The sequence below is a fragment of the Clostridium sp. CF012 genome (assembly GCF_018861755.1).
Classification (GTDB): domain Bacteria; phylum Bacillota; class Clostridia; order Clostridiales; family Clostridiaceae; genus Clostridium_AD.
This window is the reverse complement of record NZ_JAHLEF010000002.1, coordinates 288,358-346,028: the sequence shown is the minus strand read 5'-3', so window position 1 is coordinate 346,028 and position 57,671 is coordinate 288,358. Positions and strand designations below refer to the sequence as shown.

Genomic DNA, 57,671 nt, shown 5'->3' with positions numbered 1-57,671 from the left:
TAACATGGTACTACTAGGAGCTTTGGTAAAGAAAACAGGAATAGTAACTATGGAACAATTAGTAAGTGCTTTAAAGGCGCATGGTAAAGAAAAATTCTTTGAAATAAATAAAAAGGCACTTGAAATAGGAGCCTCTTACGTTAAGTAAGTAGAAAAAAGTATATATTACTACAACTTCAGTTTGCTGTGATGAGAAATTCTAAACAAATTTTAATGAAAGATGCTAAAAAGTGCAAAATCGCGTACGCTCAAACATGCACTTTTCTTAACGCATCTTTCATTAAAATTAGTTAAGAATTACTAAAGCTTGCTCACATGAAGTTTACGTAATATATACTTTTTTAATCACATTAAACATTAGAGACATCTAAGACGTTATAGACTAACATAGACATCGAGAAAAGGCTACTGAGAAATCAGTAGCTTTTTTACTTTTTATTTCCACACTACTTGGAATTCTTCGCAGACAATCATCATGTTTTTATCAAAATCGATGTCGTATTCTTTGAGTTCCTTTGAAAAAAAGTCTTCATGTACCTTTCTCCAATATGCTATGGAACGATCCCCTTCGCCCTCTTTAAAAGCATGGTTTTCTGATATTTTCCAAAATGGGCAAGTATAAACTTTAATTGTTTCAGTTATGCAAACAGCATTATTATCAGAGTCCAAAATAATATTCAAACCACCTATTGGTGGCAATGGACTGTTATCAAGTTCATACAATTGATAAGCCGATGCGGTTGCTGTTTTGACATCATCTACTACAAGTTTTGCAAGTTCATTTGGAGTATCCCCACCAAAACACCAAGCATCGTAGGTTTTATTTTTCATATGGTTGTTTTGAGTATATAAATTCCACATTTCTTTTTCGGTCATATATTTTTAACCTCCTATTATATAAACAATCTTTGCGCAGTGGTAACTCCTACAGGTAAAAAACTAAATCTCTTTAATTAAACAATGGTTTATAGGTGCGTATTAAATTAAAGTTCAAACTATATACTAATTATAGCATAGATGAAAATATTGGGAATTTGATTAAGATTAATTGTTGTTAGAAGATTTGGTATATTTAGGTTTTTACTATTTACAACGTAACAATGTTATGTTACACTAAATATATAAAGTTAATAAGAATTACTAATTAGGATCTACTCCAGGGATCTAAAAAAGGTATACAAGGAGGATAATATGGATGAAGATTTAATATCTAAAAAAGAATTACTAGAAATAACTAATGTTTCCTATGGGCAGCTGTATAGATGGAAAAGAAAAAATCTCATACCGGAAGATTGGTTTATAAAGAAATCTAGCTATACCGGTCAAGAAACTTATTTTCCTAGAGAGAAAATATTAGATAGAATAGAAAGAATTAAAGATATGAAGGATGATGTATCTTTAGATAGCTTAGCACAGATGTTTTCTCCGCAGCTCGGGGAGGTATTTCTAAGTGAAGAGGAGTTATTAAAGAAGAACATTGTTGCACGGCAAACACTAACAATGCATAAAAATATATACGGAGAAATAAAAACCTTTTCTTTTGAGAGAATCTTATATATTTCATTGCTAGAAAAGAGCATGCTATCTGGAAATGTATCATTAGAGGAAGGAAAACTTATAATAGAGACTTTAGAAGAAAATTATAAATCATTAGAGGGTAAAAATTGCGAGATAGTTTTTTTAAGAAAATTTGGAGTGGCACTATGTTTTTTAATTACCCTACCTAATGAGTTTTATATAGAAAAGGGTGGGAAAATAGTATTAAGGCTTAATATTTCACAGTGCATTCAGGAACTAAAAATTAAGATTTAATAATTATGATATATTTTAGAGAAATATGAGGAGGACGAATATGGAAAAAAATAATACTGGAGATATAAAAATATCAGGGTCAGGTTCAGCTGGTGGCGGAAAGTATAATGAGGTAAGCATAAGTGGATCAGGAAAAATAAATGGAGATATAGAATGTGTAGACTTTAAAACTAGTGGTTCATCAAAAGTTATAGGAGATTTAAAAGCAAGCACTATAAAAATAAGTGGGTCTACAAGGATCGAAGGAAATGTAGAAGTAGAAGAAATGAAGGTCAGCGGTTCAGCACATGTCACAGGACAAATTAAATGCCAAAGTATAAAAATTAATGGGTCAACTCATGTAGGAGGAAACCTATGTGCAGAAGAGGTTACTATAGCGGGCTGCGCTCATATAGAAAAAAATTGTGAAGCAGAATGTTTTAAGGCAAGTGGTAGTTTTAAAATACAAGGCCTGCTAAATGCAGGAGAAGTAAATATAAGGATTGGCGGTAACTGTAATGTACAAGAAATTGGTGGAGAGCATATTGAAATAAGGGTTAGTCCTTTAGACAATTCCTTCATTAGAAAAGTAATTGACAAAATGTTTAATTCTAAGGGGATGTTAACTACTGCCTTAATTGAAGGGGATGAGATATATCTCCAAAATACCAATGCAAAAATAGTAAGAGGAAACACTATAACTATAGGCGAAGGGTGTAATATAGGGCTTGTAGAATATAGCGGGGAGATTATTATATCAAGCGACTCAATAGTTGGAGAACAAAAGAAGGTATAAACCACTTTTAAACACAAAACTTCAAAAAAATCATATATATATATTAACATTATCAATATATATATTAAGATAATAAATATATATCGGAAAAATATTAAAATAATCAATTTATAGATTGATTATTTTAATTAATGGTAATATAATGAATATAAAGAAAGAGGGTGGAAAAAAATGACTTATAAAATATTGTGTAAATGTCCAGTTTGTAGATCTAAACTAAAAGTAACTAGACTTAAATGTGATGAATGTGGCACTGTGGTTGAAAATCAATTTGAATTGTCAAAATTTGATTATTTAAATAGTGAGCAGTTGTATTTCATTGAAGTATTCTTAAAATCTAGAGGAAACATTAAGGACGTGGAAAAGGAACTTGGCATATCATATCCAACAGTTAGGGCAAAGCTAGACGAGGTTATTACTTCACTTGGGTACCCTGTTATAAAGCAAAAACCTTCTGTTGATAAAAAAGATGTAATAGATATGTTAGAAAAAGGTGAAATCACTGCTGATGAAGCATTAAATATGCTAAATGGTAAGTAAGAAAGTTGTGAATTGGAAATTTCGGGCTACAAAAAGGAGGATATATAATGAATGAAGAGATTTCAAGAATATTAAAAATGGTTGAAGAAGGTAAAATTGATTCAGAAAAAGCTATGCAACTTATAGAAGCGCTAAAGGGAGAAAGTAAAGAATTTGTTGTTTTAGACAAATCACCATCAAATAATAGTCACGGTAATAGTAAATTCAAAATTAAAATGCTGAGAATAAAAGTAAGATCTAAAGAAAATGACATTGTGAATATTAACCTTCCACTGGCATTTGTAAGTGGCATGATAAAAACCTTTGGAAAAATTCCAAATATAAATGTAAATGGAATGAACGACGTAGACATGGATGCCATGACTCAAACTATATTAGACGCCATAGATGGTGGTATAAGTGGAAAAATTGTGGACATACAAACTGCAGATGGGGATGTAGTCGAGGTTGTTATAGAATAAATCTAAAATTTTTGAGGTGTTATATGAGGATTTATATTAAAACAGAGGAAGGTAGAAAACTAAGAATTCCGGTGCCAATGTGGGTAGTAAGACTGGTTACAAGACTTCCCATAGAGAGAATTGTAAGAAAGCACATGAAGGAAAAGGATGCTAAGTATTTAGAACTAATAGACTGGAATGAAATGAGAAATTTGATTATTTCATTAAGTGATTATAAAGGACTAAACTTAGTAGATATAAGAGCTAATGATGGCACGGAAGTACTAATACGAATCTAAATCTAATTTTACCCCAGAGGTATCAACCCTGGGGTGAAAAATAAAGTAAAAAAACTAAATGGGGGAATTTTTTAAGAATAATATATTGTGGGGGATATTAAAATGGAAAAGGTGGTAGAGGTTAAAGAATTAAAAAAATATTTTATGAGCAAGAAGAAAAAATTCTTTAGAACTATAGAGAAGAAGGAATTCAAAGCTGTAGATGGTGTTAATTTTGATATATACAAAGGGGAGATATTTGGGCTTTTAGGACCAAATGGAGCAGGAAAAACTAGTACTATAAAAATGATAACAGGACTTTTAAAGCCTACAGGTGGTGAAGTACTTGTAATGGGAACGGATGTAGAAAAAAACCCCATGGACGCATTGAAAAATATAGGAACTGTACTTGCGGGAGACAGAAGCGTTTACTGGAAGCTAACTGCAAGAGAAAATCTAGAATACTTTGGTTCCCTTTATGGCCTAAATAAAAAAGAAGCAGCTCAAAGAACCGATGCTATTTTAAAAAGACTAGCGTTTTATGGAAAAGAGGATGAATTAGTTGAAAAATTTTCTACAGGCATGAAGCAGAAGGTAGCACTTGGAAAGGCATTAATACCAAATGCACCAGTAGTTCTTCTAGACGAACCAACTTTAGGACTGGATCCACAGTCTGCATTAAATTTAAGAGAAATAATTTTAGATATTAAAAAAGAAGGTAGGACAGTGCTTTTGACCACTCACTATATGGAAGAAGCAGATTTCTTATGCGATAGAATTGCCATTATAGATGGAGGTAAGATTATTGCATTAGACACCCCGGAAAATTTAAAGAGGAGCATGAACCATATTAAGTCTATAAAAATAGATTTAAGTAGCGTATCAGATAATCTAGTGGAGCAAATAAAATGCATGGCTTCAGTAGAAAAAGTCATTAAAGAATACAAAGAGGAAAGTAGAAGTTACACACTTACGATACATCATACCGATGGAAACGCCATCATTCAAAGCATAATTGATAGCATATCACAAAACAAATCTCAAATACTCAATATAAATATTATAGAGCCTTCCTTGGAAGATGTATTTATTCATCTCACAGGAAAAAGTTTAAGAGAGTAGGTGCGATAGTATGGGAAGAGTAAGAACTATCACAGCAGTCGTAAAGAAAGAGACTATTCAATTGGTAAGATACCCTACCTGGATAATTCAGATTATAATTTGGCCTCTAATATTTCCACTAATGTATATTCTAAGTGCATTAGGCTTTGCAGGCCCTAATAGTGCAGGAGTAGATACTTTTAAAATTGCCACAGGAACAGGAAGCTTTAGAGCATTTATAGTAGTTGGAACTATGGCGTGGATGTGGGTAAATACTACAATGTGGGGTTTTGGAACTTGCCTTCGCGAAGAACAAACAAGAGGCACCTTAGAATCTAATTGGCTTTGTCCTATAAAGAAATTTGATTTATTAATAGGAGGAGCAATAGTATCAATGTTTCAAGCTATTATAATATCTGTTGTTTCAGTACTAGAATATAGATATATATATGGGATTCACTTTACGGGTAGTCCATTATTATGGATTCTAATGTTCGTTATAATGATACCAGGAGTTTACGGTCTGGGAATTCTTTTTGCTAGTTTAGTATTATGGGCTAAGCAGGCCAATGCAGCAGTTAATGTAGTAAGAGGAACCATGATGATACTATGTGGCATAACATTTCCAATAACTATTATGCCAGATTTCATGCAGTCATTATCTAAATTAATACCCTTTACCTATGGAATTTCAGCCACAAGGCAAATAATGGTTAGTGGAGGAACATTGGCTATGGTTAGCGGGGATATTTACATGTGTTTAGTAGAAGGAATTATACTTGTGATTCTTGGAAGAATCGCATTCACATATACAGAAAACAAGGTTAAAAATTTAGGATCTTTAGAAAGATTCTAATAAGTGTGGGGGTGAGAACATGAGCATTAGAAATGTATTAATAGTATTTAGATCAAGGTTTCTAATAAGCATGAAAATGTATTTTAGATATCCAATAAATTTTATAATGACTCTTTTAGATCCACTAATGTGGCTAACTCCATTTTATTTTATGGGAAAAACCTTTAGCTCTAATGGAAGTATAAGTGGCTTTGAAAGGTATACAGGAAATTCAGATTTTATGGGGTACTTAGTAGTAGGATATATAATTTCAGCTTATGTAAGTACTGTTTTTTGGACCATGGGATTTTCACTAAAGGAAGAGATGAGGGAAGGCGTTTTAGAATCTAATTGGAGCGCACCAGTGAATAGAATAGTACTAATGGTTAGTAAGAGTTTGTTCCAATTCTGTGCTACAACCTTTGAAGTCATTTTAACAGGCATAGTTTGCCACTTTGCTTTTGGATTTACCATAAATTCAAATATACTTCAGTTCTTAGCCTTTTTAATTCCAGGAATAATAGGTATGATGGGGCTTGGTATGGCGGTAGCAGCGGCAGTGCTTATCGCAAAAGAGGCAAACGGAATAATTGATATAACCAGTTCAATGGTTTCCGCTATGTCAGGGAGTTATTTTCCTATAAAAGTTATGCCTAAATTCTTTGTATTTATATCGTTATCTCTACCCCTAACCTATATTTATGATAGTAGTAGAGCAATATTAATTAACCAAGTACCGCTATTTTCTTTAAGAACGGAATATTTCATAATTTTAATAGGCATGATTATATTTTGCATAATAGGCAGCTGGATATTTATGAGAGTTGAGAAAAAATGTAGATCTTTAGGTATTCTAGGTACACATTAATGAAATTTCAGAAGGGTGTGTTTTATATTACAGCAACAATCATGATGATGTAATATGAAAAAATTAATTACTAAAATGGAGGGCATTTCATTAATTTCAATCCTGACTTTAAAACTTTAGAGGATATAATAAAATAATTAAACCTATAAAAATAATCCAGTTGGGTTATTTTTTTTGTTTATAAAATTACAAAATATTAGGTATTTTTTACAAGGACTTATTATTGTAGTATAATACAAACTAGATTATAATTAGAATGCATGTATTTATATATAAGAGTTTTTGTATATGTGTATATAAATAGTGAAACAATAATGAGAGATTTTTCATATAATGTACATATGATTATCATTGCATATCTATTTGGACAGTACCTTTCAGGGAATTAATTTATTATATTAATGTGGATAAAAGAAGAAGAAATAGAGTAATGAAAAATAAAGTAGCATCATAATAAGTAGCTATTTTGATTGGTATGATCTGTAATAAACCTATAATTTATTGAGAAAGAGGTAGAATAATATGAGTAGAATATTCGGGACAGATGGAGTACGTGGTATAGCAAATACAGAATTAACAAGTGAACTTGCATATAAGTTAGGAAGATCAGGAGCGTTTGTATTAACAGATGGAGCTCATAAACCTAAAATCATAGTAGGAATGGATACAAGAGTTTCAGGAGATATGTTAGAATCGGCATTAGTTGCAGGAATTTTATCTGTAGGAGCTGAAGCCATATGCCTTGGAGTGGTGCCTACACCAGCGGTAGCATACTTAACTAGAAAATATGGAGCAGATGCAGGAGTCGTTATCTCAGCTTCACATAACCCGGTAGAATATAATGGAATAAAGTTTTTCAATAACAAGGGGTTTAAATTGTCTGATGAATTAGAAGATACAATACAAGCAGTTATAGAAAATGATTTTAAAGATGTACCATCACCAATAGCAGGGGATTTAGGCAAAAAAACAGTTAAGTTAAGTGGCGTAGAGGATTATATAGAATTCGCTAAATCTACCATTTCAGGAGACTTAAAAGGACTTAAAATAGCATTAGATTGTGCTAATGGCGCATCTTATATTACCTCAGTAAAAGCTACAAGATCTCTTGGAGCAGAGGTTTTAGTTATTAACAATGACCCAGACGGCGTAAATATAAATAAAGACTGTGGATCCACTCATCCGGAGCACCTAATGGCTTTTGTTAAAGAAAATCATTGCGATTTAGGACTAGCCTTTGATGGTGACGCAGATAGATGTTTAGCCGTGGATGAAAAAGGAAACCTTATAAATGGAGACTTTATAATTGCTATTTGTGCTAAACACTTTAAGGAAATGGGGAAATTAACAAAAGATACGGTAGTAGTAACTGTTATGAGTAATTTGGGACTTGATATAGCAATGAAGGAAGAAAATATAACTACAGTGAAAACTAAAGTAGGAGACAGATATGTGCTTGAGAAAATGCAAGAAGAAGGTTATAGTCTGGGGGGGGAACAATCAGGTCATGTAATTTTTCTAGATTTTAATACTACAGGGGATGGGCTTGTATCAGGAATTCAATTAGCCACTGTAATTAAAGAATCAGGGAAACCACTATCTGAGCTAGCAGCAATGATGACAGAACTTCCACAAGTACTAGTTAATGCAATGGTACCGAATGGTAAGAATGACATCCATGAAACTGATAGTGAAATAGTGGAAGAAATTAAAAGAATAGAAAAGAAATTAAATGGAGTTGGAAGAGTACTTATTAGACCATCAGGTACAGAACCTCTAGTTCGAGTAATGCTCGAGGGTAAAGTGCAAAGTGAACTAAATGAAATGGCACATGATCTTGCAAAAATGATAGAAGAAAAAGCAAATAAATAGGTAAAAGAGTATATATTACTACAATTGCATTCGCGACTCTAAGTAATACTAAACTAATTTTAATGAAAGATGCTAAAAAGTTCAAACTCACGTGCGTTCAAACATGAACTTTTCTTAATGCATCTTTCATTAAAATTAGTTAAGTATTACTAACGCTTGCTCAAATGCAATTTACGTAATATATACTCTTTTTATACGTTTGAAGCTAAACTTAATAGTTTCTACGCAACTTATTGCAAGTCACTCCGAAGTGCCATTATTGTTACTATATATGACGTTTGTATGTTTTAATTATACCGAAGGAAAGTAACCATTTGATGAATTTATTGTGAAAAGCATTGACGTTTAGGGTATAAAATGAATATAATAGACTGAAACCTTATGGATAAGGAACATAAGATTTCAGTCTATTTAATATTATAGTAAAGGAGGATAGGAGAAATTAATTAAAAAGCGCCAGGACTCAGGAGTATTAGTAATTATAATGCACTATGAGTTGACGAGGATGGGGAGTATCGAATCTTCGGCGGATGCCCCGCGGTAGCGCACTACCGTTAATGATTGATAAAAGCGAAAAGTGATTTTCGTAACAACATCAATCTGGTGTTAAAACCTTTATAAATATCACAGTACCTATAGGTGATGAATTAATTAGCATATTTCATTGGATTATTAAGAGCGCATATTTTCAGTTATTCAACATTAATAATTTTATGTATGATAACTGTGAATACTATCATTAAAATAATTATTAAAAAACAATGATAATAAATATGTTTAATTAAGTATGGCTTTTAGGTGATGAGCGCATCTAAAGATGATGCGTTGTGCAAAATTTTAAATTTGAGAGGAAGATGAATATGTGCGGAATAGTTGGTTATTTTGGAAGTAATCAGGCTTCACCAATATTGGTAGAAGGTCTTAGTAAATTAGAATATAGAGGATACGATTCAGCAGGAATCGCAATTATAAATGATGGAGTTTTAAAAGTAACTAAATGCAAGGGAAGACTTGCAAATTTAGAGGCTCAATTATTAGAAAAACCACTAAAAGGGAATCTGGGCATTGGACACACTAGATGGGCTACTCATGGTAAACCATCAGATGAAAATTCTCACCCACATACTAATGAAAGTGAAACTATTAGTGTAGTCCACAATGGAATTATAGAAAATTATATCCATTTAAGAGAATGGTTAATGGAAAAAGGATATAAATTTACATCTGAAACTGATTCAGAAGTAATACCACACCTTGTAGATTTCTACTACGATGGAAATATAGTAGATGCGGTAATGAAGGCTATTGCTAAAATGGAAGGTAGCTATGCCATAGCAGTAGTTACTAGCGATGAACCAGATAAATTAGTAGCAGTAAGAAAAGATAGTCCATTAATAGTAGGACTAGGCAAGGATGAATTTTTTGTAGCTTCAGATATACCGGCAGTATTAAATCATACAAGAGAGGTATATTTATTAGAGGATAAGGAGTTTGTTGTAATTTCCAGTGAAGGAATAAAACTACTAGATCCAGAAGGCAAAATTATAAATAAAGAAATTTTTCATGTAACTTGGGATGCAGAGGCTGCTGAAAAAGGTGGATATGAGCACTTTATGTTAAAGGAAATCCATGAACAGCCAAAGGCAATTAGGGACACTATGACTTCAAGAATAGTTTTAGGTCAACCAATTACACTAGATGATATAAATATAACTAAAGAGCAAATTAAAAATTTAAATAAAATATATATAGTAGCTTGCGGAACTGCATATCATGCAGGAGTTGTAGGTAAATATGTTATAGAAAAACTTGCAAGAATACCAGTGGAACTAGATATAGCCTCTGAGTTTAAATATAGAGATCCTATAATGGACAAAGACACACTGATGATAGTTATTAGTCAATCAGGAGAAACTGCAGACACTATGTCAGCTTTAAGGCTTGCAAAGTCAAAAGGTGCAAGAGTTATAGCGGTAACTAATGTAGTAGGTAGTGCAGCTTCAAGAGAAGCAGATGATGTACTATACACTTGGGCAGGGCCTGAAATAGCAGTTGCATCTACTAAAGCTTATGTAACTCAGCTTATAGCAATGTATATAATAGCATTGTTCTTTGCTCAAAACAAAGAAACAATAAGCAATGAAGAAATTGAAGAAATTAAAACAGCTATGATGGAACTTCCAGAAAAGGCAGAGAAGGTTTTAGAAAATAAAGAAACACTACAAAAATTCACTGCAAAAACTTATATGCACAAAGATATGTTCTTCATAGGACGTGGACTTGACTATGCGGTTGCACTCGAAGGTTCATTAAAGCTTAAAGAAATATCATATATTCATTCAGATGCTTATCCAGCAGGAGAGTTAAAACATGGTCCAATAGCACTAATGGAAGAGGGAACTATAGTAATAGCACTAGCTACTCAAGAAGAAATATTTGACAAGATGGTAAGTAATATAAAAGAAATAACTACTAGAGGAGCAAAAGTATTTGCTTTCGCGCCAGAAGGTCACACGGAAATTTCAAAATCAGTTTTCTCTGTAACTTATATACCAAAAGTTATGGATATATTGGCACCAGTAATTTCAGTAATTCCACTACAATTATTGTCTTACTACATGGCAATCCAAAAGGGCTGCGATGTTGATAAGCCAAGAAATTTAGCAAAATCAGTTACTGTAGAATAGAAAAAAGGGGCCTGGGTTTACGCCTGTTGTGAGTTATAATTACTGTTGTCACAAATTATAATTAATAATGTCATAATGAAAATACTATAGTTTGTCATACAACTATAGTTATATAAAAGGTAATAAACTCATAATTCTTTAATGTATAAAGATTTTTCAAATAAAGCATGAATAAAAATATATTTTTATTCATGCTTTATTTTTACTCTCAACTAAAGAAACAGAAATACACTGTGAGTTATAGTTGTAACTTTATAAGAAAGATTAACCATTTATAAAAAAGTCATTAAAAAATCAAGTATGGCGATTGTTATATAATACAAAGAACATCGTTCCATTCATAAGAAAGCCATGGGCAAAGTCAGGTATTTTTAATCAGAATTGATTGAAGGTGCCTGGTTTTTTTGCGTAGCGAAGAAGGGAAGGTCAAAGGTTTAAGCATCATGAAATAAGTGAAGACCACCAACCAATTCTAAAAATAATAGACTTTAAAATAGAATTATTACTAGAATTTCAATCAGAAGAACGCTATCCCAACCCCTATAGAACAAGGATTTAAAAGAAAATGTAAAAAAGAATAGAAAAGAAAATAGACATAAAATTTTAGAAAAAAGATTAGAATAAAGGCATTAAAATATAGTCCTTAGTAATTTTTCCTTAAATGTTGAGCCTGTTTACGGAACGACTTTATTATGAAGGAGATTTTGGGGAAATGGGGAGGGTGAGGAACGACATTTTTGTAATATTCAATTGTATATTATGAAATAGGAATTATAGCAGTTAACTATAGAAAATATAATAAATACAGAAGATATATAATTTTTAAAATTCTACATTTAGTTACAAAAAAAGAGGAAAAACTTAGTTAATATAGAATTATTAATAATATAGATATAAAAATATACATTTAAAATAGGAGAAGGTTATGGAACTAGAAGAATTTATTGAATTGATAAAGAAATATAAATTAAATAAGGATAAAGAAGTTATTATGTTTTGCGGTGCAGGAGTATCAAAGAAAGCTGGTATTCCAAGCGGACCCGAATTCGATGAGTTTTTTAAAGATGAAAAATTAAACAAAGAAGAATTTGAGGAAGATAATAATAGATTAATGATTTTTTGGAGAAGCTTATTATCAAAATTTAACTATACTGATAATCATACAAAGATTATAAGAATTGCTGATAGAGATTATATAAATAAGATAATTACAGCAAATTATGATATGTTGTTTGAACAATGCATAGAAAAGGAATTCCCATATTGGATAAAGAAGAAAATGATAAGACAAAGAGGTATAACAAAGTACTTTTTTTATGATAAGAAGATACTTTTAAAGATACACGGTGACATAAATCAAGATAAAGCGACAAATATTAACCTAGGTTTATCATGTGGCTCTAAAATCGAAGATTGTGAAAAGGCATGGAATAAGATTTTTTCAGGAGAAAGCAATAAAATACTTTGGGTTATAGGATACAGAGGTAAAAATACGGACTTTGCTTTTGAGTTGATTAAAAGTGCAGTTGAGAGTAATAAAATAGAAAAAGTATATTGGATGCATAGGGGTAAAATAGAAAATAATGTGCATATTGCAGAAATAGTAAAAAATATTGGAGAAAAAAATATTGAATTAATCAAAATTGGAGATATAAATCAAGTACTACATGAGATAAATAAAGTACTATTTAATGAGGTAAAAAACGATAAAAATTCAGAAAACAAAGATTCTATTGATGTAAAAAGCATTAAAAAGTCATATGAAATCGCAAACAAAACCATTGGATTATTAGAAAGAATTGATCATAAAATCATAGAGGATATGCATAAGGCTCAAGATGAATTCAATAGCTTGCTTACATGTGGGAAAAGAATCAAGGAAAATGATACAAAATTATATGTATTAAGAAGGTATAATTCTTATACACCTATTCTTCCGAGAAACAACGAAGATAGCAAAGGAGGGGGGTATTTTTTAATTCACAATGGTAAAGGGATAGTAATCGATCCTGGATATGATTTTTTAGAAAATTTTTTTAAAAATGGTTATGATATAAAGAACAATGAATTTTTTAGATTGAATCATATAAATGCCATTGTTATTACACATGCACATAATGATCACTATGGTGATTTTGATTCAATACAAAATATGGTATATCAATACAATAAAAGAGTTAAGTTAAATAAGAAATTATGTAAGGTACTTAAATGCGTACTTGAAATTAATGAAGTATCGAATTTTGAAGAAAAATATTCTTTAATAAATGATGTTACAAATGAAATTAAGATAATTACAGAAGATGACCCAAACCACAAGGAGGCTCAAGAAGCTTTAGTATTATTAAACTATTATATCAATAAAGATGAACCTGAAGTTGAAATTAAAAACAAGATAAAAAGCATAGCTGAATATATAATAGAATTTGAAAACCAAGAAAAAATAGAAATAGATTTATTTGTAAGTAGAAGTGCCTATAAAGCAATTGATGGATTGATTCCCTCAAATGCTAATTCTTTTAGAAGTATCAACATTTTAAACCCCGGGGATGAAAAAGAATGGAATGGTATAAAAATTAAAGCTATTAAAGTAAAGCATCAGGACCTATATGGTAAAGATGGTGCGATAGGTTTAAATTTTCAACTAAATCTAAGGTCAGGAAAAGATTTTACCATAGGACTTACATCAGATACTGGATATTTTATAGGATTAGAGGATAACTTTTTAGAATGTGATGTTTTAGTGCCACATATTGGTTCGATTAAACCTAAGGAACTTAATATATATGAGAAAAACAAGCTGAATGCTATAGAGAACGCCAATTGTAAAAATATAGGACTAAATGAAGAATTAAATAAAAGATATCTGATACCTAAGGTTAATGATGGTGATGTTGAAACAGCATTCTATGGAAATCATTTGGGGATATTGGGACTTACTACATTATTAGCAGCAACAATCGCACAAAATGAAAAGCTAAAGTTAGTAGTTATATCTGAATATGGTGAGGAAATGAATTGTTTTAGAACGGATATCACTAAAATATTAGGCGAATTGTTTGAAGAATACAAAGAATTAAAAATTATAACTGGGGATATTGGATTAGAAATTGACTTTAATAAGGTTGATGAACGAACATTTACGGTTAAAGAAGTTGTAAGAACAAGTACTACTATTGAATATGAATATTAATTTAGAGGTGAAAAATTTGATTGAAGAAAAAGTTACATATAGCTATGATCCTAGAGAATATATTAGAATGTTAAAACAAATTTTAATTTCTGATTCTAAAAAAATTGGATTTTTGAGTGGGGCAGGAACCTCAGTTTCAATAAATAAGGACGGTAAAAAATTTATATCAGCAATGGAAGAAATGACGGAGACTATTATTAAAGAGGTAAAACAATCGCCCAAGTTTATTGAGGTAATAAAGGATATAGAAGATGAATTAATAAAGAAAAAGGAGAAGTTTCAGTTAGAAAATATTCTTTCTGTAATAACACAAAAAGCATCAGTAATTGGAAATGGAACACTATCAGGATTAGATGAAAGTGGTTTTGAAGAATTGAAAAAAAACATTGAAAATCACATTAAAGACAGTGTATCTGTACATAACAATAAAGATCTAAAAATAAAAGAAACACCGCATTTTGATTTAGCAACATGGATTGTACAAGCATCAAGGAAATACCCTATAGAAATATTTACTACCAATTATGATTATCTTTTTGAGATGGCATTAGAAGAACACAAAGCACCTTATTTTGATGGATTCGTAGGTGGATACACTCCATTCTTTTATCCTGATGCTATAGAACAGGATGACAAAAGTGTTCCAAAATGGACGCGCTTGTGGAAAGTCCATGGTTCGTTAGGATGGAAGGCAGATGATAAAGGTATGGTAGTAAAAGGAAATAAAAATATAGGGGAATGCGGAGAAGAGGGAGATATAATGATATACCCATCAACTTTAAAATATGCGCATTCTAAAAAGCAACCTTATGTTAGTTTAATAGATAGGTTGAAGGATTTTGTTAAACAAGAGGATTCAGTGCTTTTTGTGTTGGGTTATTCATTTGGAGACCAGCATATAAATGAAACAATAATGAGCGCTTTAAACAAATCAAGAATCTCTCATGTATATGCATTTAAAAGAAGTGATTTAAAAGAGACTGATCAAGTAGCCCAACTTGCTATGAGTCAAAAAAAACTATCCGTATATGGAATGCGACACGCTGTAATTGGTGGAGTATATGGAGAATGGAGATTAAGGGATCAACCTCAAAAAGAAGAGGATATAAAGACATACTTTGAGCAAGATGAAGTGATTTTGGATGAGGAATTTGATGGAAGAGGTAAATTTACTTTAGGAGCTTTCGAAAAATATGTTAAATTTTTAAATGTTCTTAGTTGGAATAATTCATATAAAAGTGAAAAGCGTGATAATAATGGGATGTGATAATCAAACTTTTATAGGAAAGATAAAAAATGTATCAGGAAATAAAATATCTGTAAGGTTGGATGAAAGGGTAAAGTCCATGATGCCAATTATTGACGGGATAGTATATAGGGTGGGACAAATAGGTTCATTTATTAAAATACCTTTGGGATATACTCATGTATTTGCAATAATTACACAAATAGGCGCAGATGCGATACCAGAGTCTTTACGGTTAAATCATGAACAAATAGAAAAAGAAATGGATTATGGAACAAGATGGTTATCGGCGGTGTTAATTGGAGAAAGAGTAGGTACGAAATTTGAACGAGGGGTATTGCAAATTCCTTCATCCGATGATGATGTACATTTAGTTACAAAAGAAGATCTTTCAATGATTTATGGGAGTGAAGATGGTAGCAGATCCATTACGATAGGTCATATAAGCAATTCGGAAAGTTTGCCTGCGTATGTTGATATTGATAAGTTGGTTTCAAGGCATTGCGCGGTGTTAGGAGCTACAGGCAGTGGAAAATCAAATGCAGTATCTGTAATACTTAAAGAGATAGCATTAGGGGATTTTAAGAGTGCTAGAATATTATTGATAGATCCGCATGGTGAATATAATAATATTTTTAAAGGATATAGCAAGGTATTTAGAGTCAATGCAAAAGAAGTAGGTGAAGAAGAATTAAATATTCCATATTGGGCATTACCGTTTAACGAGTTAATGAAGATATTTCCAGGAGAGTTAAATGATAAAAAAGAAGATTATTTTCGTCAAGAAATATTAAAAAGAAAAATCAGTGCTGCAAAATATTTAGAACATATACCAAGGGAAGAAACTATTACATCTGATAGTCCAATACCATTTAGTATTAATCAATTATGGTTTGATTTAGATGATTTTGAGAAGCAAACACATGAAAGAAGTAGACAGCCTGAGACAAAAATGACCTTAATTAAAAAGGGTAATGCAGAGAATTTAGTGTCTAACGAGTACCCTCCTGCTAGTTCTGGTAGTGGATCACCATTTATAAATTTCCAAGCTCAAGGAATTCAGGGATTCCTAGATGGAATGAGAAATAGATTAGTGGATCAAAGGTATAGTTTTTTATTCAATCCTGGAGAATGGACACCAGAAGCTAGCTTGGAAGGGAGAATAAAAAAAGATTTAGACAAGTTAATTGAAGGTTGGATTGGTCATGATAAACCTATAACTATTCTTGATTTATCTGGTATACCATCAGAAATGATGATGTCTATAGCTGGAACATTGATAAAAATTGTCTATGATTGTTTGTTTTGGGGCCAAAATTTGAAAGTGGGAGGAAGGCAACAACCATTATTATTTGTATTAGAAGAAGCGCACAATTATCTTAAATCTGGAGAGAATTCTGTTGCATCAAGAACTGTACAGGCTATTGCAAAAGAAGGTAGAAAATATGGAGTAGGACTTCTCCTTGCTACTCAAAGAGCTTCAGAATTAGATGAAACAGTTCTAAGTCAATGTGGAACGGTGGTTGCACTTAGAATGACAAATAATGGTGATAAATCTAAAGTAGCTGGTGCTATACAACAGGATTTAGATAATATGATAAGTTTATTACCAAGTTTAAGAACTGGAGAAGCTATTATTAGTGGAGAAGCAGTAAAAATTCCATGTAGAATTAAATTTGATAAAATTCCAGATGCACCTAAGAGCAGTGATCCTAAAGTATCGGTAGAGTGGAAAAAAGAAAAACCTTCAAATGAGGGTTATTCAAAAGTAATTAGTTTATGGAGAAGTGGAAGATTAACTGATAATGAAAAAGAAACAAATAAGGAGGAATAAATTTATGTATAACGATATTGAAATGATACAAGTGGCATCTTCAAATGTTGAAAGCGTTGGGTATGATGAGCAGGAAGAGATTATAATGGTGAAATTTTTAAATGGTAGTGAATACCTATATAAGAATGTGAGTAATCCAATAGTATTCGAAGAACTAGTGAATGCGCCATCAGTTGGGGCTTATCTTAATAGAAATATAAAAGGTGTCTATCCATATGAAAAGATATAGGAATATGGGTATATTGAGATGAAAAGAATATTTCTAAGGAAGTTTTGAAATAGCTTTAAATGCCAATTAAAGCTGTGATTATTAATAAAAATAGCTAGTGTTTTTGAAATACTAGCTATTTTATTTTACAAAATTCCAAGGGTCAGATAAGCAATTTAACTGAGAACACATGTATGTGCGCGGATAAAGAACGTATAGTACAAACATATAGCTGTATAATACTAAAAAACCCGTGTGATTCATAAAAAACTCGTGTTACTAATAAAAAAGCCATGTTAGAAGTCAGGGATTTTTAATCAGAATTGATTAGATCTTCCTGGCTTTTTTTCATTTACGAACGAAGTTAAAGAAAAAAGAAAAAAGAAAAAACCACCCTATGAATCATCAAAATAATAGATTTCCATTCAGAATTCTTACCAGACTTTCAATCAGAAAAACCCCACCTCAACCCTCATATAACAAGGCTTTAAAAGAATATAAAAGAAAATAGAAAGGTAAATAGAAAAAACACTATAGAAAAAAATTAGAAAAAGAGCATTAGAAAATGAAATCCTTAGCCCTTTTTCCTTAAACCTTGATCCTATTCTGACACGACTTTATTATGAATTAGGTTTAAGGGGAAAGGTGAGGGAATAGGGTCAAGGGGTTGAGGCGTAAGGGTTTGGAGGGGGTTTGAGGGTGATACGAGTTTGTTTTGAATATACAGCAATGTGACGGTTGCTTAAATGCACTTGAATACCTTCTAGAAAGCTATCATTGAGGACCAAAGATGCAGAAATAAGGGAGTCTGGGGCAGGGCATGTTGTATTAGAGGCATATATAAAGGAGTTAAATAAGTGGATATTTATTGATGGGCAATTTAATATCATATCTATATTATTTTGTTTCTAAATTAGATAATAGAGTAGATATCTCAAAATCAAAAATGCTAATGCGTGTACCAATTGGTGGAGCAGAATTTCCTAAAGTTTTTCAACGAATACACCCTTTAAATGATCATGTATATACAAATTCAGTACAAGCTTTTTACCCAAATTCAATAAAAAGTACTATTAGCTAACTGTTTTGAATTTAGAAATAGGACTTAATTCTATAACTTAACAATGCATTCAAGTATGGCGCTGCTATACAAAAGGGAGTATTAAAATAAAGAAGTTAAGTTACCTAAATAATCATTTTGATCAAACTTTATTATAAAAATTTAAAAGTGGTTATAAGTTGTTTATATAGTTTTGATCAAACTATATTATAAAAAAAATTAATGAACACTACGGATTTAAGCCATTTATAATAGGTATTCTGATCAGTCTTTATTACAAAGCTACATACGCCTGTAGACAAACAACAAACCTTGTCCAAGAATATTAAAGTCTGTCCCAATAAATGAAGGAAATGTGGAGCACAACCCCGCACTCCTTCATTTTTTTATTCCCCCCACCCCTAAATCGCAGATTATCTCAAAAAATAAATAATTAAAAGCACGATAAATTACCTGAATAAATGATAGAAAAAAAGCGGAACTAAAGATCTATAAATATTGGTCTCACTGTGGATAATTTTAATTTGAAAGATACCCCCGAATGAACTCCCATCCACACTCAGAACACCAGTTATTGGAACGGTTGGCCGTTCCTTTTCTCTTATTTAACCAAGCACAAAGATTGATCAAATGATTCAAACTGGTATTTAAAGGCGAAGTTAAGATAATATGCAGACAAATAGTAATTTAGTGGATAGATTTAAAATAGTACGTACTAAAAAAATAGAGCAAATGGTGTTCTATTTTCTTATATGATTAACCTATCATAGGTTGTATTTGAGAGCTTTATCAGCTTTACATCTCTTTTCTGCATTTTATCATTAAAAAGTTTACTGGAGGTTTATTTGGATTTTCCTTATATATTTCATCAATCTCTACAAAATCTACAAGCCCATAATTTCCAAACTCTTTCTCTATTGATTTAAAATCATAGAAAAACAGTTTTACCCCATAAGTTGTTTCATAATAATTTTTAGCAAGCTTCGTGCCATTACCGTACATTGGAGCTTTTTCTGAAACAGCCGTAAAAATCATATATCCGCCTGGGTTTAAATGGTTATAGCAATCATTAATAAACTTTTTTCTTTCATCTTCATTTAACAAATGAATAAGTGCAAAGCTAACTACACCATCATAGAGTTTATTTTCAAAAGGCATATCTGATACTGACCCATGATAAATTTTATTATTAATTCCATTTTGCCTTGCTATATTAATGGCTGTTTGAGAAATTTCGATCCCTGTAACCTCCATGTTATTATCAATAAATGGTTTTGCATTTCTTCCATATCCAATACCTGGTATTAAGATATCCTTTAGATTATTTTCAGCAAAGTAATCTGCTACTATAATTGCAGTGTTTGATGGCTCAAAACCCCACATCGCTTGCTTTTCTACAAAACTTTTTTCCCAAAATTCTGACATATATACATCTCCTTCAAAATTTTTATTCACTAAATAGTATTTAAATTTTTTATAATTTTATTATTAATATAAATCTTATTTTAGACTAAACATTGTTAATAAGCTATTTATAACAAAAATATAATTATCTTAATCAAATATATTAAAGACTGTATTTATCTATAATTAGAGTATAAAAACACCTATGAAATTATGGCGTTTTTATATAATTTCAAATAGTTTTTTATTTTTAAGATAGGTTTCCATTATATTCTCTGCTTCTTCCATTGATTTTTGGATTTTGCACGCATGATTTTCATCCATTTCACATGTAAACATAGGGCTACTTCCTTCTGTTGCCTTAATTACATCTAAAAGTGAAATATCTTCTTTGCTTTTACGCAAAACATAACCACCATTTACACCAGGAGTTGATTGAATTATATCAGCTTTTACTAACTGCGTTAAAATCTTTGACAAATAACTCGGCGAAATATTTAAATGGTTTGCCAAAGGATGCAAACTTAAATTATCTTTTTTATCATACTTAATCATATATGCAACTATATGTAATGCATAATTAGTAGCTTTGGTATATTTCATGCTAATCCTCCATGTATCATTAATCAGATATTACAGACTGTATTTATCTATAATATATCCATTCATACTTTTAGTCAATACTTATTAATGATTAAGTAACTTTTATTATGTTTTTTTATCGAACCCTATAAATTCCAATTTGTAGGGTTAGGTGGCTACAAATATTCTCTTTGAAAGCTTCTTAAGTTTTCTATATTTATATATAAATATAGTGCTTATATAGTTGAAAATCATACAGAAAATCATAATGCTTATATATTATAACTTATATTGACAAATATATATTACATGTGTAATATATATTATGAAGTTACAAATCGTAAAATACAATTTATTAGAAAAGGGATGATGGAATGATTAATGCATCTAAAATATCAAATTCAGAATGGGAAGTTATGAAATGTGTTTGGGGAAATGATATCTGCACTGCAAATGAAATCGTTGATGCTTTAAGTAAAAATATTGATTGGAAGGCAAATACTATTAGAACTTTAATAAATCGCTTAGTAAAAAAAGAAGTCCTAGGTTACACAATAGATAAAAAAGATAATAAAACATATTATTACTTCCCTTTGTTATCAGAGAATGAATGCATAAAAGCAGAGAGTGAATCATTTATAAACCGTGTGTTTAATGGCTCATTAAATGGTATGATAGCTAATTTCTTAAATGAATCCAAGCTATCTGACGCAGAAATAAAAGAACTAAAAAATATTCTTGATAAGAAGAAAGGGTAAATGGGTGTATTTATGGTGTTGGTTATATCTATTTTTAAATGGGTATTATATTCAACCGCTTTGGCAAGTCTTTTAAGCTTAATAATTCTTGTCTTTAAGTTTCTTATTAAAGACAAGTTAGGCGTGAGGTGGCACTATGCTATTTGGCTTATCGTTGTAATTAGATTATTAATCCCCTATGGACTACAAAGCTCATTAAGTATCTTTAATATTATAAATTTTAAAAGTACAACTGTTATACAAGTACCTTATACAATAAATAACAAGGTAATCAAAATTATTAATAATAAGGAGAAAGATATAAATGTAGCTCCAAATCTTATTACGCCCAATTTACAAACAAATACATCTAATACTAATCAGAGTCCGGTATATTTACAATTGATAAGTTGTCTGTGGTTACTGGTCGTTATACTAATTGGTTCTTATACAATTGTAATGACGATGAAGTTAAAGGCCAGGTTTAAGAAGGGTCATGTGTGTGATAATGAGGACGTTTTACTGCTTTTATTACAGTGCAAAAAAAAGTTAAATATAAAATCTCATATAAAAGTCATATATACAAATAAAATTAAAACACCCTGCATTTATGGGTTTATAAAGCCTAATTTGCTACTACCAAGTGGCATTGAGAACTATGTGGATAAAAACGAATTAGAATTTATAATCTTACATGAATTAGCCCATGTAAAACGGCTCGATATAATAGTAAGCTGTTTATCAGGAATACTCCAAATAATACACTGGTTTAATCCTATCATATGGTATTCATTTTATAGAATGCGTAATGACAAGGAACTCGCTTGTGATGCATTAGTCTTATCTCATGTTAAATACGGGGACTATATAAATTACGGTAAAACTATTATAAAGTTGTTAGAAAGTTATAAAAAGACTCCGCAGGTTTATGGGATGTCATCTATTATTAGTGATAAATCTCAAATTAAAAGGAGAATTACTATGATTTCTTTATTTAAGAAAAATTCTTATAGGTGGACAATCATTCCTATCGTAACATTAACCTTATTCGGTGGAGTAATGCTTACTAATGCTAAAAATAAACCAGTGCTTGCAGATAATAAATATAAACAGGTTTCAAAAGCTATCACAACTTTAAGTAACGTTAGTAAAATAAGCATTGAAAGGTATAATACTTCAAATGGAAAAACGTTCACAGGAAATCTACTTATCATTAAAGACCCAACAAGAGTTAAAGTTGGATATAGTAATAAACTAGGAAAGCAGGGGGAACTAACAAGTCAGATAGCCCAAGATAATGGTGCTATAGCAGCTATTAACGCAGGAGGTTTTTATGATTTTATTAAAACAGAATCCCCATCAGGACTTATAATGCGGGATGGAAAGCTTATTTTTAATGATATAGAAGACAATAATAGTAAAAGTGATATAGCTGCGTTTACAAACAAAGGTACCCTTCTAGTTGGTAAATATTCCTTAAATGAATTAAATAAGCTGAATGCAACGGAAGCCGTTTGTTCTGGACCTGCACTTATAGTTAATGGCAAACCCACAATTACACAAGGTGATGGTGGCTGGGGCATTTCTCCAAGAACAGCTATAGGACAGAAAAACGACGGCACCATTATTATGTTAACTATTGATGGTAGAAGTGTAAAATCTATAGGTGCTACATTACGCGATGTTCAAAATATACTTATAGAATACGGGGCCATAAATGCAGCAAATCTTGATGGAGGAAGTTCATCAACTATGTACTATAAAGGAAAAGTAATTAATAAGCCCTGCGGAGGACTAATTGAAAGTGGAAATGTAATGATTAATGATCCAGACAGAAAAGGAGAAATAAAAGTAGTATCTACTTTTATGGTATTGCCTTAATAAGCTAATATTTTGATGTGTTTCTTTAATGTAAATTAATTAGCATTGGTTACCTTAATACACCTCTGTTGTTGACAAAACTTGGGAGATGATAAATATGAAAAAAAATAAAAGAAAACAAAAAATAAAAATGAAACTTATTTTATTATTTATAATATTTGAATTGACGTTCACAACAATTACTGGCCCATTTATGCTTTATTATGGTCCATTTAAAAATGCGAAGACTACAGTAGTAGGTGCGGCAATGACTACTTATTCATTACAATGGCTTGCAACGACATTTTTATCAAAAGAGGCAATAGCAAAAATCATGAGCACGCAAAAGGTGGATGCCTTAGTCCAAAATAACTTAGATGGTGTAAAAGTAGAAAATAAAGATGATGATAGTATAGAAAGATACGATGTAAAAGGAAATAAATTTGAAGGTTACATATTAATAATTAATGATCCAACTAGGTTAAAAGTAGGTTACACTAGTTTGCTTGGTACGGAAGGGCAACTAACTAGTGATATTGCAAAAGATAACAATGCAATTGCGGCAATCAATGCTGGTGGATTTAAAGATGAGAATAGTGGATCAAAATACACAGGAACAGGAGCAAACCCAACTGGAATTATAATGGCCAATGGAAAAATTGTTGCTAATGATATAACGGATGTAAATAAAAAAGCAGAAGTTGTAGCAATGACTAAATCAGGAAAATTATTAGTTGGTCCTCATAGTCTTTCTGATATGAAAACGGCTGGAGTTACTGATGCAGTATCTTTTGGACCAGCACTTATAGTTAGTGGACAAAAAGCTATTACTAAAGGTGATGGTGGTTGGGGTATTGCACCTAGAACATGTGTAGCTCAAAGAAAAGATGGAGCGATAATATTTTTAGTAATTGACGGAAGGCAATTAGGGAGTTTAGGAGCTAGTTTAAGGGAAGCGCAAGATGTATTATATGATTATGGAGCTGTTAACGCTTTTAACTTAGATGGGGGTTCTTCTTCTACATTATTTTATGATGGTGAAGTTATAAATAGTCCATCAGATAGCTTGGGAGAAAGGACAATATCTTCAATTATGTATATAGAGAGTAGAAAATAAGAATGAAATTTAATTATAGGATATTTTGAAGTTAAAGGAGAAAGAAATATGAGTTGGACGAAAAGAATAAGCATATGGATAGTAGTATCTTTATCTTTGCAATGTTTAGGTCTCTTTTACATTGATCATTATTTTTTAGCTACCGATTCAAAGACAGTTTCCAAAAGAGTTGTGAAAGAGGTAATTACCAAAGCCGAAGATGTTGATATTACTATACCAACAAATGCAGAAAATATATTAGTATCTTATGATGCCAAATATATATCTTATTATGATGATGAAAAATTGGTAATTGTTAATTGTTTGACTGGGGAAACTAAAAACATAAAGTCGGAAGATGGATGTAACATTTCTTTTGCTTTATGGGTTCCCGGTAGAAATAGAATTATTTTAGTAGAAAAAGAAAGTGATGATGAATCTAGTAACTTAACATTATATTCTTACGATGCAGTAAAAGATGAAAAAGTAAAAAACATAAAATTTGAGGGTGATGGCACTAACCTTAATGTAGAAGATGTTCAAACAGCGCCATTAACAGGACTTATTTACGTTAAGGTATCAAACAATGAAAATAAAAGCAGCATTTATAGAATCGATAGAAATCCAGACATGTCAAAAATCGATACAATACCTAACCTGGTGGGCAATATCGTATTGACTCGCCATGAAGATGAATTAGTCTATGAAGGCTCAGTATATAATAAAATATATGTTACTGGTAAAAGCAATGCTATAAATGTGGGTGATGTTGATAAACTTACTTTAATTGGTGCTGATGCTGATGATAATATATATCTTGCACAATTAAAAGATAATTTAATAGGTAAAGTTTATTATGGTAAGACATCACAAGATACTAGCACATGGAAAGCTATTGAATTACAAACACCTTGCGCTAAAGAAAATTTATTTGTATCAGGTAATGGTAAAATATATCAAAATGATCTGTTAAAAGGTGTTATAAAAGATATAAATTCTGGAACTCAAACTAGCTATAAAGGTAAGTTTGTCCAATTATATAATAAGGGAGTAGTATCTATTGTAAATAACAAAATATCTTTTGTGCTTTTCAAGTAATAAGTGGATACAGACTATGCCTTTAGCATAGTTGCTTATTTACTAAGAAATTTTAAAATGAAGTTTATATATGGGGTGAGCCAACAGAGTCGGAAATGTTGGCGCTACCCCATGAATGAATAAATATAATAATCTACATCGTGATAGTATATTATAAAAAAGCAGCCCTAAATAAAGTGGACCCTTCGTCAAGGACATTTTAAAAAAAGAGAATTAAATAAAATACCCTCCTGTCATAAATATGATGTGAGGGTTTTTTTCTATATTTTTATAGGATATTCACCGATTTTTAAGTAAGTAGCAACAAGAAATCTTCAGTGCTGACATAAGTTGGCAATGCAATGGACAACTTATGTTTAGCTTAGATCATTTCAAGTTGCAATCGCTAGAGTAAAGAAAAGGCCTGAGTTAGTTAAAATTTTAATTCATAAACCAGGTCCATTAAAAGCAGATGGGGAATAAAAACAAACTTGCAGTTATTTATAAAAGAGGATTTGTTTTTATGTATTTATAAGGTCTATCAGTATGAATGGTTTAGAGCGGTTAAAGATGAAGCTATTAGAAGATTATTGAGGAGGGGGATAGAGAAACTATTTTCTACAAAACATTTGATAAGCAGTAGTTAAATATTGTATATAATGGTATAGTTTATTTATAAGAGTTGTTTCGCAACCGTAATTCATTGTGCCTTTAGCAATTTTATTTCGTATATGCAAGTAAATAGGTTGATACAATTCAACTTATTCTTATAAAATGGTGCAATAGTAGGAAAATGCAATTTGAGTAATCATTAAGGAGGACAATAATGAGGAAAGCGGTATGGATTTCTGGTTGTATAATATTAATAATATGCATTGTTATCACAACACAAATTTTCAAACCAACCACTATTAGCAATAAAACAAAGAGTCAAATAGAAAATAGTATAAGTTTATATTTATTAAATAATGAAAAATTTAATGCTCAAATTCCAGCAAATATAGATATATAGTTTGATAAGAAGGCAGATATTTATATAGTAACAGTTACATTTGAAAATACATCTAAAGAAATGAACATATTTGTTTCCATGGATAGTACAATTTTAAAGTCATCTAATAATTAAATGTAAGATTATGTAATAAATATATTTTATTATGACATTAATGGGAGGGATACGTATGAATGAAAAAAGGCCTTTAGGCATAACATTAATTGGTGATTTTTATATTTTTGGTGCAATTGTATTAATAATAACATTATTTACAAATACTACAGAACAATATGGAATTGCAGTTAGATTTGGATTGTCAAATGTTCCAGAGGTCATAATGAAGATATTTGTTTCCATAATTTTTTTAATAATGACTTATGGGTATTTGAAACTTAAAAAGTGGGGTTATTGGTTCATGGTATTCTACTCTATATACTTTTTAGTAGTAAGTATTACTCTGTCTCAACAATATAATCAACGACTTTTTTATGGAAATGTAATATGGTCAATTACAGTATTAATATATACATTATCTAAGAGAAAATATTTTAGTAAGGAAAAAATTCCTTCATATTATTCATAAAAGTTGCAATAATCATGATTTAGAGATTATTGCAACTTTGTAAAATATGTAGAAGTATTTAAAGGGGGGGGGGATGTGAGGAAAATTATATTAATATTGATTATTTGTACTGCATTTCTAATGGGATGTGAAAAAGGGGGCGTCAACGATAATGATGTAAGTCGAAATATCAGTAAGAATATTGTAATTAACTATGAAGGTACGAGCCTTGAAAGTTGTATTTCAGAATCATCTGGATGTGCTATTTCAAAAGGAAGCATAGGATTTTTCTTGTATTCTTCTAATCTATAACCAAACATATCTTCTGCAGAACGACTTAAATATGTAAATTTTGGCTCGGGTATGATTTCTAATCTACATACAATATCTTTAGAGCGCTCAAGCATTTTAAATACCATTTTTTCTTGGTCTATAGATTCTTTATATTTCCTGATATTAGTATTTAGTATTTCCACATCGGTATAACCTAATATATCATAACAATTAGATGTAATTTGCGTTATAATCCCAGAAGTATTTACTTCTACTTGAAGTTCTCTTGATACTATCCTCGTATTACCCAATAGACTCATTGTATATTCCCCCATTAACATCTGGATATTAAGTTATAAATATGATATTACGACATACTTTTACACATAATATATCATATCACAAGAAGTTGATTTTTCCTATAATCTGTACATACTCCCCAACATATGATTAAAAGCCAGATAATTTGAACTAATAAATGATAGAAAAAGCGAGATTAAAATATGATGGAAAGACTTATTAAATGCAAGAAAAAGGACAGGCAAGAGTACTAAAGATTCTATATTTTGAAGGATACTCGGTATATATGTAGAATAAGGGTATTGTAAGGGGTAAAGTAACATATTGTAAGTATGTCTATAATGAGCAGTTGAAAAAAATGTTAAATACCTAGTATTTGATATTCTTATGTGACATAATTTCTACTTTGCTCCTAACCCATAACCACCAATATGCTAATATGCCCTTTTGGAGGGCAAGGTAAAAGCACACAAAATGGAATGATAACAAGAGATAAAGAAAGGAGTAGCTATAATTATGAAGATTAGTACCTTAAATTTACTCTTAAAAGATGCTTCAAAAAATCTTAGAAACAATGCTACTACTAGCATTGCCTCCATTGCTTCAATAATGTCAACGTTATTTATTTTAGGACTATTTGTGCTATTCATGTTGAATTTCAAAATGGGAATTATTGGTATTTACACTCGATTCGAGGTGCGGGTGACTTTAAAAGATGATATAAAGATTGCTGATCAGCAAAATATACGTAAAAAAATAGAAGCGGCAAATGTTGTAACTTATATTACTTTTGAAAATAATACACCCCGATCATCATCATATATAATTAAAGTGAATGGACCAGATGATATACCTAAAATGATTTCTCAACTTAATGGGTTACAAGGTATAAATAAAATTAACGGTGTTCAAAACTTTCCAAGGAAAATTTTGGAGATAATTAAAACAATTCAATGGATAGGAGTGATACTTTTCCTTATACTTATGGTAGTAACATTTTTTTTAATTAAATGTACAATAAAACTTACTATATATCCAAGACTTAATGAAATTAGTATAATGCAATATCTTGGTGCAACAGATTGGTTTATTAGATGGCGATTTATTTTTGAGGGAATGATAATTGGATTCTTAGGAGCAGTGTCCGCAGTAATAGCAATTTATTTCTTATATAGTTTTGTGTATAGACAAGTAAATTCTTATTTTGCAACAATGTTCATTATTTTTATAGATCCGTCTTTTATATTCACAACTATATCATGGATCTTTATACTTATTGGAATAATTCTAACTACTATAGGAAGTATTTCGGTTATAAAAAAATTCTTAATAGTTTAAAAAAGGCATATTAGATCTGTTACACCACAAGCTAAATATACAGTATTGACCTTTTTAATATTTAGCATGATTTTGTTGGCTCCTTAAGTATAGCTCCTTAATAAGAAGAAAACTTTTCTAAAAATCCTATCCAGATTATAAAGTTCTTTGCAATTACAGATACCCACTATTCTTGTTATCTGTAATTTTAGCAAAGGTAATATTAACTATCTAGGAGTCGATTCTTTTACGCTTACCTAAATGATAACATGGGAATTATAAATAACAAAGTGAGGGAGCATAGCAAGACTCAACTTTTCAATTAGTAAGGAAAGATTCCTTTTCTCAATAAGTAAGATTTAGAATGATTACAGTTTTTCTTAATTATGACATAATTATATTGTAAATATAAACCTTTTTTACTATATTTAAACTTGTAAAGGTAAGTTCTATTTTTCATAAAGGAGGAACAGTATGTATGAACTCATTTAAAGGTAAATCATTTAAATGGTCGCTTGTAGGGTTATCCGTTATAACCTTAATTGTAATTGTATTTTTGCTGAATTCTAAAGCTGTTGTAGGTTCTTATAAGGAACCTCTATTAAAACCAAAAGAAGTCATAGAACAATTTTTTAAATATTATAACCAAAAGAACGTGCAAGGTATAAATTCATTGACAGCTGCGAGGAGTAATTCTCCTGCAACAAACTGGGGATTCGATAATTTAGAATATATTAAACTTATCAATATTGTTGAAGATACAAATCAAGCAAACAAGGAAACTCATATACGCAGTAGAATGTACATAATAGACGCAGATAAAGTGAAATTAGAATTAGAGAATATAATTATTTTTAAAGTGGATTTTGAAGTTAAATATAAAAAGGAGGGCGTAGGTCCCAGAGATAGTGGAAGAGATACTTATTATTATACTTTAGTAAGAAAAGATAAAAATTCACCTTGGTTAATAGATGGCTATGGTTATTGATACTTTCTAATATTTAATATTATATTTTTAAAAATAAATTAGTTTTTTTATTTCATATCACTATCTTTATAATTTTATTTATAAATCACTGGTAAAATTCATAATATTCTATAAGGTTGCAATAATTATAAAGACACAGTTATTGCAACATTTAAGAACATTACGAATTAATTAAAAAATTTATCCCTCTCCATAGTATCTTGCAAAATAGAAATGCCCTCTTTTCTTAACTATATAATTCCGTAGATCAGAATCTGTGGCTTCTTCTCTCACAGGGATTACTAATTTATAACAATGAGCATTTTCGGTTTCAAGGAAATTACTATCTATCTTATTATGAAATTCATCATCAGTTATGGGTGTTATAAAGGCTATAATGGGGTGGCCACTAATAAATAAATAAGTTCTTAATGCTCCTTTTGGTGTAAGACATGAAGCGTTGAAAACTACAATTATTACTATAATAGCACCAATTAATTTTAGCTTATTAATTCTCATTATTTTTTCGAATTTACCCCCCTAAAATTATTATTTAACTTTATTTTTGTTCGCTATTTTCTTATCTATTGATGCTCCAATAGCAATCCCAAAAGTAAGACCAATAGCTAAATTATGTAATGCTACTCTAAATACAATGCCTAAAGCAGTACCAGTAGCAAGGTATTTCCCTTTTTTAGAGCTATTTTTGTTTTTATTAATGTTTTTTCTATCGTTATTCTTTTCTAAATCACTCATAGTGGACCCCTCCTCATAAAATATAAAATAAACTTACTTCGCTACATTATGGATGTCTTACCCTCAATGCGTTTCTTCTATCTGCTTATCCCCTTTTATTAATATGTAGTAGAAAGTGCCAATAGTTTTATTCATAATTTATTGGATTAAAATAACTTGCTTCATTATTTTTTACAAGATTGCAATAACTATAAAGCCACGGTTATTGCAGCCTTAAAGAACATTGTGAAGTAAAATAAGTTCTAATTATGCTTATAATGCAGGATTGATATATTTAGCTTTTTCATCTCGCCATTGATTTAACAACTTTTCCATTTTTGCTCTGCTATCAATAACGAAAAACGGTTTATTGGGATATTTTTTATGTAAATTCATTATAGTACGTTTACGTGTTTTAGAGAAACTCCATAACCCTATACATAAATGTAAAAACTCCTTATCTAATTTTTCTTCGAGATATGGGGGGGTATCCGAACGCTTTTTACCGTTTCTTAATAATACACTAACCAAACATACAAAACGGTTTATATCAAGAAATATAACTATGTCCGCCGCTTTAAATCGCAACTCCATTGTGTCAGTATGATTTCCATCGATTATCCATTTTTCCTTTGATGTAAGCTCCATTTGTCTGTTTATCCATTCTTCTTTCGGTGGTTTTTTCCAATTAGGACGCCAAAACTCAACATCAAGATGAACGAGTGGCAAATCCATGAAAACAGCCAATTCTTTAGACAAAAAACTTTTTCCGCTTCCATTATTACCAACAATAATAATGCGATTATATCCAAATATATTCAATGCTATCACTTCCTAAAATATAAATAATCTGTAGTTCGTAGTTTTTTACAATTATGTAGTAATTATAGCTAACTCTAATACTAATTATAACCTAATATTTTATATATTAGGAATTTTAATATAATATATTAAAATTATTTGCAATATAGTTACTTACATCTAAAATTGGATCATATTCGGGGTCATAATAAATTAATGTCATCGTTTGAACCTATAACTATTGATGCTGATAAAACCCTTGACATTATATCCTCAAATAGGTACAATTTACATATAAATACACAGGAGGTGCTATAAAATGATGATTACTACTTGCTAATTAATTTTCAATTTCGAAAATTAAAATTAAAGGAGTTTAATTTGCCTAATTCATTAGGTTTATTTGTTGTATTTCTTTTAAAGAGTTGCAAGTAGAGACTGTCAAACTTATAGGACTAAAATTGAATCCACTATTTACATTTCATTAGCTACATGATTGCTTTGTTATGTAAAATATTGTAGAGGTTTTTTAGACTGTAATAAGGCTTTGCTTTATTACAGTCTTTTTGGTTTATGTAGAGAAGTAAATTCAGCATTTAATATTATTGGATTAGGCTAGATAAAACTAAAGGAATGAAAAACATAGGGATAAGGGGTGTAAATATATGAAAAATGAGATAAAGAATGAATTAATGGAAGTGCTAAATATATTTGAAGAGGGTTATATACAAAAGGATGTAAGCAAAATTGATAGCTTCATGGATTCATTATTTGATAAAGATGAGAATGTAATTGTGATGGGTACAAGCTGTGGTGAATTGTGTTTAGGCTACTCAGAAGTTAAAGATATATTTCTAAGTGATTGGGAATATTGGGGAGATTTGAGAATTAAGGCTGAGGAAGCTACTGTAATACCACTTGGAAACACAGCTTTAATCCACACTACAGGTACTATTAAATATTCTTTTTATAGCAATGATGAAACTTATACACGTCATTTAGGCTATATTAAAGAGTATTTTGATGGAGTTTCTTTTGATAGCAAAAAACCTGATAAGGTAAAGCTAACGGAAATCAATTGGAAGCTATGTCATTTGTTAAATAAATGGGATGGTGAGGAAAGACATTATTTATGGGATTTGCGTATCTCCTTTCTGTTAATCAAAAAACAAGATAGATGGATAATAAGACAAATGCAATTTTCACTTCCGGTAGTAGGATATATGCCAGATGTAAGAATTGATAATATGGGTGATAATTTAGAGAGCTTTAATGGAGAAAAAAACAAGCTGAGGGAGTATTCTATTAACAATACTTTAGTATATAAAGGTGAAATATTAAAGCTTCTAAAAGCTTTTAATAATGAATACTTAAAAGTAGATAAAGAGACAGGGGTACTAGCAAGTAAATATTTCACGGAGTATAATCCATTAATTATAAATACAGACAAGACAGTTTATAATAACCAAGAAGAAATCAAGAAATTGATAGAAAATCATAGAGCATGCTACGATGAAATGAAATTAGATTATGAAAATTGTTTAATTAATTCCAACGAAGATGTGGTTTGGATAGTCACTCATGGTACTATGGAAAAAGTGATTTCCGAAAACAGTGCCTTCGAAAATACAGTAGACATAATCAAGGATATATTTGCAAGTGATTTAGATGATAAAGATAAGCTTTTTAACGTAAGAAGGAGGATTTCGGACACTCTCAAGGAAAATGCTAAAGGAAAAGAATATATTTGGCCATTTAGGTTTGAAGCAGTACTTATTCGAGAAAAGGAAAATTGGGCATTCAAATATCTTCAATTTTCGCTTCCATTTAGTTGGTTTCTTGAAGGGAAGACAGAGGCAGCTTCAATCATAAAATGAAAAACTACTATATCATGAAAGAAATATCAGATATAATAAAATTAAAAGGAGGTAATTTATGTGAGTGAATTATCCCAGTTGCCTAATATAGGTGAAATATTGGAAGGTAAAATAATGGATGTTGAAGTTAAGACGCCAGAAGAATTGCGATTAATAGGCAGCAAAGAAGTATTTATAAGAATTAAGATGATGGATGATACTGCTTGTTATAATATGCTATGCGCATTAGAAGGTGCTGTGCAAGGAATTAGGTGGCATAATTTATCTGAAACAGTTAAGAAGGATTTAAAGTGTTTTTTTCAATCGATAAAATAAAGTCTGCTCAAAAACATGAAGGGGTAGGGGGATAATTCCCCCTACCCCTTCATGTTTTTATTAAAATGTATTATTTGTGGATGCAGTTGTAATTATTAAAGTACAAGATCACTTAAAGAATTATATACGGGTACATCATAAATTTTAAATTTATCTAAATGTTGGTGTCCACAGGCTACTAAAAAACAATCACAACCAATAGCTTTTGACACCTCATAATCATGAAGTGTATCACCAATTAAAAGCACTTCTTTTGGGTTAAGAGAAAGATCTTGAAGCAACCTTTTTCCGTTTTCAACTTTGCTCACAGCATAATGATCATTTAAACCAACAAGCTTAATAAAAAAATCATTGATTTTGTAAAAACTAATAGATTCATCTAAGTAAGTCTGTTGTGATGCTGAAAGTATAGATTGAGTTATATTAGAATCACTTACTAATTTTAATATTTTTTCAGCATCTTGTTGTAAATTGCAGCTTCGATAAGCATCTCTGTATAGTTCAACATATTCATTTGCAATTTTTTCAAAGGGTTCCAATGAGAAATCAAAACCTAACTTTGTGTAATAATTAATCACAGGAAAATCAAAGATTTGCAAATATATTTCCTTATCAATTGCAGGCATTTTTCTTTTTTGTAGTAGTGAATTCATAACATTTATCACCACTTCTACATCATCAAGTAGTGTACCATTCCAGTCCCAGATTATATGTTTGTATCCTGAATTTAAAATATTCATGCCATATACTACCCCTCATTAACCATGAAATGGATTAATAATTATATTATAACATGAGCTATTGGTATTAGTAATATGTAAGGATATTATTAATACATGATATAATAAATTATATATAAATGAGATGTGAAGATGATGATTTCACGGTCACTAAAATTGGAGGTATAGATTTAAATGAGCGATAGAGAAATAAAAATAGGAAAGAAATATAGGCATTTTAAAGGGAATGAATACTTGGTATTATACGTTGCCAAACATTCAGAAACACTCGAGGAGCTGGTTGTTTATAAAGCACTTTATGGAGAAAGAGGAATATGGGTTAGACCTTTAAGTATGTTTTTAGAGGAAAAAGAAGTTGAGGGTAAGATAGTAAATAGATTTGAAGAAATTTAAACTAAAATAGACGTATTAAATGAAATTAACCTGAATGGTAGTGATGAATTTCATTTCAACTATTTATGAAATAAAAGAAAAGATAGAAGTTGTTGGATATGAGGAAACTGAAAACTATCAGATAATGAAGAGTTTTATTAATAATAGGAGTAAGATGCTTGATATTCTGGTGGAAGGGGGCCATTAATAATAATCAACATTTTGGTGATAATATAGTATTGGTATTATGAAATATAAGAATAAACGCATATAAAGAAGGTGTTAGAGATATGGATGATAAATTAGAAGAGAGTTATGAAATGAAATTACTTTATAATGATATAGCTGGATTAATAGATAACACTAAGGAAAAAGTTTATAGGTCTGTTAATACTGAACTTATAAATTTATATTGGAATATTGGAAGAACCATAAAAGAAGATATTATAAAAAAAGAAAGGGCTGAATACGGAAAAAATACAATAGATAATTTAAGTAAAGAATTAATTGAGAATTATGGAAGAGGATATGGTAGAAGAAATTTGTTTAATATGGTTTCTTTTTATGAAACTTTTGGGGACTTTAAAATTGTGCATACACTGTCTGCACAATTGACTTGGTCTCATATTAAAGAACTTATATCCATACAGGATAACTTGAAAAGAGAGTTTTATTCAACTATGTGCAATACTGAAAGATGGAGTGTAAGAACTTTAAGAGAAAGAATTGGTTCGATGATGTATGAAAGAACAGCTATATCTAAAAAGCCAGAAGAAACAATAGTAAATGATTTAAAGCTGCTTAGAGAAGAAAATAAAATGACACCAGATTTATTTTTTAAAGACCCATATGTATTGGATTTTTTAGGACTTGAGGATACTTATAGTGAAAAAGATTTAGAAAATGGCATACTTGCAGAACTTGAAAAATTTATATTAGAATTGGGTTCTGACTTTGCTTTTTTAGGAAGACAAAAGAGAATAACTATAGATGATGAAGATTATTATATAGATTTGCTATTTTATCATAGAAAAATGCGAAGACTTGTGGCTGTTGAACTCAAATTAGATAAATTTAAACCAGAACACAAAGGACAGGTAGAACTATATTTAAGGTGGCTAAATAAGTATGAAAGAAACGAAGGTGAAGAAGCACCAATAGGTCTAATACTTTGTGCAAAGAAATCACAGGAAACAGTAGAACTTTTAGAATTAGGTAAAAGTGGAATCCATGTAGCACAATATATAACACAACTTCCTCCTAAAGAAGTATTTGAGGAAAAGCTTCGTAAGGCAATATTAAAAGCAAGATTACAATTGCAGCAAAGGGATAATGGCATTGAAAATCAAGTGACATGAAGACACTAAAGACTATTAACTTGCACCCCACAGACACCCTTAATTTTATAAAAGGAGTTAAAATATGTTTAACCTCTCGCCAAGTATAAAATTTTATGATATGGTAATATTATGTAATGAAATATTGAAAAAATAATAGGAGAAGATGCTTATGAAGCAAAGCAGTTCTGTTAAATTTAACTTTAGTAAATTAGATGCAGATACCTTAAATTATATTATTGATGAAAATGGAAAATTAACCTTTGTTCTTAAATTACCTGATTTAGAATTTTATAAATTCACCAAAAATGATAAATCAGAACTTTTTGCAGATATTTTGCATGACGGATATTTAAGTTTTAAATTGTCTATGTTAAGCGTTAGAGATAGTTCAGAATACACGGTAGAAATACAGCCCAGTTATAAAGATGATGCAGATATAGTAAATGAAATAAAGTCCTTAGTGCATAGAAATACTGTAGAATTAATTGTAGTTTCATTTAGTGATGAGCAGCATATAGTAGAACTTGCTATTTTCGATAGCGATAAATTGCACATTAGAAAATGGTTAGGCGAAGATGTTCAGATAAGTAAAGCAACAGTGTTTTGCACGGATTATGCTATGATTCCAGAGCAATTTATATTGCCAAAGCGGACAGAAACTAAATTTTGGTTTATATGTAAAACAACTACTGAAATATTTGATTCTATAAAAAATAATGTTTCTGACATTACATTTGATGTGAAGGTTATTAATGATTACTTGGTATTTTATTTAATGGTAAATAATAATTACATTGCTAGGTTAGATATTGAAGCAAATATAATTAACCATGAAATTAGAAGTGATTTTAAATTGTTTGTGCAGTATAAGGTTATGACATTTATAATTAGTGATAAAAATGCAATAGAAGATGAGGTCATATCAATAGATAGACAAGTAACACCTAAGATGGTGAAATTAATAAAAACCTATATGAATATATAACTATTGGTTAAAAATATAAAAGGTACTCTTAATTGAGTGCCTTTATTTTTATCTATTATGGCTAAGCCACAAATACAGAAGTAAGAGTCTGTTTAATAGCAGCCTTTTACTTATATCTAAAAATAATCTGCAAAACAGTAATGAAGAGCATATAGAGAAATTTAGTATAAAATGGTATAATTAAGTAATGTTAAAATATTAAGAAGTTATATGAATTTAAAGTAAGTTAAATAAGCTAAGAACAAAAATTATAAATAGTGGAGTGATTTAAATGGACACGAGCAAAATGGAATTTGCTACAAAAGCACTTATACTAAGAGAGGGTAAGTATTTAGCATTACACAAGACTGGAGCAAAGCATGATTTTTATGAACTGCCAGGCGGTAGGATGGAGTTTGGAGAAACCGCAGAAGAAACTCTTATAAGGGAATTAAAGGAAGAAACAAATTTTCTTGTAGAGCCCATAAAATTGTTAGATACCTGGAATTTTATTTCAAAGAATCATCAGATAACAGGGGTTATATATTTATGTGAAATAATAGAGGGTGAATTTAAATTATCTGATGAACATGATAAATATCAGTGGCTTAAATTTAACGATGTAAGCATTAACGTGATGTATGATGCTTTTAAGGAGAGAATGGTAAATTGGGATATGAAAGAGATTGAGAAAGGTATGAGAATTATATGATAAAGCGATGTATTATGATATTTCCACATTTTGAAAATCAGCAAATTATAGATGATATAAGAAAAAAATATGATCCACTTGCAAAATGTGTAGGGCCTCATATTACTTTGGTTTTCCCTTTTGAAAGTGAAATAGATAAAAATAATCTAAAAGAGCATATAGAAATTATGCTGTTGGACATAAAAGCTTTTCATATTAGCCTTAGTGGAATTACTCCTTCCACCCTAGCAGGAAACTATCTATTTCTAAATGTAAAAGAAGGTAATACTCAAATAGTAGAGATACACAAAAGATTGTATAAGGGAATTTTAAAAGAGTTTTACCCACAATGGCCAAAGGAGATAGATTTTTTGCCGCATATGACCGTTGGTAATATTAGTGATTTGAATGCTTTTGAAATGGCAGTAGAGGAAACTAAGAATATAGATGATGTGTTCGAGACAACTGTTGATACTATAAGTGTTGAGATTATTGATGAAGACGAAGATTCAATAATAGAATTAAACATTCCGCTAAATATTTGTAAATAATAATGCAAAGGAAAAAACAATTAAATTATAGTTAGATTGAGTATTATAGGGGGTAATAGTGTGAATAATGCTCCAAAATTAGAAAGCTATAATATTATATTAAGGCAACCAATAGAAGAAGATATTACTAGCCGTAAAAAGTTAGGGTTAAATATGGAATGCGTTATAATGTGCGGTGGTAATATTAGTAAGCTTGGTGAATTTACTGTAGATGAAGCTGTGAAATGGTATGAAAGAATAATTCAACATCCATGTAAGTGGATTATTGAGTATAAAGGTAATTGTATCGGAGCCGTTGGTCTTAGGCCATATAAAGAAGATAATAAGGGCAAATTATCTATCGAAATATATGATAACACCTTATATGGTTGTGGGGTTGGAACAAAAGTTACTAAAATGGTTTTAAATTATGCCTTTGAAGTTATAAAATATCATAAGGTGTATTTAAGGGTCTTAGACTATAACGCTAGGGCAATAAGATGTTATGAAAAATGTGGATTTGTAAAAGAAGGTATAGACAGAGAAGGTGCATTAATTAATGACACTTATTGCAGTGATATTTATATGGGAATTATTAAATCTGATTATATTTCTTTAGACAAATAAAAATAATCTTTATAATTAAGAAAGGGGATGTGGGGTTTGTATGAATTCATGAATTTTGATTATTTAACTGATGAGGAAATTGACCTAATTATTGAAGAAAAGGTTCCAGAATATGAGTCTAAAGGATATGTACCAGCATACAAATACGAAGTTAGGTTGCATAATGGTGAGGTTAGAATAGGCAGAATAGACCTTAGAATTGGATACAACAAGAATACTTTTTATGGTGGAAATATTGGATATGAGATTGAAGAAGAATATAGAGGAAACCATTATGCTGTAAAAGCTTGTAGATTAATAAAACAAGTTGCACTAGCACATGAAATGGACAAGATTATAATTACTTGCAACCCATGTAATATAGCATCAAGAAAGACATGTGAAAATGTAGGCGCAAGATTAGTTGAAATAGTCCAGTTACCCTCGGATAATGAGATGTATCAATTGGGGGATAGGGAAAAATGTAGGTATGAGTGGTTATTATAAATATTATTTTTAATGATAAAAATTGAGATGAAACATGTGGAAAATTTGGTTATAAGAGAATGTAGAATCAAAAATGCAAATATTATTTGTGAATTACAGAAAAAATAGAATAGGGGTGCGATAGTATTAATAAGATAATATTTTGGGACTTTCATGGAACTTTAGCACACAATGATTGGATGTTTAGCAAAGCCTTACATAAAGTTCTTATTAGTTGTGAGCCTAACTCCAATATAGGAATTGAAGATTTTAAAAAGAAACCAATGATTGGCTTTCCTTGGCAAGATTGTGACAAGGCATATATACATTTAATTGACGGTAATGCTTGGTGGAAACATGCCGAAAGTATATTTATAAATTGCTATAAAGGATTTAACATAATAGAAGAAAAAGCAATTCAATATGCGGGACAAGTGAGAGCAGAATTTATAAAAGCAGATGAATTCATTTTATATGAGGATACTATAGAAATGCTTAATTATTTCAAAGAAAAGGGATACTCAAATATTATTCTATCTAATCATATCCCAGAACTACCGAGGATAGTAGAAGATTTAGGGTTATCATCATATCTAATAGATTGTATATCTTCAGCTAATGTAGGCTATGAAAAACCTAATGCTAAAATATATGAGCATGCATTAGAAAAATATAATAACCCTAAAGAGGTTTGGATGGTAGGAGATAGTCTTGCGGCAGATGTCAAAGGCCCAGAAAATTTTGGTATAAAGGGTGTTCTTGTAAGAAGTAAAATGGAAGATGGAATTAGATATTATTCAAAGAATTTATTAGGATTGAGAGAAATAATAAAGGAGTAGATTATCTATTTGATGGAGGACTTATATGGAAACCAAAGTATATAATTTAGAAACAGTGAATGATGAAGATTTAAAATTTGCCGTCATAGTTTCAAAGTACAAGGGTAAATACCTTTACTGCAGGCATAAAAAGAGAGATACGTGGGAAGTCCCAGGGGGCCATAGAGAAATAAATGAAGATATTAATGATACTGCAGCAAGGGAATTAAAAGAAGAAACTGGAGCAGTTAAATTTACTATAAAACCTATAGGAGATTATTTATGTGATTACTCTGCAGAAATAGAAAAGGTTGATAAAAGTTATGGCAGAATATATTATGCAGAAATTGAGGAATTAGGGGAGCTACCTAATCTAGAAATCGGAGAAATTAGATTATTTGATAATATGCCTTAGAAGTTAACATATCCACAAATTCAACCTATTTTACTTGATTGGGTATTGAGAGAAATAAATAAAACAGATTTAATAAACACAATTTCAAATATAGTAGAGCAGCAGTGTAAAAGTGAGGAAAATATATTTGGTTATGAGGGCTGGTCGTGCCACATTGTTACTGTAGTTAAATATGCTAAGATTTTAGCGAAAAGCTTAGGCGCTAATGAAGAACTAGTTGAGATAGCAGCATTGCTACATGATTATGCAAGTGTAAAGGACAAAAACATGTATGCGGAACATCATATATATGGGGCTATAGAAGCAGAAAAAATTCTTAAAGGATTAAATTATCCACAAGAAAAAATAGAAATTATAAAGGAGTGTATCCTATGTCACAGGGGAAGCGTAAGGAAGGAGCAAAAGACTAAAGAAGCAATATGTGTTGCAAGTGCGGACGCCATGGCTCATATAGATCAAGTTCCAGCATTATTACATCTTTCTTACCATAATAGAAAAATGGATGTAACAGATGGTGCAGAGTGGGTAAGTAGAAAAATTGAAAGAAGCTGGAATAAACTGTGTCCAGAAGCAAAAGAGATTATGAAGAAAAAATATGAAAGTGCTAAAATGGTTTTAGAAGGGTGATTAATATGACACTAAATTTTAAATTAAATTCACTATATATTTGTGTTAAAGATATGAATAGAGCAATAGATTTTTATGAGAAATTGCTCCAGCAATCTATTGAAAAAAGAGATGAAGTATTTAGTAGTTTTAGTATTGATGGCTTTAGATTTTGCCTATTTAATAATAATAAAGCCCAAGAAAAGGTTAATTGGGGTGATAATTGTTTACCAAGTTTCCAGGTTAATGATATGAATAAACTAATCGATAGGTTAGAAATATTAAATGCTAAAATAGTTTTTCCAGTAACAAAAATCAATAATAACTTGGTATTAGAATTTAAAGATACTGAGGGGAATGACATAGAAGTTTATTGTAGGATTTTGTAGAGGAGATTTAATATGGATAAGTGGTTTACAATTGAGAAAATTGATGATGAAACCTATGCAATAAGTGAATATGGACATTGGGAAAAGGTACACTCCTATTTGCTAATAGGCAAAACATCTGCTCTTTTAATTGATACAGGGTTAGGGATAGGAAATATTAAAAAAGAAATTGATAAGTTGACCGAATTACCTGTGGTAGTAGTCACAACTCATGTACATTGGGATCATATAGGTGGACACGCATTATTTAATAATATTTGTGTTCATAAAAATGATGTGGAATGGCTAAAAACCGGTATTCCTGTTCCACTTAGTATAATTAAGAAAAGTGTAATGTTGGGGCCTTTTAGTAAGAAGCTACCAGCGGAATTTAATATTGAAGATTATAAAATTTATACTGGAGAGCCAACTAAGATATTAAATGATAACGATATTATAGATATTGGTTTAAGAAAAATTAGAGTTATACATACTCCAGGACACTCGCCTGGACATATTTGTCTTTTAGAAGAGGAAAAGGGATATTTATATACAGGAGATTTGGTTTATAAAGGGACTTTATATGCATTCTATCCAAGCACAGATCCTAGACTTTTTAAAGAATCTATTGATAAAATTAGCAGTTTAAAAGGAATAACAAAGATATTACCAGCGCATAATGACCTGAATGTACAAGTAGGTTTAATAAATAGTATTAAGAAGGCATTTGAACATATAGAATATAAAGGCATGTTAAAGCAGGGGAATGGAGTATTTGATTTTGAATATTTTAAGATACACATATGATTCATATAAAATCAAGGAACATATATAGATTTGTGAAAATCAAATCTGTGTATGTTCTCTTTTCATATTAGTTTCAAATTTTTTCAAATAAATAGATGAAAATTCATCTGCAGAAACCATGAAGTTGGCAAAATGGCCCTTGGATTCACACACAGGACCCTCTATATTTAACAAATAATATAGAGGGTTGTGTGTGTGAATTTATAAGTGACTATAGGTATAAAAAATAATCATCATTTTTGTGTTTTGCATCTCATAAAGGAATGGGTCAATGAAGTTCATGAAATTTAATTACATCTATAGAATGATTATTATAGTGTTTATGTAAATAGTAGATAAGGTAAGAAAATAAAAAAATAGAAGGTAATTAGTAAATACTTGTAGAATAGATATAAGATTACCAATAAAAAGATGGAAAATATAGAAACTTATTATATAAGTTAAGGAGATTTTAAAATGGAAGTGTTTGCAAAACCAGGGGTTGGCGGAATTATAATTAAAAGTGAAAAAGGAATTGAATATATACTGATCCAAGAGAGGTGCAAGGAAAATGGGGGGTCAGAGAATGGATTAATAGAAATACCTGCAGGAAAGATTAGAGAATTTGAAAATATATTTGATTGTTTAAGAAGGGAAATTTTCGAGGAAACAGGGCTTAAGGTCATTGAAATCCTAGGCGAAGATGAAGCGGTAACTAATAAATCCAATGGCTATAAGGTTATAAATTATATTCCTTTTGCCTGTTCTCAAAATATAGAGGGTAATTATCCTATCATGGTTCAGACTTTTATATGTAAGGCTACGGGACAAATATTAGATAAAACAAATGAAAGTAAAAATATTAGATGGGTTTCCATAAATGAATTAAAAGATATGTTAAATAATAATGAAAATAGATTTTATCCAATGCATGTAGCCACATTAAAAAAATTTATAGGTGAGAGGTAGAAAAAACGGTGAATACAAATATATATTTAGTAAGACATGCGCATTCTATCTATACTGCAGATGAATTAAATAGGCCATTATCAGAAAAGGGATATAGAGATGCGGAGAGGATAATGGAAATTCTATTAACTGAAAATATAGATGCGGTTCTATCAAGCCCATATAAACGTGCAATTCAAACACTTGAAGGTATAGCAAAACAAATTGGTACTGGGATAATACTTGAGGATGGATTTGAGGAAAGAAAAATAGCAGAAGGTTTAGTAGAGAATTTTGAAAGTGATATAACTAAATTGTGGACAGACTTCAATTATGCTTTTGAGGGCGGGGAGTCAAATCTAGAAACACAAAACAGAGGGATTCTTTCACTAAATAAGGTGTTAAATAAGTATAATGGTAAAAATATTATTATTGGTACTCACGGCAATATTATGGTCTTAATAATGAATTTTTTCGATAGTAAATATGACTATGAATTTTGGAAAAATCTCAGTATGCCTGATATTTATAAGTTGAGTTTTAATCATAATAAGTTTGCAGAAGCTAAAAGGATATATAAAGATAAAATATAAATTTATATATAATAATTAAAAGTTTTAAACATGTATTTATATTTTGTATAAATGATGAGGTGTTATAGATGAATAAAATAGGAAAAAGAATAATGGTAGTAGGTTCACCAGGCAGCGGGAAGAGTACATTTTCAAGAAAACTTGCAATGATAATGGACCTCCCACTTATTCATCTTGATAAAGAATTTTGGAATAATGGATGGATAGAAACCCCAAGAGAAGAATGGGTAAAAAAACAAAAGGGTTTAATAGAAGGCGTTGAATGGATAGTAGACGGTAATTATGGTGGGACTATGGATATTCGTCTAGAAAAAGCTGATACAGTAATTTGCTTTAAATTAAGTAAGACAGTATGTTTGCTGAGTTATTTTAAACGAGTTATAACAAATATACGTAAAGTAAGACCAGATATGCCAGAGGGATGCCCTGAGAAGTTTGACTTTGAATTTATGAAATATATTTGGAACTTTCCTGAGACCTCAGGACAAGGGAATATCAATAGACTTGAAAAAAATAAGGATAAACAAATAATAGTATTTAAAAATAGAAGACAAGCAAAACAGTTTATTATAGAATTTTCTAATGGAAGAAGTATGGGAAAAGTAACAGATTGAACTAGAAAGTGTGTTAAGATAGTGAATATAGAGCAGAAAATTATTTAATGAGCAAATATTTATTAATGACTCATATAAATTAATAATAAATAAGGGGGCAAAATACAATGGATTTAATAAAAGAAATATATGAAAAAGATATTGGTTATAATAACGAAAGTATAGAAATTGCTTATAAGCTTAGGAAAGCATCAAGATCAATTGTAGTAAATGATTCAGATAAAATAGCCTTATTATTTGTATCAAAGAATAACTATCATAAGTTACCAGGCGGAGGGATTGAAGCAGGCGAGGATATAAAAACTGCTTTAAATCGTGAAGTGATGGAAGAAGCTGGAGTTAACATTGATGTTTTAGGTGAAATAGGTACAATCATAGAATATAGAAATAAGTATGAAATGCTACAAATCTCATATTGCTATTATTCTGAGGTTAAGGGTGATATTAAAGAGCCATCATTTACAGAGGAAGAGACGAATAGTGGTTTTAAACTAAAATGGGTTGCATTAGATGAGGCTATAGCTATGCTTGAAAATGACAAGCCAGATAATTATCTTGGAAAATTTATTCAGTGTAGAGATTTACTATTCTTAAAAAGTGCAGACTGTATTTTAAGTAATAACAATATATAATAAATATTAGATATTCAATATTATTATAGTCAGGGGATGGATGAAAATTGAAAATATACATAACAAGACATGGAGCAACGCAGTGGAATAGTGAAGGCAGGATGCAGGGCTGGCAAGATTCTAGTTTAACTGAAATAGGTGTTGATAACGCTAAAAAGCTAGGTGAGAGTTTGCAGCATATAGATTTTGATTATATTTATTGTAGTCCATTGGGAAGAGCTTTTGATACAGCAAAATACATTAGAGGAAATAAGAATACAGAAATAATTAAAATTGAAGATTTAAAGGAAATGGGATTTGGTATATGGGAAGGCATGGACAATGAAAAAGTAAAAGAATTATATCCCGTGCAGCAGTTTAATTTTTGGAAAAAACCTCACTTATATGAACCTATAGAGGGGGAGAGCTTCCAGGAATTAATTCACCGAGTAAAAAATGCCTTATATGATATTATAAATAATGCTACTGGTGAAAATATCTTAATAGTAACTCATACTGCTGTAATAAAGGCAATCTATTCAATAATCAAGAATTATACTATTGAGGATTTTTGGAGTAAACCCTTTATGTATGATACATGTTTAACTGTACTCGAAGTGGGAGATAAGAAAATTAAAATCATTTTAGAGGCTGATATTTCACATTTAGATTAGTTTTCTAAAAATAGTTTTAAGTTTATATCAGCGATCTTATAATCTCTTGAATTGGAATCTTCAAAATGCCACCATTCGGTGTTAATGGTGGTAAATCCACTAGCGACCATGTATTTTGTTAATAGATCCATATTTTTTTTAGCTTCCTTTGTAATTTTGGAGTTGCTTCTGTAGGCATTAGATGAAAAATCATCAAATTTTGAAGGCATGGTAAGTTCAGTACCATTCTTATCTACAAGAGTTACATCAACAGCAGAGCCCCTATTATGTATTGATCCTCCAGTCTTAGGATTAGCAACGAAACGATTATCTTTTACTATATCCCAAAATATTTTCTGTACATAAACAGGTCTGTAGGCATCCCAAACTTTAATTCTATATCCTAATTTTTTAAGCTGAGTATTTGCCTTGGCAAGTTTGCCGGCAGTATTTTTACTTAATACACAAACCGTATTTGGGTAAATAATTTTCTTTGTGAAATTATCAGTAGTTGCATATTTTAATTGAATTACAATATCCTTATCTAAAGACGATAATAAGACAAATCCATTTATTTCTTTAATTTCAGCCTTTGGAGGATTTACAGTTTCATTTTCAGTTGTAGTCTCTAAAGGCTTTTGAATCTTATTTATAATAATAAGAGGTTTTTGTGGTTTAATGGTTACTGTTTTAACGCTATTTTGGTCCGATTTTACTAAGGGACTATTGGAAGCATTGTTTTCTACAGTTTTTTCTTTAGGAAAACATCCTGTTAGAAGAATAACCATTAATAAAAATAAAGTAAAAAATCTAACCTTTTTCAATTCAAAAACCTCCTATTAAATTACTACATCTTTATTACTTCAGACATTGGTCCTTCTATTATTATAGGACTTTTAGAAGGATTTAGCCATTTTAAAATATTTATTACATTCCCCTGAGCTGCTGATATACATCCTGCTGTTCCACTACCTGCACCAGACCATACATGAAAGAAAATAGCAGATCCTTTTCCAGGTGTTCTTTTAGTAGTATTATAGTTTACTACAAAACCATAATTATATTGGGGAATATACATCTTTTCAGCAGAATTCCATCTACCGCTTGCAGGACCTTTTTGCCACGTATTATATAAGGAGGAATTAACATCATCTACCCAAAAATCATTAGTAGTAGATTGTCTATAGTTCATAGAAGTACCAGGGCTTGAATATCTACCAAAGGCTGTACCCAATGAAAAAATTCCTATTGGCGTATGTCCATCACCTTCCACTTTATTATATGCAAAACCGGTTCTCCCCACATTGCCAGAAAAAGAGTAAACTTGTTTCCAATTCCCATTAACGTTTTCAAATGCTTTAATGGTAGCACTTACCCTGCCAAAACCATTAGTAGTAACAACTATAGCCTGCTTGGCATTTCCTTTTCCCTTTATCTTATTTATCAATAATTCAGGGTTTGACTTAGACGCAACGGAAGGTGGTGCTAGTTTGGCTTGACTAATAGGGCTTGTCTGCTTTTTTGAAGAAGTCTCTTCTTTTTTTAAAGCAATGGCCTTTTGCTCCGCTATTTCTTCTTTCTTCTTTTGTGCCGCTAGCTTTTTCTGATCTTCTAATTTCTTCTGATCTTCCAATTTCTTATCATTTTCTAACTTCTTTAGTTGAGCCAATTTTTGCTCGTTTTCTATTCTGCGCTGCGCTTCAAGTTGTTTAGTATTTTTAGCAACCTCAATTCTAGTAGCGTTTTGAAGTTCATTTTTTTCAGCTATAGAAGCTGACTTAAGATAGGACGCAATGGCAATAATTACTGCCAACGCAAATATAGATATAATTATATATGATTTTATTGATAATTTCATATTCATCTCCTAAAAATATGGCTTTTAATAGAAAAAACAGTATAATATTAATAATATAGACAATTTATATAACTGCAATTGCCCTTTGATGGTATTATAGCATAATGTAACGCCAATTTAACGGAAAATTCGACAAAATATATGGTGACATATATAACTGCATAAAAATGTATTCGAATGTATAAATATGTATAATGAGAGTTTTATATAATCAGAATGTTCACTGCCGAGGGAGCAAGGATATTTGTAAATTCTCAAGAGGATATAGAAAAATAACAACTATTAGGGGGAGGAAAATGCAATATAAAATTGAAGAAATGATACAAGCAGACTGGGAGCAGGTAGCAAATATATATTTGGAAGGTATTAAAACAGGAATAGCTACATTTCAGACAGAGGTACCTACCTATGAAAACTGGAATAATAGTCACATAAGTTCATGTAGACTGGTTGCTCGCTTAGGTGATAATGTACTGGGGTGGGGAGTTTTGAGTCCCACCTCAAGTAGATCTGTTTATCAAGGGGTAGCAGAAGTAAGTATTTATATTAGTGAAAAATATAAAGGACAAGGAATCGGAAAGGTTATTTTAACAGAGTTAATTAAAGTATCCGAAGAAAATGGATTTTGGACTTTGCAGTCTGGAATTATTAGAGAAAATATTTGTAGTATAGCATTACATAAAAAATGCGGTTTCAGAGAAATTGGTATAAGAGAAAAGGTTGCTAAAATGAATAATGGAAATTGGCTAGATGTAGTTTTAATGGAACGTAGAAGTAGGGTAGTTGGTATAGAATAAAGTGCCACCCACGTGGCAAGTGGCAAGTTTTTATTTAAAAATAAAAATTCCTTTACATTTTACCCAGATAGTGATAATATAAATCTAATTTAATAAAGCAATTAATTCTCATCAAGAGAGGTAGAGGGACTGGCCCTATGACACCTCGGCAACCGTCAGATATCATTTGTCTGAAAAGGTGCTAATTCCTGCGCTAAGTTCCTTAGAACTTAGCGGAAGATGAGAGAGGTGACCTTGTAATTTTATACCTCTTTCATCATTTTTATTGATGGGAGAGGTTTTTTGTTTTTAGATTTCGAAAGTAAAATTTAATATTGTCTTATCAAGAGAGGTGGAGGGAATGGCCCTATGAAACCCGACAACCAGTATCATATATATATGATACATGGTGTTAAATCCTGCAGCATTGCTGCGAGATAAGAATAAGTTTGGCATTAGAGCCTAAGTTTATTCTTGGGTTCTATTTTTTTAGGGAAAATTATTGTTAATAGCAATATTAGCAATAAAAAAAGAAAAGGAGAAGGGATATTATGATTAAAGTTTGCGGCGTAAGTAAAAGTTTTTCCAAGGAAGAAGTACTAAATAATGTTTCTTTTACAGTGGACAAAGGCGATATTTATGGGGTTATTGGTCACAGCGGTGCTGGTAAATCCACTTTGCTTAGATGTTTTAATGGTCTTGAAACCTATGATAAAGGCAGCATTAATATAATGGGTAGTGAAGTAAAGAAGTTAAGTTCAAATGAACTTAGGGAATTTAGAAAAAATGTAGGTATTATATTTCAAAGTTTTAATCTGATCAACAGAAAAAATATTTTTGAAAATATAGCCTTTCCACTGGAAGTATGGGGAAAAGATAAAAATTTTATTAAAGAAAGAGTAGATAGCTTAATAGATTTAGTTGGACTTAAGGATAAAGTGAATAGCAATGTACGAGAACTTAGCGGAGGCCAAAAGCAAAGAGTTGGAATAGCAAGAGCCTTGGCATTGAATCCCAAAATATTACTTTGTGATGAGGCTACCTCTGCACTAGACCCTAAAACTACAAAGTCCATTTTGGAGCTTTTAAGAGATATAAATAACAAATTAAATATAACAATTATTGTAGTTACTCATCAAATGGAGGTGGTAAAAGAGATTTGTAATAAATTTATTCTTTTAGAAGGAGGGGAAATTAAAAGTAGTGGAGTTACAGATGAATTATTTGTTAGACCGACGAGTGAAATGAAAACACTTATGGGAGAGGAAGAATTATTACCTAGCACTGGCTATAACATTAAAATATTTTTTCCAAAAGAAATTAGCCAAAGTTGTTTGATAACCTCCATAGCAAGAGAGTTAGATATAGATTTTTCAATAGTATGGGGGAGGCTTGAAAAATTCAGAGATAAGGTAATGGGCAGTCTTATAATAAATGCCAGTGGGCAGAATAAAGAAGTGATTTTTAAATATTTAGATGAAAAATCTATAGACTGGGAACTCATTAATTATTTAAGTACAAAGGAGGAGGGTTTATAGATGCTATTTAAAGATGTTTTACTACCTGCACTAATAGAAACCATATATATGGTTTCTATATCCACAATTTTTACAATAATTTTAGGGTTTATTTCAGCAGTGGGATTGATTGTAAGTGCACCAAAAGGCCTAAGACCAAATGCGTTACTTAGTAAAAGCCTGAATTTGGTAATAAATATACTGAGATCCTTTCCGTTTATTATATTAATGATATCTATATTCCCATTAACTAAGCTTATTACTGGAACAACTATAGGCACTAATGCAGCTATAGTTCCACTAACCCTTGGAGCGGCGCCTTTTGCTGCAAGAATAATTGAAACCGCACTACTCGAGGTGGATTACGGAATTATTGAAGCAGCTAAATCTGTCGGTGCAAAAACTCATCAAATTATATTTCAGGTTATGGTAAAAGAGGCAATGCCCTCTATAGTTCTTGGAGTTACCCTAACCATAATAAACATTATAGGTTACTCAGCTATGGCTGGAATAATTGGAGGAGGCGGTCTTGGAGATGTAGCAGTAAAGTATGGCTACTATAGATTTAAAACAGACATCATGATATACACAGTAATTATTTTAATTGTACTTGTGCAAATTATTCAAGTTTTAGGCAATTTATTATACAGAAAAATGATTAGATAATAGAAATTCGAGGGGGATAACAATTAGTAATTGTTATCTACCCCAGAGGAATATGAGGGGGAAATTAAAAATGAAAAAAATATTAAGCGTATTATTAACAATAGTTGTGATTCTAACAGTAAGTGGCTGTGGATCAAAAAAGGATGTGGCTACAACTCCAAAGGTCGCAGCTGAGAAAAAAATAATTAAAGTTGGGGCGTCGCCTGTGCCTCATAAAGAAATATTAGAGATAGTAAAGCCGTTGCTCGCAAAAGAGGGATACACGCTTGAAATAATAGAATTTACTGACTATGTAACACCAAACACTGCGCTAGCCGAAGGGCAACTAGATGCTAATTTCTTTCAACACGTACCTTATTTGAAATCCTTCAGTAAAGAAAAAAATCTTAAACTTGACTATACAGTAAAGGTTCATCTAGAACCTATGGGAGTGTATTCTAGTAAATACAAAAAACTCACTGACTTAAAAGATGGAGCCCAAATAGCTATTCCAAGTGATCCTACAAATGGAGCAAGAGCACTTAGAGTACTTGAGAATGCAGGACTTTTAAAATTAAAGAGTGGAGAACTTATTTCTAAGCTTGATATTACAGAAAATCCAAAGAAATTTAAAATAGTAGAACTCGATGCACCTCAACTCCCAAGAGTTTTAAAGGATGTTGATGCAGCAGTTATAAATTCAAATTTTGCCATAGAAGCAAAATTAAACCCAACAACTGATTCGCTAGCCATTGAATCAAAAGATTCTCCATATGCAAATGTACTTGCAGTTAGAAGTGAAGACAAAACTAAACCATATATAGAGGCACTTTCAAAGGCATTAAATTCTCCAGAAGTTAAAAAATTTATCGAGGATAAATATAAAGGAAATATAAATGCGGCCTTTTAAATAAAATTTCAGGTGCCATCCACGTGGCAAATGGCAAGTTTAACTCGCCATTTGCCACGTGGATGGCACCTTTTTAAGTGTAAAGTTCAGAAGGAGTTCATATGTTTTATCTGTTTATGAACTTATTTCCTTGCCTGTTGGTGTATAATTATTCAAAGCTTATAAATTTCATTTGAAGCAAATGGATTTATAATATAAAAATCTGGTACGCTATTGCTATAATTATACATTTATATAACAAATAGGAGGAGATTGCATGTTTCATGTAAGAAATAACAATGATGTTTTATATTTTTCGCAATTTGAAGTCAAAAAAATGTTGAAATTAGAGGATTACTGTCATATGGGGGTTAATAAATGAATGTAATATTCGAAGGGATAAATAGATTTTTTGATTTTATAGTCCCTATTGCAGATTTTTTATGGGAATTTCCAACTAATTTTGAGTGGTATGCTAGCATTCCTATTTTAGGTAAATTTGCTCTTGCAATTATTTTACTTCTTGGGACAGGCATTTACCTTACATTTAAAACTGGATTTATTCAAGTTATGGCTTTTAAAAAAGGAATCAAGATTCTTGCTACGAAGAAGACCACAGACACTGGAATTAGTCCACTCGCTTCGTTTTTACTAAGTTCTGCTATGAGAGTCGGACCAGGTAATATTATGGGAGTTACCGGAGCGATATCTGTTGGTGGGCCAGGAGCACTATTTTGGATGTGGGTTTCAGCTTTTTTTGGAATGTCCACAGCCTTTGTTGAATCAGTACTTGCACAGATTTATAAGGAGAAAAATGGAAAGGAGTATGTAGGAGGACTTCCCTTCTATGGGCAAAAGATTTTAGGGGATAAACGTTGGGTAGGTGTTGTACTGTCTTCACTTTTCATAATCTATGCATTGTTTGTTATCCCATCTCAAGCCTTTCATTTATTTACAAGTTTCGGTTCAATAGCAGATACTATAGCTGGTAAAAGCTTTGGACGTCAATCTACTGTTTATTATGGCATAGCGATAGTCTTAATAATTACTGTGCTTTTAACTGTAATAGGAGGAATTAAAAGGGTTACGGCTGTTACGGATATAATGGTTCCTATCATGGCAGTTATTTATACAGTCATAGTTATTTTAATAATATTAGCTAATTTAGATAAAGTTCCATATTTCTTTAAAGAAGTGTTTGGTGGAGCCTTTAAGCCTAATGCCTTATTTGGTGGGGCCTTTGGTGTGGCACTCGCCCAAGGAATTAAGCGAGGACTTATGTCCAATGAAGCTGGTCAAGGTACTATTACAATGGCGGCAGCTACAGCGGAGAATGATCACCCGGCAGAACAAGGATTTGTACAATCACTAGGAGTTTTTCTAGACACCATGGTAATATGCAGCATGACTGGCTTTGTTATTGTTATGGCACATGTTTGGACAGGCACTGCTGGAGTGGCCTGGGATAGTATACAAGCATCTAAACTTACAGTTTATTTATCCTCAATACAATACTTAGTTCCTGGTACTGCCTTGGATGGAACAGTTAAAATTATTGTTTCACTATGCTACGGAATGTTTGCATTTACAACATTGCTGGGATTAATATTGTTTGCAGAAGTCTCTGCAAATTTAATATCCAGAAATGAGAAATTTATTATGGGAGTACGCTTGGTTGGTGCATTATTCTTTGTTCCCTTTGGAGCACTAACTGTTCTTGCGGGTTTAGAGCTTAAAAACCTATGGTACATAGGTGACTTTGTAAATATTGTTTTAGTTTATGTAAATGTACCAATTATATTAATCGGGTCTAACCTTGCATTGAAAGCATTAAAAAATTACAAGGAAACTGAAGGAAGTAAGTTTAACTCAAAATCTATTGGTATTGATAGTGAAGTTTGGAAATAAGGTGGTGCACCTATGGCAATTGGCAAGGTTGATATAAGATTAGCCTAGGGTAAGTAGTGAATTTTTAAAAAATAATAGGATTTAAAAGAGGGAAAGTATTGTATTTAGAGAATACTATATTATACACAATTATTTTCTTTTAGGAGAAAAAAGGAGGCAATTTATGAAAATGTTAAAAGGTACAAAAACAGCTGAAAATCTTATGAAATCATTCGCGGGTGAATCACAAGCTAGAAATAGATACACCTATTATGCGTCTGTAGCGAAAAAAGAGGGATATATGCAAATATCTAACATATTCACTGAGACAGCAGGCAATGAAAAAGAACATGCTGAAAGATTTTTTAAATTTTTAAGCACAAGTTTAAATGGAGAAGTGGTAGAAATTAATGCGACATATCCTGTAGGACTTTCAGATACTAAATCAAATTTATTATGGGCAGCAAATGGAGAAAATGAAGAATGGTCAGAACTTTATCCAGAATTTGCAAGGGTTGCTGAAGAAGAAGGGTTTGCAGATGTTGCTTTTGTTTATAGGAAAATTGTTGAGATTGAAAAGCATCACGAGGCAAGATATAGACAACTATTAAGTAATATAGAAAATAATACAGTGTTCAATAAAGAAACTTCAGTTAATTGGATATGTAGTAATTGTGGTTATATTTCTGAAGGAAAAAGTGCTCCAGAAATATGCCCAGCTTGTGCACATCCAAAAGCATACTTTGAGGTGTTTTCTGAAAATTATTAAAGTTAGGAAGTCATGTGCCACTACCTTATTTATGAGGTAAACACAAATAGCAAGTTGCAGTTTGCAACTTGCTATTTGTCATTTAAAAACCCTTAGTCTATAAGCATTGTAATTATTAACTTGCCACTTGCCATGTGGATGGCACTTTATTTTGGTAAACTATCGATGTATTCTACCATTTTAGATTGATTCTCTACTAATATTTTTTGGTTTTGAATTAGTATATCCATTTTCTTATGCAAATCTTGAATAATTAATTCTGATTTAAGATTTATTTTATAATCATTTGTTGATTTTATTCTATCTTTATCTTCCTGTCTATTTTGACTCATCATGATTACAGGAGCTTGTATAGCGGCAATGCAAGATAGTACTAAATTAAGAAGTATAAATGGAAAGGGGTCAAATAAATTTTTGAAAATGGAATTGAAGGCTATCCATATTGATATAATTGATAATGCAATTATTATAAAAGTCCAGCTTCCTACGGAGGCTGCTATTTTATCCGCCATTTTATTGCCAAAAGTAAGGGTCTTTGCATGAGCAATTACGTTATCTTTGGATATCTTATTTCCTATTAGTTCATGTAATAAATCTTCTTCAATATCATTAAACATCTCACCTTGTTCTAATATTTCATTTACAATTCTTTCAGTATCTAATTTTTTATTTTCACTTTCCATATAAATTTCCCCCCGCATATAAATTTAATATGTATATAATTTTATTCAACATAATAATTCGTTGTTGTCCATGGCTTTATTCAAGTTATTATACTATATTTTTAATCTTATAAATAGATGCCAATATTTTAGGTGTCACCACATGCCACTTGCCACGTGGATGGCACCTTTTAAATGTTGACAAAACATGCAGTTAATATTAGAATATGAGTATAAACGAATATGCGAATATTCAAATTGTGTTTTAAAATTAATACTATTATATATAACAAAAGGGAGGGTTATTTTATGATGCCAAAGGTAGCATTTATATGTGTTCACAATTCTTGTAGATCACAGATGGCAGAAGCGCTGGGAGTGTTGTTTGGGTCAGAGGTGTTTGAATCTCATTCAGCAGGTACTGAAACTAAGCCTCAAATTAATCAAGATGCGGTGAGAATAATAAAGGATTTATATAAAATAGACATGAATGAAACTCACACATCAAAATTAATTGACGATATACCAGAAGCCGATGTTGTAATAAAAATGGGATGTAATGTAGTCTGTCCAATAATGGCTCATAGGCATGAAGAAGACTGGGGACTAGATGACCCAACTGGAAAATCTGATGAGGAATTTATAAAGACAGCAAAAATAATCGAAGGAAAAATAAAAGACTTAAAGAAAAGAATTGAAAACAATGAAATTGAGTTAAGTGGAGAAGTGGTGTGGTAGTATGTTGTTAGTACTTTTTAAAGAAAGCAATATAAACTGTGAAATCATTGTAACAAGGGTGTTTTAAACGCATAGTATATGAGTGCATGAGTATATAAAGATACGGTAGGAGGTGAAAACAGTGGTTGATATATTTAAAGCATTGTCAGAGGAAAATCGACTTCGCATACTGGCACTCCTTTTAGAAGGTGAAATGTGCGTATGTGAAATTGAGGATTGTCTAAATATGACCCAGTCAAATGCTTCTAGGCATCTAACAGCACTTAAAAAGTGTGGAATACTTGAAGCCTACAAGAAAGCACAATGGGTGTACTACAAGATAGATAATAACTTTATAGAGGAAAAACCTGATCTGTTTGCTTATTTAACAAAAGAACTGAAACAATTACCTTTCTATAATAGTGATTGTGAAAAACTGGCTAAATCAAAACTTCAATGTTTATGTGATGTGAAAATGAAATTATAATTTATAAAATTATTGTGAAATTAGGGAGTGATTGATTATGAGTGAAGTAAAAACACCTGAGATTGGATTCTTCGCGAGGTATTTAACGGTTTGGGTAGCTATTTGTATGGTAGTAGGAGTGCTTATTGGCAAGTTTATTCCAGGGATTCCGGAATTCTTAAATCAGTTTGAGTATGCCAGGGTTTCCATACCTACAGCTATACTTATTTGGGTAATGATTTATCCCATGATGATGAAGGTAGACTTTAAAAGCATTAAGAATGTTAGAAAGGAGCCAAAGGGATTATATGTAACGTGGATATCAAATTGGCTTATAAAACCATTTACAATGTATGCAATATCTTCATTTTTCTTTTTTGTGGTATTTAAAGCGTTTATAGCACCGGAACTAGCTACGCAATATCTTGCAGGAACAATCTTGCTAGGAGCGGCTCCTTGCACCGCTATGGTATTTGTATGGAGTCATCTGACCAAAGGTAATCCTGCTTATACCGTTGTGCAAGTAGCCACCAATGATTTAATTATTTTGGTTGCATTTATACCTATCGTGAAATTTCTTTTAGGTGTCAGCAATATTACTGTTCCTTGGGACACACTAGTTTTATCAGTGGTTTTATTTGTTGTTGTCCCTCTAGTTTTCGGCATTTTAACTAGGATTATGGTAACAAAAAAAAGAGGCTTAGAGTATTTTGAAAATGCCTTCCTGCACAAGTTTGATAATGCAACTACTATTGGATTACTACTTATGTTAGTATTGTTATTCTCATTCCAAGGTGAAACCATAATAAATAATCCACTACACATTTTATTAATTGCCGTACCACTAACTATTCAAACATTTTTGATTTTCTTTATTGCTTATTTAGCAGGTAGAAAGCTAAAGCTAGCACATGATATTGCTGCACCGGCTGGAATGATAGGAGCATCAAATTTTTTTGAACTATCAGTTGCCGTTGCCATTTCACTGTTCGGTATGGACTCACCAGCAGCGCTTGCTACAGTGGTAGGCGTATTAGTTGAGGTACCAGTGATGCTGATTCTTGTAAGAATAGCAAACAAAACCACCCAGTGGTTTCCACAGTCAGTAACTCATAACAAATAATATTTATGAGTGTTAAATATATTGAAAATGTTAAAAGTGCTAAAACTAATAAAAAATGATTGGAGAGATTATCAATGAAAAAAATGCAAATATTTGAAGCTGCTATGTGTTGTTCCACAGGACTTTGTGGGGTAGGTGTTGATGCTGAACTTCTTAGGATTTCAACTGTCCTTAGTGCATTAAAGAAGAATGGTGTTGAGGTGGAGAGATTTAACCTCTCAGGTTCACCGCAGGAGTTTGTAGATAATAAAGTGATTAATAAGTTCATTACCGAAAAAGGTGTTGATGAGATGCCGATTACTATCTTAGACGGTGAAATAGTGTTAGTAGGAAGATATCCAACAAATGAAGAGGTAGTGAAATTTTTAGAGGTTCCAATGAGTTTTATAGGCGAAAAACCTAAGAGTTTTAAAATAAAAGCGGCTCCTAAATCAGGGGGATGTGGATGCTCTGGCGGGGACTGTTGCTAATACTGAAGTTTATGAAAATTGAGAATTAAACAAATGCCAAACCAATCCCATATGGAGTGGTTTGGTATTTAAAATTAATGGATAATAAAATGGAGGTAATAAAAC

The 57,671-nt window shown here is 30.9% G+C and carries 65 protein-coding genes and 2 riboswitches (1 of these 67 running past the window's edge); of the genes, 54 read left to right on the top strand and 11 right to left on the bottom strand.

Translation table 11 applies throughout. From position 1 onward, the window contains the following. Window positions 1–148: the 3' portion of a 2-oxoacid:acceptor oxidoreductase family protein gene (locus KPL50_RS04170; RefSeq protein ID WP_216297179.1), read on the top strand. Its footprint begins 383 nt before the window's first position; 148 of the gene's 531 nt are visible here — the last part of the coding sequence; its start codon lies beyond the left edge, outside the window; it ends in the stop codon at window positions 146–148. A 287-nt stretch (window positions 149–435) separates the two neighbouring features. Here the strand turns inward: KPL50_RS04170 and KPL50_RS04165 are convergent, their stop codons facing one another. Continuing rightward, window positions 436–876, bottom strand: a complete 441-nt coding sequence (locus tag KPL50_RS04165; protein ID WP_216297178.1) for an ASCH domain-containing protein — start codon at window positions 874–876, stop codon at window positions 436–438. A gap of 315 nt (window positions 877–1,191) precedes the next feature. On the opposite strand from KPL50_RS04165, the gene KPL50_RS04160 reads away from it, so the two are divergent. The 15 genes from KPL50_RS04160 to KPL50_RS04090 all read left to right on the top strand — a co-directional run bounded on the left by KPL50_RS04160 (window position 1,192) and on the right by KPL50_RS04090 (window position 18,770). Beyond that, window positions 1,192–1,812 carry a YhbD family protein gene (locus KPL50_RS04160; protein ID WP_216297177.1) on the top strand — a complete coding sequence of 207 codons (621 nt, stop codon included), beginning with the start codon at window positions 1,192–1,194 and terminating at the stop codon, window positions 1,810–1,812. A 40-nt stretch (window positions 1,813–1,852) separates the two neighbouring features. Then, on the top strand, window positions 1,853–2,587 hold the full coding sequence (locus KPL50_RS04155) for a polymer-forming cytoskeletal protein (protein ID WP_216297176.1): 735 nt from the start codon (window positions 1,853–1,855) through the stop codon (window positions 2,585–2,587). A gap of 171 nt (window positions 2,588–2,758) precedes the next feature. After that, window positions 2,759–3,127, top strand: a complete 369-nt coding sequence (locus tag KPL50_RS04150; RefSeq protein ID WP_216297175.1) for a DUF2089 domain-containing protein — start codon at window positions 2,759–2,761, stop codon at window positions 3,125–3,127. A gap of 47 nt (window positions 3,128–3,174) precedes the next feature. Continuing rightward, window positions 3,175–3,588, top strand: a complete 414-nt coding sequence (locus KPL50_RS04145) for a hypothetical protein (protein ID WP_216297174.1) — start codon at window positions 3,175–3,177, stop codon at window positions 3,586–3,588. Between the two features lie 23 nt (window positions 3,589–3,611). Then, window positions 3,612–3,866, top strand: a complete 255-nt coding sequence (locus KPL50_RS04140) for a hypothetical protein (RefSeq protein WP_216297173.1) — start codon at window positions 3,612–3,614, stop codon at window positions 3,864–3,866. 102 nt (window positions 3,867–3,968) lie between these two features. After that, on the top strand, window positions 3,969–4,967 hold the full coding sequence (locus tag KPL50_RS04135) for an ABC transporter ATP-binding protein (protein WP_216297172.1): 999 nt from the start codon (window positions 3,969–3,971) through the stop codon (window positions 4,965–4,967). Between the two features lie 10 nt (window positions 4,968–4,977). Then, window positions 4,978–5,802: an ABC transporter permease gene (locus KPL50_RS04130; RefSeq protein WP_216297171.1), complete on the top strand. Its 825-nt coding sequence runs from the start codon at window positions 4,978–4,980 to the stop codon at window positions 5,800–5,802. A gap of 19 nt (window positions 5,803–5,821) precedes the next feature. Beyond that, window positions 5,822–6,649 (top strand): ABC transporter permease, encoded by an 828-nt coding sequence (locus KPL50_RS04125; RefSeq protein ID WP_216297170.1) that lies wholly within the window; start codon window positions 5,822–5,824, stop codon window positions 6,647–6,649. 522 nt (window positions 6,650–7,171) lie between these two features. After that, complete coding sequence (glmM, locus tag KPL50_RS04120) at window positions 7,172–8,521, top strand: phosphoglucosamine mutase (protein ID WP_216297169.1); 1,350 nt, start codon at window positions 7,172–7,174, stop codon at window positions 8,519–8,521. Window positions 8,522–9,381: 860 nt separating this feature from the next. After that, the gene (glmS, locus tag KPL50_RS04115; protein WP_216297168.1) at window positions 9,382–11,208 is read left to right on the top strand and encodes a glutamine--fructose-6-phosphate transaminase (isomerizing); all 1,827 of its coding nucleotides are present in this window, start codon (window positions 9,382–9,384) and stop codon (window positions 11,206–11,208) included. 925 nt (window positions 11,209–12,133) lie between these two features. Next, window positions 12,134–14,401 carry an MBL fold metallo-hydrolase gene (locus tag KPL50_RS04110; protein ID WP_216297167.1) on the top strand — a complete coding sequence of 756 codons (2,268 nt, stop codon included), beginning with the start codon at window positions 12,134–12,136 and terminating at the stop codon, window positions 14,399–14,401. Next, complete coding sequence (locus tag KPL50_RS04105) at window positions 14,391–15,668, top strand: SIR2 family protein (RefSeq protein ID WP_216297166.1); 1,278 nt, start codon at window positions 14,391–14,393, stop codon at window positions 15,666–15,668. The genes KPL50_RS04110 and KPL50_RS04105 overlap by 11 nt, the downstream gene beginning before the upstream one ends. After that, window positions 15,640–17,481, top strand: a complete 1,842-nt coding sequence (locus KPL50_RS04100) for an ATP-binding protein (RefSeq protein WP_309245138.1) — start codon at window positions 15,640–15,642, stop codon at window positions 17,479–17,481. The genes KPL50_RS04105 and KPL50_RS04100 overlap by 29 nt, the downstream gene beginning before the upstream one ends. Before the next feature lie 4 nt (window positions 17,482–17,485). Next, window positions 17,486–17,710, top strand: a complete 225-nt coding sequence (locus tag KPL50_RS04095) for a KTSC domain-containing protein (protein ID WP_216297165.1) — start codon at window positions 17,486–17,488, stop codon at window positions 17,708–17,710. Between the two features lie 847 nt (window positions 17,711–18,557). Then, window positions 18,558–18,770 (top strand): hypothetical protein, encoded by a 213-nt coding sequence (locus tag KPL50_RS04090; protein ID WP_216297164.1) that lies wholly within the window; start codon window positions 18,558–18,560, stop codon window positions 18,768–18,770. A gap of 774 nt (window positions 18,771–19,544) precedes the next feature. Here KPL50_RS04090 and KPL50_RS04085 read toward each other — a convergent pair. Together KPL50_RS04085 and KPL50_RS04080 are read right to left on the bottom strand one after the other, a co-directional pair. Then, window positions 19,545–20,174 (bottom strand): bifunctional 2-polyprenyl-6-hydroxyphenol methylase/3-demethylubiquinol 3-O-methyltransferase UbiG, encoded by a 630-nt coding sequence (locus tag KPL50_RS04085; protein WP_216297163.1) that lies wholly within the window; start codon window positions 20,172–20,174, stop codon window positions 19,545–19,547. A 201-nt stretch (window positions 20,175–20,375) separates the two neighbouring features. Continuing rightward, window positions 20,376–20,756 (bottom strand): Rrf2 family transcriptional regulator, encoded by a 381-nt coding sequence (locus KPL50_RS04080; RefSeq protein ID WP_216297162.1) that lies wholly within the window; start codon window positions 20,754–20,756, stop codon window positions 20,376–20,378. A gap of 353 nt (window positions 20,757–21,109) precedes the next feature. Here KPL50_RS04080 and KPL50_RS04075 point away from each other — a divergent pair, with 353 nt between their 5' ends. From KPL50_RS04075 to KPL50_RS04050, 6 genes are all read left to right on the top strand, one after another. Further along, window positions 21,110–21,493, top strand: a complete 384-nt coding sequence (locus tag KPL50_RS04075) for a BlaI/MecI/CopY family transcriptional regulator (RefSeq protein ID WP_216297161.1) — start codon at window positions 21,110–21,112, stop codon at window positions 21,491–21,493. Further along, on the top strand, window positions 21,494–23,353 hold the full coding sequence (locus tag KPL50_RS26870; protein ID WP_253200435.1) for a M56 family metallopeptidase: 1,860 nt from the start codon (window positions 21,494–21,496) through the stop codon (window positions 23,351–23,353). An 88-nt stretch (window positions 23,354–23,441) separates the two neighbouring features. Continuing rightward, a complete protein-coding gene (locus KPL50_RS04065) occupies window positions 23,442–24,449 on the top strand; it encodes a phosphodiester glycosidase family protein (RefSeq protein WP_216297160.1) in 1,008 nt (335 codons plus the stop codon). A 48-nt stretch (window positions 24,450–24,497) separates the two neighbouring features. Continuing rightward, window positions 24,498–25,526: a hypothetical protein gene (locus tag KPL50_RS04060; RefSeq protein ID WP_216297159.1), complete on the top strand. Its 1,029-nt coding sequence runs from the start codon at window positions 24,498–24,500 to the stop codon at window positions 25,524–25,526. An 805-nt stretch (window positions 25,527–26,331) separates the two neighbouring features. Beyond that, window positions 26,332–26,517, top strand: coding sequence for a hypothetical protein (locus KPL50_RS04055; RefSeq protein WP_216297158.1), 186 nt, complete (start codon window positions 26,332–26,334; stop codon window positions 26,515–26,517). Window positions 26,518–26,686: 169 nt separating this feature from the next. Beyond that, window positions 26,687–27,082, top strand: coding sequence for a hypothetical protein (locus KPL50_RS04050; protein WP_216297157.1), 396 nt, complete (start codon window positions 26,687–26,689; stop codon window positions 27,080–27,082). Between the two features lie 191 nt (window positions 27,083–27,273). Here KPL50_RS04050 and KPL50_RS04045 read toward each other — a convergent pair whose 3' ends face one another. Next, window positions 27,274–27,654, bottom strand: a complete 381-nt coding sequence (locus KPL50_RS04045) for a PAS domain-containing protein (RefSeq protein ID WP_216297156.1) — start codon at window positions 27,652–27,654, stop codon at window positions 27,274–27,276. A gap of 496 nt (window positions 27,655–28,150) precedes the next feature. Between KPL50_RS04045 and KPL50_RS04040 the strand changes: the two genes are divergently transcribed. Next, window positions 28,151–28,972 carry an FtsX-like permease family protein gene (locus KPL50_RS04040; protein ID WP_253200434.1) on the top strand — a complete coding sequence of 274 codons (822 nt, stop codon included), beginning with the start codon at window positions 28,151–28,153 and terminating at the stop codon, window positions 28,970–28,972. Window positions 28,973–29,429: 457 nt separating this feature from the next. Then, a complete protein-coding gene (locus KPL50_RS04035) occupies window positions 29,430–29,939 on the top strand; it encodes a DUF4829 domain-containing protein (RefSeq protein WP_216297155.1) in 510 nt (169 codons plus the stop codon). A 180-nt stretch (window positions 29,940–30,119) separates the two neighbouring features. Here KPL50_RS04035 and KPL50_RS04030 read toward each other — a convergent pair whose 3' ends face one another. From KPL50_RS04030 to KPL50_RS04020, 3 genes are all read right to left on the bottom strand, one after another. Further along, window positions 30,120–30,437 (bottom strand): hypothetical protein, encoded by a 318-nt coding sequence (locus tag KPL50_RS04030; RefSeq protein WP_216297154.1) that lies wholly within the window; start codon window positions 30,435–30,437, stop codon window positions 30,120–30,122. 30 nt (window positions 30,438–30,467) lie between these two features. Further along, window positions 30,468–30,674, bottom strand: a complete 207-nt coding sequence (locus KPL50_RS04025) for a hypothetical protein (protein ID WP_216297153.1) — start codon at window positions 30,672–30,674, stop codon at window positions 30,468–30,470. 252 nt (window positions 30,675–30,926) lie between these two features. Further along, window positions 30,927–31,475, bottom strand: a complete 549-nt coding sequence (locus KPL50_RS04020; protein WP_216297152.1) for a hypothetical protein — start codon at window positions 31,473–31,475, stop codon at window positions 30,927–30,929. 644 nt (window positions 31,476–32,119) lie between these two features. Between KPL50_RS04020 and KPL50_RS04015 the strand changes: the two genes are divergently transcribed. Together KPL50_RS04015 and KPL50_RS04010 are read left to right on the top strand one after the other, a co-directional pair. Next, window positions 32,120–33,331 carry a hypothetical protein gene (locus KPL50_RS04015; RefSeq protein ID WP_216297151.1) on the top strand — a complete coding sequence of 404 codons (1,212 nt, stop codon included), beginning with the start codon at window positions 32,120–32,122 and terminating at the stop codon, window positions 33,329–33,331. A gap of 60 nt (window positions 33,332–33,391) precedes the next feature. After that, window positions 33,392–33,646 (top strand): TfoX/Sxy family DNA transformation protein, encoded by a 255-nt coding sequence (locus KPL50_RS04010; protein ID WP_216297150.1) that lies wholly within the window; start codon window positions 33,392–33,394, stop codon window positions 33,644–33,646. Window positions 33,647–33,741: 95 nt separating this feature from the next. Here the strand turns inward: KPL50_RS04010 and KPL50_RS04005 are convergent, their stop codons facing one another. Continuing rightward, window positions 33,742–34,386, bottom strand: coding sequence for an HAD family hydrolase (locus KPL50_RS04005; RefSeq protein ID WP_216297149.1), 645 nt, complete (start codon window positions 34,384–34,386; stop codon window positions 33,742–33,744). Between the two features lie 174 nt (window positions 34,387–34,560). Between KPL50_RS04005 and KPL50_RS04000 the strand changes: the two genes are divergently transcribed. The 18 genes from KPL50_RS04000 to KPL50_RS03915 all read left to right on the top strand — a co-directional run bounded on the left by KPL50_RS04000 (window position 34,561) and on the right by KPL50_RS03915 (window position 45,808). After that, window positions 34,561–34,779: a DUF1653 domain-containing protein gene (locus tag KPL50_RS04000; protein ID WP_216297148.1), complete on the top strand. Its 219-nt coding sequence runs from the start codon at window positions 34,561–34,563 to the stop codon at window positions 34,777–34,779. A gap of 34 nt (window positions 34,780–34,813) precedes the next feature. After that, window positions 34,814–34,966 carry a hypothetical protein gene (locus KPL50_RS03995; protein ID WP_216297147.1) on the top strand — a complete coding sequence of 51 codons (153 nt, stop codon included), beginning with the start codon at window positions 34,814–34,816 and terminating at the stop codon, window positions 34,964–34,966. Between the two features lie 82 nt (window positions 34,967–35,048). After that, window positions 35,049–36,116: a YhcG family protein gene (locus KPL50_RS03990; RefSeq protein WP_216297146.1), complete on the top strand. Its 1,068-nt coding sequence runs from the start codon at window positions 35,049–35,051 to the stop codon at window positions 36,114–36,116. A 151-nt stretch (window positions 36,117–36,267) separates the two neighbouring features. Further along, entirely contained in the window at window positions 36,268–37,083 is an 816-nt protein-coding gene (locus tag KPL50_RS03985; protein ID WP_216297145.1) for a hypothetical protein, read from the top strand. Window positions 37,084–37,354: 271 nt separating this feature from the next. Beyond that, window positions 37,355–37,774, top strand: coding sequence for an NUDIX domain-containing protein (locus tag KPL50_RS03980; RefSeq protein WP_216297144.1), 420 nt, complete (start codon window positions 37,355–37,357; stop codon window positions 37,772–37,774). After that, complete coding sequence (locus KPL50_RS03975; RefSeq protein ID WP_216297143.1) at window positions 37,771–38,304, top strand: 2'-5' RNA ligase family protein; 534 nt, start codon at window positions 37,771–37,773, stop codon at window positions 38,302–38,304. Before KPL50_RS03980 ends, KPL50_RS03975 begins: the two co-directional genes overlap by 4 nt. Before the next feature lie 60 nt (window positions 38,305–38,364). Further along, on the top strand, window positions 38,365–38,910 hold the full coding sequence (locus KPL50_RS03970; RefSeq protein WP_216297142.1) for a GNAT family N-acetyltransferase: 546 nt from the start codon (window positions 38,365–38,367) through the stop codon (window positions 38,908–38,910). Window positions 38,911–38,946: 36 nt separating this feature from the next. Further along, window positions 38,947–39,396: a GNAT family N-acetyltransferase gene (locus KPL50_RS03965; RefSeq protein ID WP_253200433.1), complete on the top strand. Its 450-nt coding sequence runs from the start codon at window positions 38,947–38,949 to the stop codon at window positions 39,394–39,396. 125 nt (window positions 39,397–39,521) lie between these two features. Then, complete coding sequence (locus tag KPL50_RS03960) at window positions 39,522–40,214, top strand: HAD family hydrolase (protein ID WP_216297212.1); 693 nt, start codon at window positions 39,522–39,524, stop codon at window positions 40,212–40,214. Window positions 40,215–40,239: 25 nt separating this feature from the next. Then, window positions 40,240–40,608, top strand: coding sequence for an NUDIX domain-containing protein (locus KPL50_RS03955; protein WP_216297140.1), 369 nt, complete (start codon window positions 40,240–40,242; stop codon window positions 40,606–40,608). A gap of 45 nt (window positions 40,609–40,653) precedes the next feature. Beyond that, window positions 40,654–41,235: an HD domain-containing protein gene (locus KPL50_RS03950; RefSeq protein WP_216297139.1), complete on the top strand. Its 582-nt coding sequence runs from the start codon at window positions 40,654–40,656 to the stop codon at window positions 41,233–41,235. Between the two features lie 5 nt (window positions 41,236–41,240). Next, the gene (locus tag KPL50_RS03945; RefSeq protein WP_216297138.1) at window positions 41,241–41,603 is read left to right on the top strand and encodes a VOC family protein; all 363 of its coding nucleotides are present in this window, start codon (window positions 41,241–41,243) and stop codon (window positions 41,601–41,603) included. A 12-nt stretch (window positions 41,604–41,615) separates the two neighbouring features. After that, window positions 41,616–42,389 carry an MBL fold metallo-hydrolase gene (locus tag KPL50_RS03940; RefSeq protein WP_216297137.1) on the top strand — a complete coding sequence of 258 codons (774 nt, stop codon included), beginning with the start codon at window positions 41,616–41,618 and terminating at the stop codon, window positions 42,387–42,389. A 456-nt stretch (window positions 42,390–42,845) separates the two neighbouring features. Continuing rightward, window positions 42,846–43,337 carry an NUDIX hydrolase gene (locus KPL50_RS03935; RefSeq protein WP_216297136.1) on the top strand — a complete coding sequence of 164 codons (492 nt, stop codon included), beginning with the start codon at window positions 42,846–42,848 and terminating at the stop codon, window positions 43,335–43,337. 8 nt (window positions 43,338–43,345) lie between these two features. After that, the gene (locus KPL50_RS03930; protein WP_216297135.1) at window positions 43,346–43,909 is read left to right on the top strand and encodes a histidine phosphatase family protein; all 564 of its coding nucleotides are present in this window, start codon (window positions 43,346–43,348) and stop codon (window positions 43,907–43,909) included. A 68-nt stretch (window positions 43,910–43,977) separates the two neighbouring features. Next, entirely contained in the window at window positions 43,978–44,523 is a 546-nt protein-coding gene (locus tag KPL50_RS03925) for a DNA topology modulation protein (RefSeq protein ID WP_216297134.1), read from the top strand. Window positions 44,524–44,630: 107 nt separating this feature from the next. Next, window positions 44,631–45,155, top strand: a complete 525-nt coding sequence (locus KPL50_RS03920) for an NUDIX domain-containing protein (protein WP_216297133.1) — start codon at window positions 44,631–44,633, stop codon at window positions 45,153–45,155. 47 nt (window positions 45,156–45,202) lie between these two features. Next, window positions 45,203–45,808, top strand: a complete 606-nt coding sequence (locus tag KPL50_RS03915) for a histidine phosphatase family protein (RefSeq protein ID WP_216297132.1) — start codon at window positions 45,203–45,205, stop codon at window positions 45,806–45,808. Here KPL50_RS03915 and KPL50_RS03910 read toward each other — a convergent pair. Together KPL50_RS03910 and KPL50_RS03905 are read right to left on the bottom strand one after the other, a co-directional pair. Beyond that, complete coding sequence (locus KPL50_RS03910) at window positions 45,805–46,611, bottom strand: M15 family metallopeptidase (protein ID WP_216297131.1); 807 nt, start codon at window positions 46,609–46,611, stop codon at window positions 45,805–45,807. The two genes, KPL50_RS03915 and KPL50_RS03910, sit on opposite strands and share 4 nt — an antisense overlap. A gap of 23 nt (window positions 46,612–46,634) precedes the next feature. Beyond that, window positions 46,635–47,645, bottom strand: a complete 1,011-nt coding sequence (locus KPL50_RS03905; protein ID WP_216297130.1) for a L,D-transpeptidase family protein — start codon at window positions 47,643–47,645, stop codon at window positions 46,635–46,637. A gap of 296 nt (window positions 47,646–47,941) precedes the next feature. Between KPL50_RS03905 and KPL50_RS03900 the strand changes: the two genes are divergently transcribed. The 6 genes from KPL50_RS03900 (at window position 47,942) to rbr (ending at window position 54,128) form a co-directional block, all read left to right on the top strand. Beyond that, the gene (locus KPL50_RS03900) at window positions 47,942–48,442 is read left to right on the top strand and encodes a GNAT family N-acetyltransferase (RefSeq protein WP_216297129.1); all 501 of its coding nucleotides are present in this window, start codon (window positions 47,942–47,944) and stop codon (window positions 48,440–48,442) included. A gap of 105 nt (window positions 48,443–48,547) precedes the next feature. Further along, a riboswitch (SAM riboswitch) is annotated at window positions 48,548–48,668 on the top strand. Between the two features lie 90 nt (window positions 48,669–48,758). Then, window positions 48,759–48,865: riboswitch (SAM riboswitch) on the top strand. 107 nt (window positions 48,866–48,972) lie between these two features. After that, on the top strand, window positions 48,973–49,959 hold the full coding sequence (locus KPL50_RS03895) for a methionine ABC transporter ATP-binding protein (protein WP_216297128.1): 987 nt from the start codon (window positions 48,973–48,975) through the stop codon (window positions 49,957–49,959). After that, complete coding sequence (locus KPL50_RS03890; protein ID WP_216297127.1) at window positions 49,960–50,604, top strand: methionine ABC transporter permease; 645 nt, start codon at window positions 49,960–49,962, stop codon at window positions 50,602–50,604. It abuts the gene before it with no gap. 70 nt (window positions 50,605–50,674) lie between these two features. Beyond that, window positions 50,675–51,493 (top strand): MetQ/NlpA family ABC transporter substrate-binding protein, encoded by an 819-nt coding sequence (locus KPL50_RS03885; protein WP_216297126.1) that lies wholly within the window; start codon window positions 50,675–50,677, stop codon window positions 51,491–51,493. Window positions 51,494–51,850: 357 nt separating this feature from the next. Continuing rightward, a complete protein-coding gene (locus KPL50_RS03880; RefSeq protein WP_216297125.1) occupies window positions 51,851–53,380 on the top strand; it encodes a sodium:alanine symporter family protein in 1,530 nt (509 codons plus the stop codon). A gap of 163 nt (window positions 53,381–53,543) precedes the next feature. Beyond that, window positions 53,544–54,128: a rubrerythrin gene (gene rbr, locus KPL50_RS03875; RefSeq protein ID WP_216297124.1), complete on the top strand. Its 585-nt coding sequence runs from the start codon at window positions 53,544–53,546 to the stop codon at window positions 54,126–54,128. Window positions 54,129–54,274: 146 nt separating this feature from the next. Here the strand turns inward: rbr and KPL50_RS03870 are convergent, their stop codons facing one another. Continuing rightward, window positions 54,275–54,811 (bottom strand): DUF1003 domain-containing protein, encoded by a 537-nt coding sequence (locus KPL50_RS03870; RefSeq protein ID WP_216297123.1) that lies wholly within the window; start codon window positions 54,809–54,811, stop codon window positions 54,275–54,277. 288 nt (window positions 54,812–55,099) lie between these two features. On the opposite strand from KPL50_RS03870, the gene KPL50_RS03865 reads away from it, so the two are divergent. The 4 genes from KPL50_RS03865 to arsD all read left to right on the top strand — a co-directional run bounded on the left by KPL50_RS03865 (window position 55,100) and on the right by arsD (window position 57,566). Next, on the top strand, window positions 55,100–55,528 hold the full coding sequence (locus tag KPL50_RS03865) for an arsenate reductase ArsC (RefSeq protein ID WP_216297122.1): 429 nt from the start codon (window positions 55,100–55,102) through the stop codon (window positions 55,526–55,528). A 121-nt stretch (window positions 55,529–55,649) separates the two neighbouring features. Further along, entirely contained in the window at window positions 55,650–55,994 is a 345-nt protein-coding gene (locus tag KPL50_RS03860) for a metalloregulator ArsR/SmtB family transcription factor (protein WP_216297121.1), read from the top strand. 37 nt (window positions 55,995–56,031) lie between these two features. Continuing rightward, the gene (arsB, locus tag KPL50_RS03855) at window positions 56,032–57,096 is read left to right on the top strand and encodes an ACR3 family arsenite efflux transporter (RefSeq protein WP_216297120.1); all 1,065 of its coding nucleotides are present in this window, start codon (window positions 56,032–56,034) and stop codon (window positions 57,094–57,096) included. Between the two features lie 74 nt (window positions 57,097–57,170). Then, window positions 57,171–57,566 (top strand): arsenite efflux transporter metallochaperone ArsD, encoded by a 396-nt coding sequence (arsD, locus tag KPL50_RS03850; protein ID WP_216297119.1) that lies wholly within the window; start codon window positions 57,171–57,173, stop codon window positions 57,564–57,566. Window positions 57,567–57,671: the final 105 nt, after the last annotated feature.

Excerpts from the sequence above, each read along its gene's own strand:
- KPL50_RS03935 (WP_216297136.1), top strand. The coding sequence starts at position 42,846 with ATGGAAGTGTTTGCAAAACCAGGGGTTGGCGGAATTATAATTAAAAGT.
- KPL50_RS04150 (WP_216297175.1), top strand. The coding sequence starts at position 2,759 with ATGACTTATAAAATATTGTGTAAATGTCCAGTTTGTAGATCTAAACTA.
- KPL50_RS04000 (WP_216297148.1), top strand. The coding sequence starts at position 34,561 with ATGAGCGATAGAGAAATAAAAATAGGAAAGAAATATAGGCATTTTAAA.
- KPL50_RS04110 (WP_216297167.1), top strand. The coding sequence starts at position 12,134 with ATGGAACTAGAAGAATTTATTGAATTGATAAAGAAATATAAATTAAAT.
- glmM (WP_216297169.1), top strand. The coding sequence starts at position 7,172 with ATGAGTAGAATATTCGGGACAGATGGAGTACGTGGTATAGCAAATACA.
- KPL50_RS03920 (WP_216297133.1), top strand. The coding sequence starts at position 44,631 with ATGGATTTAATAAAAGAAATATATGAAAAAGATATTGGTTATAATAAC.
- KPL50_RS04015 (WP_216297151.1), top strand. The coding sequence starts at position 32,120 with ATGAAAAATGAGATAAAGAATGAATTAATGGAAGTGCTAAATATATTT.
- rbr (WP_216297124.1), top strand. The coding sequence starts at position 53,544 with ATGAAAATGTTAAAAGGTACAAAAACAGCTGAAAATCTTATGAAATCA.
- KPL50_RS04145 (WP_216297174.1), top strand. The coding sequence starts at position 3,175 with ATGAATGAAGAGATTTCAAGAATATTAAAAATGGTTGAAGAAGGTAAA.
- KPL50_RS04135 (WP_216297172.1), top strand. The coding sequence starts at position 3,969 with ATGGAAAAGGTGGTAGAGGTTAAAGAATTAAAAAAATATTTTATGAGC.
- arsD (WP_216297119.1), top strand. The coding sequence starts at position 57,171 with ATGAAAAAAATGCAAATATTTGAAGCTGCTATGTGTTGTTCCACAGGA.
- KPL50_RS04130 (WP_216297171.1), top strand. The coding sequence starts at position 4,978 with ATGGGAAGAGTAAGAACTATCACAGCAGTCGTAAAGAAAGAGACTATT.
- KPL50_RS04045 (WP_216297156.1), bottom strand. The coding sequence starts at position 27,654 with ATGAGTCTATTGGGTAATACGAGGATAGTATCAAGAGAACTTCAAGTA.
- KPL50_RS04165 (WP_216297178.1), bottom strand. The coding sequence starts at position 876 with ATGACCGAAAAAGAAATGTGGAATTTATATACTCAAAACAACCATATG.
- KPL50_RS04080 (WP_216297162.1), bottom strand. The coding sequence starts at position 20,756 with ATGAAATATACCAAAGCTACTAATTATGCATTACATATAGTTGCATAT.
- KPL50_RS03990 (WP_216297146.1), top strand. The coding sequence starts at position 35,049 with ATGGATGATAAATTAGAAGAGAGTTATGAAATGAAATTACTTTATAAT.
- KPL50_RS04040 (WP_253200434.1), top strand. The coding sequence starts at position 28,151 with ATGAAGATTAGTACCTTAAATTTACTCTTAAAAGATGCTTCAAAAAAT.
- KPL50_RS04035 (WP_216297155.1), top strand. The coding sequence starts at position 29,430 with ATGAACTCATTTAAAGGTAAATCATTTAAATGGTCGCTTGTAGGGTTA.
- KPL50_RS04005 (WP_216297149.1), bottom strand. The coding sequence starts at position 34,386 with ATGAATATTTTAAATTCAGGATACAAACATATAATCTGGGACTGGAAT.
- KPL50_RS04060 (WP_216297159.1), top strand. The coding sequence starts at position 24,498 with ATGAGTTGGACGAAAAGAATAAGCATATGGATAGTAGTATCTTTATCT.
- KPL50_RS04050 (WP_216297157.1), top strand. The coding sequence starts at position 26,687 with ATGAATGAAAAAAGGCCTTTAGGCATAACATTAATTGGTGATTTTTAT.
- KPL50_RS03870 (WP_216297123.1), bottom strand. The coding sequence starts at position 54,811 with ATGGAAAGTGAAAATAAAAAATTAGATACTGAAAGAATTGTAAATGAA.
- KPL50_RS04075 (WP_216297161.1), top strand. The coding sequence starts at position 21,110 with ATGATTAATGCATCTAAAATATCAAATTCAGAATGGGAAGTTATGAAA.
- KPL50_RS03955 (WP_216297140.1), top strand. The coding sequence starts at position 40,240 with ATGGAAACCAAAGTATATAATTTAGAAACAGTGAATGATGAAGATTTA.
- KPL50_RS03975 (WP_216297143.1), top strand. The coding sequence starts at position 37,771 with ATGATAAAGCGATGTATTATGATATTTCCACATTTTGAAAATCAGCAA.
- KPL50_RS03940 (WP_216297137.1), top strand. The coding sequence starts at position 41,616 with ATGGATAAGTGGTTTACAATTGAGAAAATTGATGATGAAACCTATGCA.
- KPL50_RS04160 (WP_216297177.1), top strand. The coding sequence starts at position 1,192 with ATGGATGAAGATTTAATATCTAAAAAAGAATTACTAGAAATAACTAAT.
- KPL50_RS03900 (WP_216297129.1), top strand. The coding sequence starts at position 47,942 with ATGCAATATAAAATTGAAGAAATGATACAAGCAGACTGGGAGCAGGTA.
- KPL50_RS03945 (WP_216297138.1), top strand. The coding sequence starts at position 41,241 with ATGACACTAAATTTTAAATTAAATTCACTATATATTTGTGTTAAAGAT.
- KPL50_RS04055 (WP_216297158.1), top strand. The coding sequence starts at position 26,332 with ATGAGGAAAGCGGTATGGATTTCTGGTTGTATAATATTAATAATATGC.
- arsB (WP_216297120.1), top strand. The coding sequence starts at position 56,032 with ATGAGTGAAGTAAAAACACCTGAGATTGGATTCTTCGCGAGGTATTTA.
- KPL50_RS03925 (WP_216297134.1), top strand. The coding sequence starts at position 43,978 with ATGAATAAAATAGGAAAAAGAATAATGGTAGTAGGTTCACCAGGCAGC.
- KPL50_RS03905 (WP_216297130.1), bottom strand. The coding sequence starts at position 47,645 with ATGAAATTATCAATAAAATCATATATAATTATATCTATATTTGCGTTG.
- KPL50_RS04065 (WP_216297160.1), top strand. The coding sequence starts at position 23,442 with ATGATAAATATGAAAAAAAATAAAAGAAAACAAAAAATAAAAATGAAA.
- KPL50_RS04125 (WP_216297170.1), top strand. The coding sequence starts at position 5,822 with ATGAGCATTAGAAATGTATTAATAGTATTTAGATCAAGGTTTCTAATA.
- KPL50_RS03865 (WP_216297122.1), top strand. The coding sequence starts at position 55,100 with ATGATGCCAAAGGTAGCATTTATATGTGTTCACAATTCTTGTAGATCA.
- KPL50_RS03895 (WP_216297128.1), top strand. The coding sequence starts at position 48,973 with ATGATTAAAGTTTGCGGCGTAAGTAAAAGTTTTTCCAAGGAAGAAGTA.
- KPL50_RS03980 (WP_216297144.1), top strand. The coding sequence starts at position 37,355 with ATGGACACGAGCAAAATGGAATTTGCTACAAAAGCACTTATACTAAGA.
- KPL50_RS03880 (WP_216297125.1), top strand. The coding sequence starts at position 51,851 with ATGAATGTAATATTCGAAGGGATAAATAGATTTTTTGATTTTATAGTC.
- KPL50_RS26870 (WP_253200435.1), top strand. The coding sequence starts at position 21,494 with ATGGGTGTATTTATGGTGTTGGTTATATCTATTTTTAAATGGGTATTA.
- KPL50_RS03995 (WP_216297147.1), top strand. The coding sequence starts at position 34,814 with ATGGTAGTGATGAATTTCATTTCAACTATTTATGAAATAAAAGAAAAG.
- KPL50_RS04140 (WP_216297173.1), top strand. The coding sequence starts at position 3,612 with ATGAGGATTTATATTAAAACAGAGGAAGGTAGAAAACTAAGAATTCCG.
- KPL50_RS03885 (WP_216297126.1), top strand. The coding sequence starts at position 50,675 with ATGAAAAAAATATTAAGCGTATTATTAACAATAGTTGTGATTCTAACA.
- KPL50_RS04085 (WP_216297163.1), bottom strand. The coding sequence starts at position 20,174 with ATGTCAGAATTTTGGGAAAAAAGTTTTGTAGAAAAGCAAGCGATGTGG.
- KPL50_RS04095 (WP_216297165.1), top strand. The coding sequence starts at position 17,486 with ATGTATAACGATATTGAAATGATACAAGTGGCATCTTCAAATGTTGAA.
- KPL50_RS04030 (WP_216297154.1), bottom strand. The coding sequence starts at position 30,437 with ATGAGAATTAATAAGCTAAAATTAATTGGTGCTATTATAGTAATAATT.
- KPL50_RS04025 (WP_216297153.1), bottom strand. The coding sequence starts at position 30,674 with ATGAGTGATTTAGAAAAGAATAACGATAGAAAAAACATTAATAAAAAC.
- KPL50_RS04105 (WP_216297166.1), top strand. The coding sequence starts at position 14,391 with ATGAATATTAATTTAGAGGTGAAAAATTTGATTGAAGAAAAAGTTACA.
- glmS (WP_216297168.1), top strand. The coding sequence starts at position 9,382 with ATGTGCGGAATAGTTGGTTATTTTGGAAGTAATCAGGCTTCACCAATA.
- KPL50_RS04155 (WP_216297176.1), top strand. The coding sequence starts at position 1,853 with ATGGAAAAAAATAATACTGGAGATATAAAAATATCAGGGTCAGGTTCA.
- KPL50_RS03890 (WP_216297127.1), top strand. The coding sequence starts at position 49,960 with ATGCTATTTAAAGATGTTTTACTACCTGCACTAATAGAAACCATATAT.
- KPL50_RS03985 (WP_216297145.1), top strand. The coding sequence starts at position 36,268 with ATGAAGCAAAGCAGTTCTGTTAAATTTAACTTTAGTAAATTAGATGCA.